Below are 56,177 nucleotides of genomic sequence, written 5' to 3'. Positions count from 1 at the left end.
GCGCGCCAGTACCTGTCCATTCCGGACTCCAGCACCGACACGGACGTCTTCCGCGCCTGGGAGGAGGCCGTACGGCAGAGCCACCCGGGCGTACGGGCGTCAGCGTGCCAGTTCGAGGCCGTGACGAGCGCGGTGCCGTTCCGCCAGCGTGGCATCCCGGTGTACGGCATTTACCCGTTCGCGGTCACCCGGGACATGCTCAAGCGCATGCACGGCACGGACGAGCACATCGGCGCCGCCGCCCTGCGGCAGGGCACCGAGACGCTCTACCAACTCCTCGCGCGGCTGCGCGTCTAAGAGCCCCTCACAGAATGGGCGGCCGATCAGCTTGCGGCGTCTGGTGCGTGCGCTCGCAAGGCGGAGGATCGTCCTCGTACTGGGCGTACATGGACGACTCCGACAACGCGGCGAGCGCGCGTGCCAGGCGTCGCAAGCCGACCGCCCATTCTGTCAGGGGCTCTAAGGGCTGTCCCGCCGGCGAACCGCCATGCCGTCGCCGGGCGTTCTACGGACGGCCGAGCGCCCGGAACTCCCAGCCGGCCGCACGCCATCGGGAGGCGTCCAGGGTGTTGCGGCCGTCGATGATCCGACGCCGTGCCACCGTCCCGCTCAGCTCCACGGGATCGATGTCCCCGAATTCTGGCCACTCGGTGAGATGCAGCAGCACATGGGCTCCGCAGGCGGCCTTGGTGACCGACTCGGCGAAGGCCAGCGCCGGGAAGGACTTGCGGGCGTTGTCGGTCGCCTTCGGGTCGTAGACGGTCACCTCGGCCCCCTGTTGCCGTATCCGCTCGGCCACCGCGAGCGCCGGCGAGTCGCGTACGTCGTCGGAGTCGGGCTTGAAGGCCGCTCCCAGCACCGTGATCCGCCGCCCGTGGAACGTCCCGCCGCCGAACCGCCTGGCCAGGTCGACCACCGCGGCACGCCGCCGCAGATTGATCTCGTCCACCTCCCGCAGGAACCGTACGGCCGGGCTGACGCCCAGCTCCTCGGCCCGTGCCATGAACGCGCGGATGTCCTTGGGCAGACAGCCCCCGCCGAAGCCGACCCCCGAACGCAGGAACCGGCCGCCGATCCGCGGGTCGTACGAGAGTGCCTCCGCCAGCTGCTGTACGTCCGCTCCCGCCACCTCGCACACTTCGGCCATGGCGTTGATGAAGGAGATCTTCGTGGCGAGGAAGGAGTTCGCCGCGACCTTGACCAGCTCCGCGGTGGCGAGGTCGGTGACCACCAGGGGCACCGCTGCGGGGCCGTCCGCCGGTTCCAGCAGGGGTGCGTAGACCTCGCGCAGCAGCCGCTCCGCCCGGTCCGAGGCGACACCGAGGACCAGCCGGTCCGGCCGCAGGGTGTCGCGCACCGCGAACCCCTCGCGCAGGAACTCCGGATTCCAGGCCACCTCGGCGTCCCGCCCCGCCGGGGCCAGCTCCGCCAGCCGGGCCGCCAGCCGCTCGGCCGTGCCCACCGGAACGGTGGACTTGCCCACCAGCAGACACGGTCGGGACAGATGCGGGCCGAGCCCTTCCACGACCGCTTCCGTGTAACGCAGGTCGGCACCCGGTCCGTCGGTGCGCTGCGGAGTCCCCACGCACGAGAAGTGCACCTCGGCGAAGGCCGCCACCTCCTCGTACGAGGTGGTGAACCGCAGGCGCCCCGAGGCGAGTTGATCGCGCAGGAGCGATTCGAGCCCGGGTTCGTGGAACGGGAGGCGGCCCGCCGAGAGGGACGCGGCCTTCTCGGCGTCCACGTCCATGCCCAGCGTCTCGAACCCGAGGGCGGCCATGCAGACCGCGTGGGTGGTTCCCAGATATCCGGTGCCGATCACCGAGATACGGCGGTCATGGGGTGATGGCGGCGCCGGGACGCCTGCTTCGGTCTCGTTCCTCACGGGGGACTCCTCGAACTCATGGCCCTGCCTGGTGTGGGGCACTCGTGTCGCTGCCCTCCTGGTGGTGGAGGTGGTGCGGTCGCCGCTGTTCCTGACGGTGACGGTGGGAGTTCGCCCGGGACGGGCTACGGACGCGTCACCTGACCCCCTGATCGAGACGGCTCCGCACGGGTGGGACCACGGCAGCCGTCTTCTCCCGGGACCTGCGGCGCAGCCCGTCCGCGCTGAGCAGTGTCAGCGCGGTCCAGATCAGCACGAATCCGATCCAGCGCGAGGCGGGCATCGACTCGTGGAACAGCAGGACCCCGATCAGCAGTTGCAGAATGGGCGTCAGGTACTGCAGCAGCCCGATGGTGGTGAGCGGGAGCCGCCGGGCGGCGGCCGCGAACAGCAGCAGGGGAGTCGCGACGGTCACCCCGCCCACGGCGAGCAGCACCGCATGCCAGGGCGCGTCGTCGGTGAACGTCCCGTTTCCGGTGGCCACATAGACGGCCAGGCCGCCCGCGGCCACCGGGGCGAGGGTGAGCGACTCGGTCGTCAGGCCCACTATCGCCCCGACATCTCCGCCCACCTGCTTCTTGATCAGTCCGTAGAGGGCGAACGAGGTGGCGAGGACCAGCGCGATCCATGGTGGACGCCCGTAGTCGACGGTGAGGACGACCACGGCCAGCGCCCCCATGGCGACCGCCGTCCACTGCAGCGGGCGCAGCCGTTCGCGCAGGATGAGCACGGCGAGCGCCACGGTCACCAGCGGGTTGATGAAGTACCCCAGGGCCGCCTCGATGACATGGCCGGAGTTCACGGCGTAGACATAGCAGCCCGAGTTCACCGCGAGCACCGTGGCCGCTCCTGCCAGCGACGCCACCCGCCGCCGGTCGCGGAGCACCGTGCGCAGCCGGCGGACGGCGCCGGTGGCCGCGATGACCAGCACACAGAGCGGCAGCGTCCACATGAGCCGGTGCAGCAGGATCTCCAGCGCGCTGGCACTCTCCAGAAGCCGGAAGTACAGCGGGAACAGACCCCACAGGGTGTAGGCACCGAGCCCGAACAGCACTCCTTGGCGTGAGGTCGTCATGCTGGTGCCTGCTGCCCGCTCTTCCCCGCCGTCGCCAGGGCATCGCGGGGGCGGAAGCGGCGGATCCGCCGGCACGCCTCCTCGATGACCGCGTCCTCCTTGGCGAAGCAGAACCGCAGCAGGCCCTCGCCGTTCGCACCCTGGTAGAAGGCGCTCCCCGGCACCGACGCGACACCCCCGTGTTCCAGGAGCCCCATCGCCGCGCCGCGAGCGGTCTGGAATCCCCAGTCGGAGACGTCGGCGAGCACGTAGTACGCCCCGTCCGGGATGATGGGGGACATGCCTGCCGCGGACAGCGCGTCGCACAACTGGTCGCGTTTGCGGTGGTAGGCCGACGCCATCCCGCTGAAGTAGGAGGGTGGCAGGGCGAATCCGGCCAGCACGCCGTGCTGGAGGGGATTGGGCGCGCACACGTAGTACAGGTCGTTGACAAGGGCTATCGCCCGTGACAACGGCTCGGGTGCCACCGCGTAGCCGAGCCGCCATCCCGTGATGCTGAACGTCTTGGACAGCCCCATGATGGTGACCGAGCGGTTCCACAGGTCTCCCACCGTGGCGGGGGAGAGGTGCTGCCGGCCGTCGTAGCGGATGTACTCGTAGATCTCGTCGCTGATGACGAGCAGATCCTGGTCGTGCGCGACCCGCGCGACCGCCTCCAGTTCGGCCCGGCTGAACATCTTGCCGCTGGGGTTCGACGGAGTGCACACCACGAGGGCCCGGGTGTTGGGGCGCAGTGCGGCCCGCAGCGCCTCCTCGGAGAGTGTGAACCGCGGTGGCGCGAGGGTGAGGAACTGCGGCTCCAGCCCGGCGATCACCGCGCCGTTGACGTGATAGCCGTAGTACGGCTCCATGATCAGGATGCCGTCACCGGGATTGAGCAGCGCGTTGACGGCCGCGGCGTACGCACCGGTCGCGCCCACGGTGACCACGACCTCACCGCCGGGATCGGCCTGGAGGCAGTTGTCCCGCGCCAGCTTCTCCGCGATCGCCCGGCGCAGCGCGAGATGCCCCTCGGTGTAGGTGTAGGTGCTCTCGTCGGCGTCGATCGCCGCCCTGGCCGCCCCGGCGACGACCGGAGGGGTCGGCAGGTCGCAGATCCCCTGCCCGAGGTTGATGGCCCCGGCCCGGTCGCTCTCCCGGCTCATCCGCCGGATGTCCGACTGGGCCAGCCCGCGCAGGCGGTCCGCGACGAAGTGCGACGCCGTCCCGGGGCGCGTCGTCTCCGCCATCAGGAGGCCCTCTGCGGCACCGCGAGGGGCCCGGCGCCCGGCGACGCCTCCTCCCGGGCCGTCCTGCTGGAGAACTCTGCGATCGTACGGCGCAGCCCGTCCTCCAGATCGATCTTCGGCTCCCAGCCGAACAGTGCGCCCGCCCGGGATATGTCGGGGCGGCGGCGGGTCGGATCGTCCTCGGGGAGCGGCCGGAAGACCAGTTCGGACGACGAGCCGGCCAGCCGCCTGATCTCGCGGGCGATCTGCTCGACTGTCGTCTCCTGTGGGTTGCCCAGGTTCACCGGCTCGGCGTCGGTCTCGGTGCGCATGAAGCGGACGATGGCGTCGACGAGGTCGTCGACATAGCACAGGGACCGTGTCTGGCTGCCGTCTCCGTAGACGGTGAGGGGCTCGCCGCGCAGCGCCTGCACGGTGAAGTTCGACACCACCCTCCCGTCGTTCTCCTGCATACGCGGCCCGTAGGTGTTGAAGATCCGCCCGAGCCGGATCTCCACGCCGTACTGCCGTGCGAAGCTCACCGCGAGGGCCTCCGCACAGCGCTTCCCCTCGTCGTAGCAGGCCCGGATGCCGACTGGATTGACATGCCCCCAATATCCCTCGGGCTGGGGATGCACCTCGGGGTCGCCGTACACCTCGGAGGTGGAGGCGACGAACAGCCGGGCACCGGTTTCGCGCGCCAGCTCGAGGGTGTTCAGTGTGCCCTGCACGCTGATGCGGATGGTGCGTACCGGGTTCCGCTGGTAGTGGGTGGGGGAAGCCGGGCAGGCGAGATGGTAGATCTGGTCGACCTCGACGTGAAAGGGCTCGGCGACGTCGTGCCGCGTGAACTCGAAGCGGGGACTCTCGAGCAGATGGCTGATGTTGCGGCGCTGCCCGGTGAAGAGATTGTCCATGCAGACGACTTCGTGGCCGTCGTCGAGTAACCGTTCGCAGAGATGCGACCCGATGAATCCGGCGCCACCTGTGACAAGAACGCGTCTACGCATGAGGAGATGACCTTTCGTCACTCATTGAAGAGGCGAGGAGCGGTCGGCTGTACCGCTACCGCATGGAAAGACCGCCGTTGCAGTCGATCGTTTCTCCGGTGACGAAGGTGCTTTCGACCAGGTACTCGATCGTGCGGGCGACATCGCCCACATTTCCCGCGCGCTTGAGCGGGGTGCTCTCGATGAACTGCTGCATTTTCGCTTCGGACGTCACGCGCTTGTGGAAGCGGGTGTCGATGATTCCGGGCGACACCGCGTTGACCCGGATGAGCGGTGCGAGCTCATTGGCGGCGCCCCGGGTGAAAGCATCCATGGCGGCCTTGGAGGCGCCGTACGCCGTCGCAGTCGGCGCCCCGTGACGCATGGCGATGGAGGTCACGTTGACGACACAGGGGTCGGTGCCCTGGCGGAGCAGTCCGGTGCACAGACCGGTCAGCCGCATCGCCGAGAAGGTGTTGAGCGCGAACGTCGCGGTGAGGTGCTCCCAGGACAGGTCCGCCACGGACTGCCGCTCGATCATTCCGCCGGTGTTGTTGACCAGGACGTCCAGCACATCGGTGCGCTTGCCGATCTCCTCGGACAGCGCCGTGCAGCCCGCGTCCGAGGTCAGATCCGCCTCGATCACCTCGATATCGGCGCAGACCGGTGCCAGCTCCTCGCGCAGGGCGAGGGCGTCCGCCTTGGACGTGTGGTATTGCAGAATCAGCCGGTTCCCGGGGGCCAGCTGCCTAGCCGTAGCCGCTCCGATGCCCATCCCGGCACCCGTGATCACGAGGGTCTTCCTCGACATGCACTCATCCGTTTCCGGCCGAAGGTACGGCCCGTCTTTGCCGACTGCCTGACGCGGCACTAGGGCGCGTCCGACAGGCCGATGACGTCACTGAACCGCAGGGCGAGCGCCTCCGGCACATTCATGTTGGCTGCGTGCTTCTTCGCCTGAGCGGTCAGCAGTTCCGGCTTCCGGGCCCATTCGGGCACCGTCTCCCAGCAGGCCCGCGTCGAAGCGGCGAGAATATCTCGGGCCTCGTCCGGCCTCATGTTTCCGGTGGCCCGCGAATGTTCCAGAGCCAGCGCCAGTTCCTTCTTCGCGTTTACCGCGCACATGGTCCACTTGGGCAGCACGGTCATGGTGGCACCGGAATGGACCCCGAAGACGCCGATGTTCCGCCGTACCCGCGAGTCCGAGACCGTGTTGATGGCGACCTTGAGATAGGTCCCCAGGACCGTGGACCTGCGCAGTTCCGGATAGAACTCGCGCAGCCGGTCCACCGTCCGTCTGGCGCGCTCCCGCATTTCCGGGTGCCCCTCGGCCAGATAGTGTGCGTACTCGGCCGGGGGATCGCAGGAGACCGGGTCCATCACCCTGTTCAGCACGTGCGCGGCCGGCGGGTGGTAGATCATCGCGACATGCTCGTTGAGCGGGCTGAGCATGCCGCCGTAGGAGTCCTCCAGCTTCAGGCAGGTGAAGTTCTTGTCCGTGCCGTCAGGGAGATCGACGTAGAGGATTTCGCGCAGAGCCATGAACAGCTGCGGGAACTCGATGTCCGGGTTGAGCCGCTTGGCCATCCCGAAGGCGGCCGTCGCGAGGCAGAGACCGACCTGGTCCGCGACCAGTGTGTATCCGGTCCCGTCGGCCGCCGTGCAGGCGACCTCGTACCGGCCGTCGGCGAGACGGTTCACCGATCCCACCCTGGTGCCTTCGCGGAAGTCGACCCCGCACTGCCGGAGTTCCCAGTCGAGCACGGTGGACACGAGCACCGGGTTCATCCCCCGCTGCGGAGTCAGGAACCCGGCCGCCACATCGTCGACGCCCTCGACGGCCGGGACCTCGCGGCAGATCACCGACGGTTCGCCGAAGACGGCGTTCGCCGGGTCCTCCTCGCAACGCTGGGCATAGTGCGCGCGGATGACGTCCATGTTCGTACGGCACTGGCCGACGATGTCGTGGCCGTCGTCCATCATGCTCTGGGAGGCGATGATGCGGCTGTAGGTCTTGCCGCCGTAGATCAGCTCGGGGAAGAACCGTTCGTTTTCGATGCGGCCGTCCAGGCAGTCGCGTGCGCTCTGCGGGTCGAATGGGTACTCGGCACCGCTGTGGTTCTCGCTGACGATGTTGCTGGTCCGGGTGCACACCGGGTACGTGCCCCCGGAGCGGGCCTGCTGCTCCTCCAGGACGATGACGTCGTACCCCGCCCGGCTGCGGGTGAGGGCGGAGAGGCAGCCCGCGATCCCCGCGCCGATCACCACATGGACTTCCCGGCGCTTCACTCCCCGCCCTCCCGGTCTCCGGTGGTCGCGTATGCCGCGTGCACCCGGGTGAGTGCGGCGGCGACGCCGCGGATGTCGTCCTCCGTGTGGTTGGCCGCTATGCACAGCCGCAGTTGTGCGGATCTCCTGCGGACGATGGGGAAGAAGACCACGGAGGCGAAGTAGCCCGTTTCGAGGAGGTCCTCGCCGGCCTTGAGCGCGTTCTCCTCGTCTCCGATCGGAACCATCCGGATGGGACTGAACGGCAGTGGCCTCCCCATGAGTTCATCGAACAGCGCCACCCGCTCGCGCAGGGTCTGCTGCAAAGGGGCGATCGCGCCTTCGTGGTGCAGTTCCACCACGGCGCGACACGCGTACACCGCCTGGAAGGTCTGTGCCGCGGAGAACGCGTAGACTTGGCCGTAGGAGCGGATCAGCTGCTCCCGCCACTCACCCTGGACGAGCAGCCCGCCGCCGTAGGCACCGAATCCCTTCGACAGCGAATACGTCAGGATGACGCGGTCGGGAATGTCGCCCGTGATCTGGCTGAGGACCTGTCCCTCCCCCCGCTCTCCGAAGATGCCCAGGCCGTGGGCGTCGTCGATGTACAGGAAGAAGTCCAGTTCTTCGGCCATGGCGAGAAGTTCGCGGGCCGGGCACAGGCCGCCCATCGAATAGATGCCGTCGGCCACGTAGACCGGCGTCTCGCCCCGCGCACGCGCGGCCGTGACCTGTTGCCGCAGGTCGTCGAGCGAGTTGTGCGCGACCGTCTCCACCGTCGCTTCAGCGGCCAGCACCGGCTTCAGGTACTGCATGGACGAGTGGGCGAACTGGTCGAAGATCAGGCATGTCCTGTGCGTCGCGCCTTCCTCGAAGAGCACACCACTGGCGAGGAGCGGCATGAGGGAGATGTGCGCGGTGGTCGTCGAGGGGAAGGTGATGGCGCGGCCCCGGTACAGGGCTGACAACTCCTCTTCGAGAAGTCGCTGCGGCTCGATGGAGAAGCGCGAGCGGGCACAGCAGAAGTTCATCCCCCACTGCTCCTCCACCGACCTCGCCGCCGCTATGACACGGGGGTGAAGATCAAGGCCGAGGTAGGAGCAGTTGACGAATTCGACGACGTCCCGGCCGTCCGGGAGGAAGACGCTCTTCCCGTTGCGTCCGGTGATGCTCACCTGCATCAGGCTGCTGTCGACCGCGCGCTCGTACTGGGCGGACGACTCCTTGACGACGAAAGGGGTGTTCCTGAGCCGAGCAGTGCCGGAATCTGATCCCATATCGACCTCGATAACAGTCGGATAATGCTGGCAGTGACTGATTGACGGCATGCCTGTGCGCCGCGATCTCCAGGAGGCTGATCGGATCACGGGCGTGAAAATGGCGCCCCTGGGGTCGGGGGCGGGCCGCCAGTTTACGCAGATTCCACAGGCAAGAAGGACTCGGAGGCGGGCGAAGGCGGATGAAGTCCGCAGCCAGTCTGAGGCGGTGTCGTCAACACCGTGAAATGCATGCGCACTCGCATGAATGTGACTCCACGTGTGTTCCCGGTGGACGTCCGAACGGAACTGTCGCCGGAGACTCCTGCGCTACAGGTGTGATTCCCTCGCGTCTCACCTCCTGATCTGATTGAAGCGTAACCTAACGGCCTCGGGAGATCCAGGGCAACAATCTCCACATGTATGGCCTGTTCCGGTCTCGCCTTTCCGTGTCTGCATATCTCGACATTTGGGTTCCAGCTCACAAAAGGTACATAGCACCCATGCCCCGTGGCTGCCCGTATTCGAAGGAATGCATATGCCAGAACAGTCCGCACGCTCGATGAATTGACGAAACCTGGACCGCGCGAGGCGGATATCCTCCATCGTGCGGACGATCACCACGGCGAACCGGGGGAGTCACAGCCGATTCCTTCCGGCCATGAACGATTCGCACCGCCCCGGCGCACCCGGCCCATGGGTTTCAGAAGCACCAGGGGAATCTGCCGGCGATCTGCTGAACGGTCTTCTTCCGCTCGCTGTAGATCGTTTATCCTGGAACCGGAGGTCGATGGACGCGGATGGCACCAGGTTCTCCCCGGTCAGTGGCCTGAACTGTCCGCTGCCTGGGGTGCGACAGGTGTCGTGGACGGAGGGTTCCTGGCGATCTCGCGTCCCTGCGTGAAGTCCGGGGCGCGCCGGATGATCCCGCGATGCCGTGTGCGCGGGGCCCGGCTTTTGTCAGTCACCGCCGACGGGGTCATGGCATCGCCGGGGACCACGGCTGTACCGCGCTTCGCCTCCGCACGATCCAGGCCATCCATGCGATCTTGACTCCGCGACTATTCAGGACGATAGGGGTCCACAGTTCTGGAGTGGCTTTAACGCCGAATCAAGTATTGCTGCGACAGTCGCATGGCTGGGTAGGATGGAACCGGTCTCCGCACGTGCGTTGAATTTTTCTTCTATGATATCCGTAAACCTATCCCATTGAGCCGCCAGAGGCTCGGGGTATTCGGAGCACTCGATCTGCTCTGACACTTGGTTGGGCCTTGCGTAGACGGTGACGGACGGGTGCAAAAGGTCTGCCACGATAGTTCTGTTCTGCTCGGATATCGTCAATCGACGTGTCGGCCGGGATGACACTCTACTTGCCGGCAAGGCCGCGATGCGAGCACCCGAAAACTCCAGTTCAGCTTCCACGGTATCCTCTCCGGTTCTTCCCTGGCAGCTGTGGCGCCCGGTGGCAGAGTTGACGGTTTTCGGGGTTTCCTCATCAAAGAGGCGAAGGGCGATGTCGATGTCGTGTACCAGCAGATCCCACGTAACGCCCGCATGCATACGCGGAGAGTAACTCGAGAGCCGATGCGTATGAAGTGCCTGCGGAGATTCCACGTGCGATAGAGCCTCGAGGACCGCGGGGTTGAATCTTTCGATAACCCGCACATCAATGGAACGTCTCGGCGCAACGCGGTGTCAACTATATCCTTGCTTCCGCTCAGGCTCGCGCACAAGGGCTTCTCCACGAAAAGTGGGAGGTCCTCCGACAGCACATCCAAAGCGGTCTTTCGGTGCTGGTCTGTCGAGGAAGCGACAACGACAGCGTCCACGTTGGAAAGGTTCTCGACCTCTGGCATCCAATCTGCCCCAAAGTACCTTGCCAGTCTGCGTCCTCGGTGCTCTGCGGGGTCCACCGCTGGTCAGCCCAGCCATGGGCGAGCGGACCGCGCTCCAGCTTCCGCTCCAGTTTCGTGATCTGGTCTACCGAAAGCCCCGGGCGCCCTGGCGATCCCTTCGACCGAACGCCTTCTTCGCCCTGCTCGCGCCACTGACGGCGCCATCGCTCCACCGACCGCTCGCTCACCCGCAGCGCGGCCGCGATCTCCCGGTTCTTCGCGCCGCTCTCGAAGCGACCGACCGCTTCCAGCCGGATCCGCTCTCTTGCAGCCCTCTTGGCATCGGTCAAACCGCCACCCTGCGCGTATCTCACACCCCACAGCTACCGACCCGACTCAGCCCCTGTCAGGCGAACGGCCCGACATCACCCAATCAAGTTCAGTAGCAAGCGTTATCTCTTATAAGAGCTGCCCCGTACTGCTGGTTACGGGTGAGATGATCTTCTCGTGGCTGGTGTGGTCAATGGCTTCCGAGCCGTCCTGGACAGGCACGTTCAGGGGCCGAGCCCGCACAGCTCTTGGTCACCTCGAACCGCCGCGAGCGCGGCCAGGCCGAACTCCCGGCCTGGAAGGTTCGCGCTGCGTGGCCGTGTTCTTTGTTGAGGGAGAGGCGATGAGATCGCGCGGATGTTCCAAGTGAGTCGCGGCACTGTTCAGGTCGATGGGGTCCACGCAGCCCCATGACGCCCAGACTGCTCGCGCACCTGCGGCTTGTGCGCACTCGATGTCGAGTGGACTGTCCCCGATGTAGGTGCAGTCGGCCGGGCTGATGCTGAGCCGGTCGCAGACGGCCAGCAGTCCTTCCCGCGCTGAGGGCTCGAAGAGCCGCGTGGTAGTTCCCGAGGTCGCGCTGTTCGCAGGTGCGGCCGAGGAGGCAGGACAGCATGTCCACCGGTGAGCCGATGGGGTAGGCGGCGATCACCCGTTCCCTGCCGGGTGCTTCTCCTCCGGCTTGGAGGACCGCAGCCGCGTAGGCGGCGGGGACGACGGTGTCCGTCTTGATGAGGGTTCCGTCCATGTCCCAGACGACTGCCGTTGTGTGCTCTCCCAGTGTCATGAGTTACACGTCCTTGCCAAGTCCGCTGACAGAGGTCGGCGTTTGCGAGGTTCCTGGCGCGAACACGGCCGCAGCCCCGCGCAGTGTTCACGCGGACGTTGACCACACCTCGCCCCCAGAGGCCGTTTTCTGTCAGTGCTTCATCCGGAGACGGTGTTCTCGCCGGTGAGGCGGCGGGCCCGCACGGTCGAGCAGCTGGGTGTCGACCACGACGCTCCGCTTCCTTCCTGCCCACGGCCCTTTGCCTGCGTCCGGGCGCCGACTCGGGACAGCCTGCGCACCACGGTGGGATTCTCCCAGCGGCACCCGGCGCGACTCCAGGAGCTCGCGGACGGGTGCCGCCGAAGGAGACGACCGCGTCGGTGCCTTGCGGCGGCTACGGCAGCCGGTCTGACCGCGTCCGAGGCACTGAGAGGCTCATCTTGGGGACTTTCCTGCTCGGTGAGGGCGTTGTCCGGGCAGGTGCTCTCGTGCCACTGCCAGCCGGCAGCCCCTCAGACTCGGGCGGTGAATTTGACCTCGACCAGCAGCTCGGGGAAGGCCAGCCGGGGGGTGCCGATCATTGTGCTCGCCACCTGAGGGTCCGGTCGACCGTAGGCTTTCTTGCGCACCGGTCCTGCCGCGGCGTCAGCTGCGTCGACATCGACTGCGTAGAGGGTTTCTTCGACGACGTCGTCCAGTGATGCACCGAAACGCCGCAGTAGTTCTGCCGCGTTGGCATAGCACTGGCGCAGCTGCTCGCCCATGTTGGTGAAATCAGTCACCAGCCCGGCATCATCGACGGGGGCGGGGGCCACGAGTTCCGTCCCGTCGTGTGCCACCTGGCCGGAGAGGTAGAGGGTATCGCCATGCCTGACTGCTTGGACGTACCCGTAGCTTTCCTCCCAGGGGACTCCGAAGCTTTCGACCTGAGACGCGTTCTCTTTCATAGCGCTCCTTCATCAGAAGTGAGTTTCCGTCAAGACATGCACGACGATAGGGGAGTGGGTCAGGGGCGAAACAGACCTGGTTGTGCCACTTACGGCAAGGATCGTGCCACTCGAGGCAGAAAGCGCGCGGACGGAGGGAGCATCAATTGCAATACGAAGAAGGAAGAATAGTTGTCGCGGTCCTTGCGGTGCCGCGGGTGTACGCGCTGGACGTCAGCATTCCGGCGCACATGTTTGGTCAGCATCCGGGCTATCGAGTCTTCGTGTGCGGAGATCACCAGCCTGGTCCGGTCGGTGACCCGGGCGACAGGTCGTCGCACGTCGATGTGGCAGCGGGTATCAGACCGACCCACTCGCTCGCTGACATGGAGTACGCCGATATCGTCGTGGTCCCGGGCTACGAAGATCCGCACCTTCCCGTGCCGGAGGACTGTCTGAAGGCGCTGAAGCTCGCCGTCGAACGGGGTGCGCGAGTCGTCGCCGTCTGCACGGGGGTGTTTGCGCTCGCGGCCAGCGGAGTTCTGAACGGAAAGGCGGCTACGACGCATTGGCGCCATACCGGGCAACTCAGGGAAATGTATCCGGGGGTCGACGTCGTCGAGAACCGGCTGTTCGTCGAAGACGGCGCCGTCCTCACGTCTGCGGGCGCGGGTGCGGGAATCGACGCGTACCTCCATATCGTCCAGACCGACTTCGGGGCCACCGTGGCTGACGGCGTGGCGAAGGAAGTCGTCTTCCCTTCCGTCCGCGGTGCGGACGAGCCGCAGTACACGGACGTGCTCACCCCCTCCCGTGAGAGCCTGCGGGCGACTCGGGAATGGGTGGTCGAAAACATCGGATCACCGGTCACCGTGCAGCGGATGGCGGACCACAGCCTGCTCTCACGGAGAACCTTCATTCGCCGTTTCGTGCGGGAGACGGGAATGCCTCCCATGCAGTGGGTCGCGCTGCAGAGGATTCTCAGCGCACGCCGGCTCCTCGAGTCCTCCGACTGGCCTGTCGAGAGGATCGCCGCAGCTACGGGTTTCGGCACTGCCTCCAATTTCCGGACGATCTTCCGCAGGGAGGTGGGAGCGACCCCGACCGCCTACCGGAAGCTGCACGGCGGCTGAGGTCGTCGAGTACGTCAGTGCCCGCTGGAGACGTCGAGCACGCTCTTGCCCTTGACCCGTCGGTACGGGACGCCCTGACGAAGATCCACCAGGAGCCGTCCCACCTGTGGACCACCGCCACGCTCGCCGCCGCGATCAGCGTGTCCAGGGCTACACCTCCGCACACGCCTTCAGCCGGGCGTTCCGGCGCCACCGCGGCCTCGCCCCGGGCGAATACCGCACCAGGAGCCGCCGGGAATGACGAAGCCGAGCGCGTGCACGGGCCCGCCGCGGACCCCCGCTGCTACGGCGCCGTCAATGCGGCGACCAACTCGTCCAGGCTGTCCGAGCGCCAATCGAAGGTGTCGGTGCTCTCCGGGGGATCTCCGGCCGGCCGCCGGACGTAGGCGGTTCGCATTCCCACCGCCTGAGCTCCGCGAAGGTCCCAGGCGTGGGCGGCGACCATCAGCACGCGCTCTGGTGGGCACCCTGCCGCGTCGACCGCGAGCCGGTAGACGTCCGGTGCGGGCTTGTAGGCCCTTGCGTCTTCGGCGGACAAAGCCTGGTGCCAGCGCAGTCCGGCGTGGGCGTTGAGCCGGAGCAGAGTCGCGCGGCTGGCGTTGGAGAGCCCCAGTACGGGAAATCGCTGCGCCAGGGAGGTGAGTCCGGCGAGGGAGTCGGCCCAGGGCTCCAGGCGCTGACCGGCGGTAGCCAGTCGCTCGATGGCCACCGGGTCGGTGAGCCCGGCGCAGTCGGCTACGCGCTCCGCTGCCTCGCGGTCGATGACCGCGGCGTCGGCGTACGCCCGGGTTGCCTCCCCTATCCGCTGCTGCTCGTGCTCGACATGCTCTTGCCACACGGTGAGCAGTTGCTCGACAGACACGGTGGCGGACGGGGCGTCGGACGCGGGCAGCGCGTCGCGAAGGGCGGCTCGAAGCCCGCCTGGCTCGTCGACCATCGTCCCGAGGATGTCGAAGACGACGACCTCGATGTCACATGCCTCGGCCATCCGGACTCCTAGATTTCGTCACCGGTTCAACAGGTGACGATTGTTGCCCGATCTCACATCACCAGTCAAGATGGTGATGTGAGATTCGCCTTCGTGAGCGGCAACCCCGCTCTGGACCTGGTCGGTACCGTCGGGTCCCGAGACAAGCCCGTCGACCTCCTGGCAGCCCCCGCCGATCTTGAGCAGTGGGTCCTCGAATGCGACGAGCTCCCCGACAAGGTGACCGCCGACGCCGCGACCTTCACCTCCGCACTGCGGCTCCGCGAGGCGATCTACCAGCTGGCACTCGACCGCATGCGGGACCGCCCCTATGCGCCGGCCAGCCTGGATATCGTCAACGCCGCCGCCGCCGGACCGGTCCCCACGGTCGAACTCAGCGACGCGGGCCTGCTTCTGTCGGGAGACCTCCGCTCCGCGCTGGCCCACCTCGCACGCAGCGCGATCGCCGTACTCGCCGACCGTCACGCCTGCTTGAAGGAGTGCGGCCGGCCGGGCTGCACTCGCCTCTACCTTGACCGCTCCCGCGGCGCACGCCGCACCTGGTGCGGCATGGAGGGCTGCGGCAACCGCGTCAAAGCCGCGGCGTACCGAGCCCGCAGACAAGCCGCCGCACAGGGTCGAGATCCCGGGACGGCCACACGAGGGCCTGGTGGCGTCAGCCTTCCTCCGAACGGGAGAGAGCTTCCGTGATCATGCGGGTGGTGACGTCGGGGTCGCCCCGGTCTTGCCGTCGTGGATGCCCCTGAGTCGGAGTCGATCATCATGAGCGCTGCGCCCGCATCGCCGACGGAGGTTCCTGGTCAGCGTGTCCGGCCCAGGGGCAGCCCTCCGGTGTACGGCGATGCGGGAGGGGTACCCACGCACTATGCGCATCAGTGTGGTTGACGTGGGTTCGAACACGGTGCGGCTTGCGGTCGCCGACGCCAAGGACGGAGCGCCGCTTCCGGTGCACACGGCGAAATGGCGACTGCGCCTCTCCCAGATGGTGGGACCGGACCGCCGGCTCGGGCCCAAAGCGATGGAGCAGCTCTGCGAGGCAGTGGCCACGCAGTGGGCCGACGCCGCACGGTGGGCATCGGAGGAGCCGTTTGTCTTCGGGACCGCCGTGATCCGGGATGCTCCGAACAGGGACGAGGTCCTGACGACCGTCCGCGCGGAGACCCAAGTCCCGCTCCACGTACTGCCCGGTGAGGTCGAGGCGGAACTGACGTTCCTGGCTGCCCGTCGCTGGATGGGCTGGCGGGCCGGGCCCCTGGCCGTGCTCGACATCGGCGGCGGCTCGCTGGAAGTTGCCTTTGGCCGGGGCCGCCTGCCCGATTTCGCCGTCTCGTTGCCCCTGGGAGCGAACCGGCTGACGCGCGAGCACCTGCGATGCCAGGGCGTACCGTCGAACGAGGCGCTTCGGGAGGTGCGTCGCCGGATACGTCACGAGCTGCGCGACGTCGCAGCTCGCATCCAGTGGGAGGGCCCGCTGACGGCGGCGGCGACGTCGAGGACCTTCAGCCAGCTGGGGCGGCTGTGCGGCGCGCCAGCCGGGCGCCACGGTCCCTTTCTGGAACGGAAACTGACCCGCAAGGGCCTGCGCGAAGGCATCGACCGGCTGTCCGCCGTCCCTGCGTCCCGGCGCGCCGAACTGCCCGGTATCTCCGCTCCGCGCGCCCCCCAGGCTTTGGCCGGCGCTCTGATCGGGCATACGGCCATGAAGCTCATGGGCCTTGAGGTCCTCACCATCTGCCCCTGGGCGATCCGTGAGGGAATTCTCCTCCGGCGCATCGAGGACCACGGTTCCTGGTTCCCGGAGGACCATGCTGGTGCGAGCCTGGCCGACCCGACCGCCGGTCGCCAACTCAAGCTTACTCGTGGGTAGATGGCCAGGTTCATCAAGCCACAAGCGGCAGCACGACAAGAACGGCTGGGGTACCGCGGAAGTGGGGCACCTGGCCGGCTCCCAGCTTCGCCTGCTCGCCCGGCCGCACTGACAGTACGGAGAAAGACGTGTCCGTCAGCAGCTTTCCGCTGCTGACGCAGGGCTACGTCTGGCTGCCCGACTGCCGTCGGTGCAGTGGTGGAAAGCCGGCTCAGAGGCAGACTGGACGGAACTTGCTGCAACTCGGTAGTTGCGATACATTTTTAGCAATCAATGAGTTGCTATACAGGGAGGGCCGGATGCCCGTACCGGATCGCATCGAGCGCGTGCTCGAACTTCACCACCCGCCCGAGAAGGTGTGGGCGGCACTGACCACGGCCGATGGTCTCGGTGGTTGGTTCGGCTCCAGCGCCGAGATCGACGATCTGCGCCCCGGCGGCCAGGCCCGGGTGCGGTGGAACGACGGCGAGGAACACACCCTGTGGATCCAGATCGTCGATCCGCCCCGCCGGTTCTCCTACCGATGGGCGATCGAAGGGCTGCCACCATCCGACCCGCGCCGAACCTACGTGGAGTTCACGCTGGAGCCGAGACCTGCGGGCACCCGCCTCACGGTCGTGGAAACCGGCTTTGCCCAGCTGCCCGACGACCAGGCCGACGCCTACGAGGGCAACGCCACGGGCTGGCGGACGGAGCTGGCCGAGCTGACCGAGTATCTCGATGCCGCCGCCTGACCACCCCGATGCCGAGTCGACCGCCCAGGAGGTCTTCACCGCGTTGGCCGACCCCACCCGGCGCGGCATCCTCGCTGAACTAGCCGCGCGCGGACCGGCGACCGCGACCGACCTGGCCGACCGGCTGCCCATCTCGCGGCAGGCGATCGCCAAACACCTCGGCCTGCTGGCCGACGCCGGGCTGGTCCGGGCCGAGGCCGGGGAGCGGCGCCGGATCCGCTATCGCCTCCAAGCCGGACCGGTGGCCGTGGCCCAGTCCTTCCTCGCCGCGCTCGCGCGCGACTGGGACAGCCACCTGAGCGTCCTGCGTGACCATCTCGACCAGACCAAGGAGAACGAACCATGAGCCCGACCTTCCGCGGCGGCCACAACATCGCCATGAAGCTTCCCAAAGCACAGTTCGACCGCACCCTCGCCTTCTACCGCGACGTACTGGGCATGGAGGTGACCGACGCGAGCGGCCAAGCCGTCGCCGATGGCGTCGCGCAGAGCGCCTCGGTGCGGTTCGGACCGGTGACTCTGTGGCTCGACCGTGTCGACAACTACTCCCGCGCCGAGCTGTGGCTGGAGCTATTCACCGACGACGTCGACCAGGCGACCGCACACCTCACTGCGCACGGCATCGCCGCCCAGGACGAACTGGAGCCGCTCCCATCCGGAATGAACGCCCACTGGATCTGCAATCCCGTCGGTATCCCGCATATCGTCCGGCTCCCCGAAGACGCCCATTGAGGTTGAACTCGTGATGTCGTGAGGCGCTGACCACAAAGCGGTGCATCCTGGATCGTGCAGGTAAGGGGGAAGCGTCAGCCGACACGGTCTTGATCCGGCCCAGGGCCAGCGCTGGTCCTCCCAGCCGTGCGCGGCCGGCCTCTTGGCGAGCTCCCGCTCCAACTGCACGAATTGCTCATCGCTCAGCCGAGGCGGCGATGCCGGACCGACCGCGCTCGAACCGCTCGGCCGCCCCCAGCCGTAACCGTTCCCGGATCTCCCACCGTTCTTCCCAGCCGGATCATGCTTGTCATAGCCGAGGTGGTCAGTGATCTCGCCTTCGAGCGCGGACTCCAGCAGCCGTCTGGCCAACTGCTGGAGCAGGCCGTTCTCGCCGGTCAGTTGCAGGCCCTCGACCTGAGCCCGGCTCACCAGCTCGTCGATCAGCTGGGCGTCCGCGGCCTTCGGCGGCTGCGGCCTGCCAGCTCGAGGGTCTCGGGCTCGGTCAGGATTCCTGCTGGGAGAGACGGCCCGACGGCAGTCGGGGATCCGGGTGCGCGCGCAGTCAACGACGTTTGGGCGGAGCGTGCGGTAGCAGTGGATTGCCTGGTCAGCGGGTCCTTCCCCGGGGTTTGAGGGGGGCGTTGGGCAGCTCGGGGGCGGGCAGGGGTGCGCCGTCGTAGCCATGGACCGTGCCGAAGCCGGTGCCGGTCATCCAGTCGGCGCGAGCCCGCCGGATATCAGCCTCGGACCTGCCGACGAAGTTCCACCACATCACCAGATTCTCCTCGAACGGCTCGCCGCCCAGCAGGAGCAGCGAGCTGTCGGCGTCCGCGCGGATCGGCAACTCGCGGCGTCCGCACCCCAGATAGAGCATCGAGCCCGGAGCCAGCCGTACTCCGTCGACCTCGCAGGGACCGGACATCGTCAGCACCGCGTACTCGAAGTCCGGTTCCACCGGCAGTCGCGCGTCGGTGCCGCCCGCCAGTGAGAGGTCCGCCCCGACCAGCGGCGAGTACGTACGCCCCGGTGAGGCCGCACCGTCGAGCGTGCCCAGGATCACCGTCGCGTCCAGTCCGCCTCCGCCCCGGACGGCGGGCAGTTCCGCGTGGTGCTCGAACGCCGGGTCGGTGTGCCGGTGGGCGTCCGGCAGCGCCACCCACAGCTGGGCGCCGTGCAGCAGCGGCGCGTGCTCGCGCGGGGACTCCTCCGAGTGCGCGATGGCCCGGCCCGAGGTCATCAGCCCCAGCTCGCGCGGCCGTACGGTCTGGAGGCTGCCGAGACTGTCCCGGTGCAGCACCTCGCCGTCGTGCAGCCAGCTGACGGTCTGGAGCCCGATGTGCGGATGCGGCGGCACCTGCATGCCCGGCTCGTCCGCGATGTCGTCCGGACCGTAGTGGTCCACGAAGCACCAGGCCCCCACCATCCGGCGCCCCAGATTGGGCAGCAGCCTGCGCACCACGGTGGATTCGCCCAGCGGTACCCGGCGCGGCTCCAGCAGCTCGCGGACAGGGACCGCCGCGACCTCCTCCAGGCCGCCGCACCGCTCCCGCACCGGCTGTGTGTCGAGATTGCTCATGCCCGCTCCTGTTCGCCGCTCTCGCTGGTGCCGACATCGTTCCATCCCCGAGTCCGCTCCCCGGCCGCCGCGCTAGAGTGCGTCGGGCGCGGGTGACAGGGGCGCCGACAGGCGGGGCGGGCGCGGGGCGGCGGAGGAGACGGCGTGATCGAGGAGATACTCCCAGCCGGTGCTGCTTCCCAGGAGGTGTTCGGGGATGCGGCAACGCCGGAGGGCGCGCTGTTCCCCGAGGAGGAGGCCAGGGTCGCCCGCGCGGTGGCCTCCCGCCGCGCGGAGTATGTGACGGCCCGCCACTGCGCCCGGCGCGCGCTGGCCGGGCTGGGATTCCCGCCGACGGCGATCGTTCCGGGGGAGCGGGGCGCACCGATCTGGCCGGAGGGCGTGGTGGGCAGCATCACCCACTGCGCGGGCTACCGTGCGGCGGCGGTGGCCCGTACCGGGGACATCCTGTCGCTGGGCATCGACGCCGAACCCGACGCGCCGCTGCCCGAGGGTGTCCTCGACTCCGTCACGGCCGGCGCGGAGGAGCGCGAGTGGGCCACTGCCGGTGGCATCGGGCCGAGCCGGGACCGGCTGCTGTTCAGCGCGAAGGAGGCGGTGTACAAGGCATGGTTCCCGCTCACCGGCAGCTGGCTCGGCTTCCGGGATGCCGTCCTGGAGGCCGACTGGGAGAGCCGTACGTTCACCGCGCGTCTGCTCGTGCCCGGGCCGGAACTGGCGGGAGGGCCGCTGCGGGTCTTCACGGGGCGCTGGGCCACCGGGCACGGACTGCTGGTAACGGCCGTCGTGGTGCCCGCGCCCGCCCCGGTCCGCCCGCCGGCGGCCGGTGCGGAGGCCGTACCGGCTCCGGTGGACTGAACCGGGCGAGCCGGAGGGCGGGCGCGGGCACGTGCTGCGGGCCGTCGATCGGGCTCGGCCGGCTCGGACGCCTCAGATGAGGCCCTGGGCCAGCATGGCCTCCGCCACCAGTTCGAACCCGGCGATGTTGGCCCCCACCACGTAGTTGCCCGGTGCGCCGTAGCGCTCCGCCGTGTCGTGGCAGGAGGCGTGGATGTGCCGCATGATCTCGGCGAGCCGGTCCTCGGTGTGCGCGAAGGACCACGAGTCGCGGGAGGCGTTCTGCTGCATCTCCAGCGCGCTGGTCGCCACGCCGCCCGCGTTCGCCGCCTTGCCCGGTGCGAACGCCACCCCCGCCTCCTGCAGGACGCGCACCGCTTCCGGGGTGGTGGGCATGTTCGCTCCCTCGGCGACTGCCTTGACACCGCCTCGTACGAGGGTGGCGGCATCCTCGGCGGTCAGCTCGTTCTGCGTCGCGCAGGGCAGTGCCACCTCGCACGGCACCGTCCACACGCCGCTCCCGCTCACGAAACGCGCGTCACCGCCGCGCCGCGCCGCGTAGTCCGCCACCCGGCCGCGTCCGGTCTCCTTGATCTCCTTCAGGAGCGCCAGGTCGATGCCCTTCTCGTCGACGACATAGCCGTCGGAGTCGGAGCAGCTGACCACGCGCGCGCCGAGCTGCTGCGCCTTCTCGATGGCGTAGATCGCGACGTTCCCGGAGCCGGAGACCGCCACTCGCCGCCCGTCCAGGTCCTCGCCCCGGCTGCGCAGCATCTCCGCCGTGAAGAGCACACAGCCGTATCCGGTGGCCTCCGTGCGGGCCTGGGCGCCGCCCCAGCCGACGCCCTTGCCCGTGAGTACGCCCGATTCGTACCGGTTGGTGATGCGCTTGTACTGGCCGAAGAGGTAGCCGATCTCCCGCCCGCCGACGCCGATGTCCCCGGCGGGCACATCGGTGTACTCGCCCAGATGCCGGTGCAGCTCCGTCATGAAGGACTGGCAGAACCGCATGATCTCGGCATCCGAACGGTTCTTGGGGTCGAAGTCGCTGCCGCCCTTGCCGCCGCCGATCGGCATTCCGGTCAGCGCGTTCTTGAAGACCTGTTCGAAGCCGAGGAACTTCACGATTCCCAGGTTGACCGACGGGTGGAAGCGCAGCCCGCCCTTGTACGGCCCCAGCGCGCTGCTGAACTCCACCCGGAAGCCCCGGTTCACGTGGATGTCCCCGGTGTCGTCCGCCCACGGCACCCGGAAGATCAGCTGCCGCTCCGGCTCGCAGATCCGCTCGATGATTCTCGCGTCGACCAGCTCAGGGCGCTTGGCGAGTACCGGGCCGAGCGTCTCCAGCACCTCCCGTACGGCCTGGTGGAACTCGGTCTCGCCGAGGTTCCGGCGCAGGATCTTCCCGTACAGCTGCTCGATGAGACGGGTCTCGGGCTGGTGCGACGTGGCTGCCTGCGGTATCGGCGGCATAGGGGGAACCCTTTCGCGTAGGGAGGCTGCGGTCCGGGACCGGTTGGGTGGACGGGGATACGGAGGCCCTCCCCGAGCCTAATGGTTTCCCCTCGGGACCCCGGCCGAGGGGAAGGTCTCCACCCAAAACATCTGCTGCGGTCCACCACGGGAAAGGGCCCAGCTCAGGCGAGCAGGGGAACGCTGAGGCGGCCCCGGGGAACGTGCCGTCCCCGGTTGAGCGCGCCTGTACGGCTGACCGGTACAGCCGTACAGGCACTTCCCCAGCAGCCGTTCTCAGGACTGCCGGGACGATGGGCGCGGGTTTCCCGAAATCGCGAAGGTAAGCCTCCGTCTGCCCCTCCGTGAAGCGGAAGCCCCCGGGACGATCTGAAGGAGCCGCTCGGACGGTGCCATGCAGGTCAGGGAGGGGCGGCGGCGACTTCCGATCAGACAGTCGGAAGATAACGGTTTCGTCTCGGAGAGGGCGGGCACAGTACCCCTCGTGCTTCAGACAGCAGGCACCCGCGGGAGCGACACGTACGGTCGCTGCGTTCGCCCCTGCTATGTCTGCTCTCGCGGTGTATCCGACCTCGGACCACTGCGAGAAAGAGAGCCACACCATGACCCAGGCCCCCGCACCCGCCCGCAAGCGCGGAAAGCACTCGCACCACGACGCCCCGGACACCGCCGCCGACTTCCGCCGTCTCGCCACCCTCTCCGAGGGGCGCGCGAAGGAGAGTCTGCGGCAGGAGGTCGTGCGGGCCTGGATGCCCATGGCGGAACGACTGGCGCGTCAGTACCGCAACCGGGGAGAGGACCTGGAGGACTTGCAGCAGGTCGCGTCGCTCGGCCTGGTGAAGGCGGTCACCCGGTACGACCCGTCTCACGGGTCGGCGTTCGAGAGCTTCGCCGTGCCGACGATCGTCGGTGAGATCAAGCGCCACTTCCGGGATCACCTGTGGGGCCTGCATGTCCCGCGCCGGGTCCAGGAGCTGCGCAACCGAGTCCGTGTCAGTCAGCGGGAGCTGAGCCTGACGCTGGAGGGAAGCACGCCGACGGTGGCGCAGATCGCCGAGCACAGCGGTATGTCGGAGGAGGAGGTGCGGGCCGGGATGGAGGCGCTGGAGAGCTTCCGCGCGCTGTCCCTGGACGCGCAGCCGTCCGGATCGGAGGACGGCTGGTCACTGGCGGACACCCTGAGCGAGCGGGAGCCCGGCTTCGACCTCGTCGTCTACCGAGAGGCGGTCAAGCCCCGGCTGCGTCTCCTGCCGGAGCGCGAGCGCCGGATCCTCTACCTGCGCTTCTTCCATGACATGACGCAGGGCAACATCGCCGACCGCCTCGGCATTTCCCAGATGCACGTCTCCCGGCTGATCAGCCGCACCTGCGAGCGTATCCACGACGAGGTCGAGGCCGACCGGGAAGCGCCCCGGGTGCCTTCGCAGCGCCGGTGCCACGGTCGGCGCACTGCCGCGGTGGCACCCGCCGGGCCGCCCGTCCCCAGGGGAGCTCGGCGCCACAGCGAAGCCGGCTCCTAACGAGCGGCCTCGCCGTTGTGGGAGCCGAGTTCCAGATCCTTGGGTGCGAGGCCGGTGCGCACGACCTCCCCGGCCAGCTCCCGCAGCTTCACGTTCAGGTCCTGGGAGGCGCGTACCAGCAAATGGAATGCCTCCGGGGAGCTGAGCTGGTAGCGCTCCATCAGGATGCCGGTGGCTTCACCGATGTACTGGCGGCTGGAGACGGCGGAATTGAGGGAGTCGACGAGTGAGGCGTGGGAAACGGCGAGCGAGGCGTGCGCGCTGTATATGGCGGCGGTCTGCACCGCCGTGGCGTCGAAGGCGTGCGGCTGCGACGCGTAGAGATTCAGCGAACCCAGCGCGCCGTGCTCCCCGGGCAGTTGGCAGAGCAGCATGGAGCGGGTGCCCGACTCCCGCGCGTACGCACCGAAGCGGGGCCAACGCTGGTCCGTGACGATGTCGGTGACGCGAAGGAGCTGGTCCGTCGTGCTCGCCTCCAGGGCCGGTCCCTCACCCAGCCGCACCTGGGCGCGGTCCAAGTCGCCGGCCCGCTCGTCGGTGCACGCCGGGATCTGGAATCTCTTCTTCCGTACGACGGTCACGCTCGCGTACTCGGCCCCGGGCACCGTCTCCGCTGCCAGTTCCACCACCTGCTGGAGGGTCTGACCCACGGACGGCTGCCGCAGTGTCTCCGCCATCGAGGCGAACATCGCCGCGAGGTTCATCGACTCGTCTTCAGCCATCGCCTCGTCACCGTCGTCTCATCGCTTCGGCCTGGTCCGAGCGACAAACTGGATCCTACCGCCCCGGCCTGGTCCGGAGTGCGGGCACTGCCTGGGGCGAGTAGCTTGAAAAAGCGCTGAAAACGGGCGGAAAGCCCACGGGCCGGTGTGATGTCCACGCGATGGACAGCGGTCCGTGTGTCCGCCGCTCACACGGTGTGCCTTGCGCAAGTCGGTCGAGAGGCCATTTTGCGAGGGGAGAGCCGAATCATGACCCCAAGTAGTACGGGTGCGAGGCGCACGCGTCACTCGCATCACGACGCTCCCGACACCGCCGCGGCCTTCGACCGGATCGCGTCGATGCCCGACGGGCCGGAGAGGGACGCGCTCCGCCAGGAGGTGGTGCGCGCCTGGGCCCCTATGGCGCACCGGCTGGCCGGGCGCTACCGGGACCGCGGCGAATCCCTGGAGGACCTGCAGCAGACGGCCGCCCTCGGCCTGGTCAAGGCGGTCTCCCGCTACGATCCGGCGCGCGGTGCGGCCTTCGAGAGCTTCGCCGTGCCGACGATCGTCGGTGAGATCAAGCGGCACTTCCGCGATCACATGTGGGATCTGCATGTGCCGAGGCGGGTCCAGGAGCTGCGCAACCAGGTACGTGCCAGCAGCAGGGAACTCCTCCTCACCCAGGAGGGCCGCTCCCCGTCCGTGGCGCAGATCGCCGCGCACAGCGGCCTGACCCAGGAGAACGTGCTGCTGGGCATGGAGGCGATGGAGAGCTACAGCACGCTGTCCCTGGACGCCGAGCTGCCCTGCGGCGACGACGGCTACTCGCTGCAGGACACCCTGGGGCGGCCGGAGCCCGGTTTCGACCTGGTCGTCCGCCGGGAGTCGGTGCGGCCCCTTCTGCGGAAGCTGCCCGAGCGTGAGCGGCGCATCCTCTACCTCCGGTTCTTCTGCGACATGACGCAGAGCCGTATCTCCGAAGAGCTCGGCATCTCCCAGATGCACGTGTCACGGCTGATCGCCAAGTCCTGTGAGCAGATCTGCCGCCGGATCGAAGACGCGCGGGCCGAGTCCGTACGTGCCGAGACCGCGCGGGCCGCCTGAACGCGAACCGTCTGGACGTGAGCAGCCTGGAGCGGTCCGGCCGCCGGGCGTTTGATGGTCCACGGGCGGGTACCCGGCGCTCATGGGATCGGACGAATCAGATGAACACGAACCACTCACCCCGGATCTGCCGCCTCCTGAGGAGGGTCCCGAACTGGACTTGGCGCCTGAGCCGGAGGAAGTCGGCAGGGCCGCCGGAAAGGGGGCGGAACGGGACCGCGGCCCCGACGAGGACGCGGAACCGCCCGAACCTCCCGACTGAACTTCCTGGCTGAAACACAGGGGACCGGGGGGCCTCGTACGCCTGAACGAACGCCCGCCGCCCGCCCAGGGCACTCGCCTCGTGAGGTGCTGCACATGGAGATCGGTTACAAGCTGGCGTCCGAGGCGTTCGGGCCCAACGAACTCATCAGGCAGGCGGTGCGGGCGGAGGCCGCGGGTTTCGATTTCGTGGAGATGAGCGACCACTTCCACCCCTGGCTCGACAACCAGGGCCACTCCTCCTTCACCTGGACGGTGCTCGGCTCGATCGCCGCGCATACCCGGACTCTCAAGCTGGCGACGGGCGTGACCTGCCCGACTGTGCGGTACCACCCGGCGATCATCGCGCAGGCCGCCGCGACCCTGGCCCTGGTCTCGCACGGACGGTTCGTCCTGGGGGTGGGTTCGGGTGAGCGTCTCAACGAGCATGTCGTCGGCCGGGGTTTCCCCGACGTGCGGGTGCGCCACCAGATGTTCCGAGAGGCGCTGGAGATCATCCGGCTGCTGTGGCGCGGCGGCTACCGCTCCTACCAGGGAACCCATCTGCGGCTCGAGGACGCACGGGTGTTCGATCTGCCTACGGAGCTGCCGCCGATCGCCGTCGCCGCCAGCGGCCCCTCCTCGGCACGCATCGCCGCCGAACTCGGCGACGGACTCTTCGTCACCGAGCCCAAGCCCGAGGTCGTCCGCGACTACGTCCGGGCGGGCGGCACCGGGCCCGGATACGCGGAGGTCCCCGTGGCCTGGGCACGCGACGAACACACCGCCGCGAAGGCCGCGCTCAACACCACGAGGTGGGCCGTCACCGGCTGGTACGTCATGAGCGAACTGCCCAACCCGGTTAACTTCGACGCGGCCACCACCACCGTCCGCGAGGAGGACATGCTCGCGGCCTTCGCCTGCGGGCCCGACCCGGCCCGCTACCGCGAGGTCGCCCAGCAGTTCACCGACGCGGGCTACGACCGGCTGGTGCTGATGAACGCCGGTCCGGATCCGGACGGATTCTTCGACTTCTTCGAGAACGAGCTCAACGACGCCCTGCGCGGCCTGACGCCCTCGCCGGTCCCGGCCTGACGCCTTCGCCGGTCCCCGCCTGACGGCAGAGACCTGACGCCAGAGAGAGGTCCCCCATGCGTGACACGCCCGTCCGGGCCGCGGACACCGGCGCGCCGGCCGAGGAAGCGCTGCGGACACTGGACGCCCACTGGCGGGCCGCGAACTATCTGTCGGTCGGCCAGCTCTACCTGATGGAGAACCCCCTGCTGACCGAGCCGCTGCGTCCGGAGCACATCAAGCCGAGGCTGCTCGGACACTGGGGCACCACGCCGGGACTGAACCTGATCCACACCCATCTCAACAGAGTGATCAAGGCCCGCTCGCTGGACGCGATCTGCATCTGGGGCCCCGGCCACGGCGGTCCGGCCGTCGTCGCCAACTCCTGGCTCGACGGCAGCTACAGCGAGACCTACCCGGACGTCGGCCGGGACGCCGCCGGCATGGCCCGGCTCTTCCGGCAGTTCTCCTTCCCCGGCGGAGTCCCCAGCCACGTCGCACCGGAGGTCCCCGGCTCCCTGCACGAGGGCGGCGAACTGGGCTACTCGCTCTCCCACGCCTACGGTGCGGCCTTCGACAACCCCGGCCTGCTGGCCGCCTGCGTCATAGGCGACGGCGAGGCCGAGACCGGCCCGCTGGCCGCCTCCTGGCACTCGAACAAATTCCTCGACCCCGTCCACGACGGCGCGGTCCTCCCGATCCTGCACCTCAACGGATACAAGATCGCCAATCCGGCCGTGTTCGCCCGGCTCCCCGAGGACGAACTGGAGGCGTATCTGCGCGGCTGCGGCCACGAGCCGGTCTTCGTCGGCGGCAACGACCCGATGACCGTCCACCGCGCACTGGGGGAGGCCCTGGACAGCGCACTGGACCGGATCGCCCTCATCCAGCACGAGGCCCGTACGGAGGGTCTGCGCGAGCGGCCGGTCTGGCCGCTGATCGTGCTGCGTACGCCCAAGGGCTGGACCGGGCCCGCGGAGGTCGACGGCCTGCCGGTGGAGGACACCTGGCGCGCGCATCAGGTGCCGTTGCCCGCCGTGCGGGAAAACCCCGAACACCTGCGCCAGCTGGAGGAGTGGATGCGCTCCTACCGGCCCGGCGAACTCTTCGGCACGGACGGCCGCCCCCGTCCGCTGGTGCTCGCGAGCGTCCCGGAGGGCGAGCGCAGGCTCGGTGCGAACCCGCATGCGAACGGCGGTCTGCTGCTGCGCGATCTGCCCGTCCCGCCGCTGGAGGGGTTCGCGGCCGAGGTGGCGGTCGAGAGGCCGGGAGCGACCTCGCACGAGCCCACCCGCGTTTTGGGAAGCCTGCTCGCACAGGTGATGACGGATACGGCCGATCGCCGCGACTTCCGGATCGTCGGCGCGGACGAGACCGAGTCCAACCGGCTCGAAGAGGTGTACGAATCCACTGGCAAGGCGTGGCAGGCCCGCACCCTGGAGGTGGACGAGAACCTGGACCAGCACGGCCGGGTGATGGAGATCCTCTCCGAGCACACCTGCCAGGGCTGGCTGGAGGGCTATCTGCTCACCGGCCGGCACGGCCTGTTCTCCTCGTACGAGGCGTTCGCACACATCGTCGACTCAATGGTCAACCAGCACGTCAAGTGGCTGCGGGTCACCCGCCGGCTGCCCTGGCGGCGGCCGGTCGCCTCGCTGAACTACCTGCTCACCTCACACGTGTGGAGGCAGGACCACAACGGTTTCTCGCACCAGGACCCGGGCTTCATCGACCACATCCTGAACAAGGCGCCGGAGGTCGTACGGGTCTATCTGCCGCCCGACACCAACACCCTGCTGTCCGTGACCGAGAGCGTGCTGGGCAGCCGCGACCACGTCAACGTCGTGGTGGCGGGCAAGCATGCCTGCTTCGACTGGCTCACCCTCGAACAGGCCCGCGAACACTGTGCGCGCGGCGCCGGGATCTGGGACTGGGCCGGCACCGAGGACGGCACCGCCGAACCCGACGTGGTCCTCGCCTCGGCGGGTGACGTGCCCACGCAGGAGGTCCTGGCAGCGGTCATGCTGCTGCGCGAGCACCTGCCGGAGCTGGCCGTACGTGTGGTCAACGTCGTCGACCTGGCCCGCCTGCTGCCCCGGCAGGAGCATCCGCACGGCATGTCCGGCGCGCACTACGACGCGCTGTTCACCACCGACAAGCCCGTGATCTTCGCCTACCACGGCTATCCGTGGCTGATCCACCGGCTGGCCTACCGCCGCACCGGCCACAGCCACCTCCACGTACGCGGCTACAAGGAGTTCGGCGCCACCACCACACCCTTCGACATGGTGGTGCGCAACGACCTCGACCGCTACCGCCTCGTCATGGACGTCATCGACCGCACCCCCGGTCTCGCCGTGCGGGCGGCGGCCGTACGGCAGACCATGGAGGACACCCGGCTGCGCCACCACTCGTGGATCCGCGAGCACGGCAACGACCTCCCCGAGGTCCTGGGCTGGAAGTGGAAACCGCGCTGACGCGCTGAGAGATACGGCCCGCCCCGCTGGAGGGAAACGCATGGACCTACGAGGACTCCTGCGCCGTTGGCCCGTCTACCGGCAACTCGCGGGCGCCGACCCGCTGGGCCGCGGCGCCGCCGTCACCTCCCCCCGCACCGAGGGGCTCAGGCCCCGTACGGACGCGGCCGACCGGGTTGTCAAGTCCGTCTGCCCCTACTGCGCGGTCGGCTGCGGACAGCAGGTCTACGTCAAGGACGACCGGGTCGTGCAGATCGAGGGTGACCCCGACTCCCCGGTCAGCCGGGGACGGCTGTGCCCCAAGGGTTCGGCGACGCTCCAGCTGACCACCGGGCCCGCCCGTGGCCACCAGGTGCTCCACCGCCGCCCGTACGGGACGGACTGGGAACCGCTGGACCTGGAGACCGCCATGGACATGGTCGCCGACCGGGTCGTCGAATCCCGCCGCAGACACTGGCAGTGGGAACAGGACGGACTCCGGGTGGCACGCACCCTCGGCATCGCCAGCCTCGGAGGCGCGACGCTCGACAACGAGGAGAACTACCTGATCAAGAAGCTCCTCACCGGTCTCGGCGTGGTGCAGGTGGAGAACCAGGCCCGGGTCTGCCACAGCTCCACCGTCGCCGGGCTGGGCACGTCCTTCGGGCGCGGCGGTGCGACCACCTTCATGCAGGATCTGCAGCATTCGGACTGCATCGTCATCCAGGGTTCGAACTACGCGGAGGCGCATCCGGTCGGATTCCAGTGGGTGATGGAGGCCAAGGCGCGCGGCGCCACCGTCATCCACGTCGATCCCCGCTTCACCCGTACGAGTGCGCTCGCCGATCTGCACGTGCCCATCCGGGCCGGCTCCGACATCGCCTTCCTCGGCGGGATCATCCACCACGTGCTCTCCGAGGAGAAGGACTTCCGCGAGTACGTCCTCGCGTACACGAACGCATCGACCCTGGTCAGCGAGGACTTCCGGGACACCGAGGACCTGGACGGCGTCTTCTCCGGATTCGACGCGGAGCAGCGCCGCTACGACCCCCGCAGCTGGCAGTACGAGGGCTCCGACGTCCAGGCTCCTGCGGGTGACCGTGACTCGCTCTACAAGCAGCGGGTCGACGACGCGGCCGCGCGGCACAGCGTGCGCGACGCCGGGGGACCGGAGACACACGGATCGGGCGGGGCACGCGCCCGCCCCACACCGGAGCGCGACGAGACCCTGCGCCACCCCCGCTGCGTCTACCAGATCCTCAAGCGGCACTACTCCCGCTACACACCCGAGAGGGTCGAGCAGATCTGCGGCGTACCGCAGGACACCTTCCTGAGGGTGTGCCGGGAGCTGACCTCGAACTCGGGCCGGGAGCGCACCAGCGCCTTCGTCTACGCGGTGGGGTGGACCCAGCACTCCACCGGTGCCCAGTACATCCGCGCCGCCAGCGTGCTCCAGCTGCTGCTGGGCAACATCGGCCGCACCGGCGGCGGGATCCAGGCACTGCGCGGCCACGCCTCGATCCAGGGCTCCAGCGACATCCCGACCCTCTTCAACCTGCTGCCCGGCTACCTGCCGATGCCGCACGCGCACGCCCACGAGGACCTGGACGCCTTCGTGACCGCGAGCCGCACGAAGAAGGGCTTCTGGGGCGACATGCGTGCCTACTTCGTCAGCCTGCTCAAGGCGTACTACGGTGCCGCGGCCACCGCCGAGAACGACTACTGCTTCGACCATCTGCCCCGGCTGACCGGATCGCACAGCACCTACGACACCGTCCTCGCCATGCTCGCCGGAGAGTGCGAGGGGTACTTCCTGATGGGGGAGAACCCCGCGGTGGGCTCCGCCAACACCCGGATGCAGCGGCTGGGAATGGCCGAGCTGGACTGGCTGGTCGTCCGCGACTTCTCGCTCATCGAATCGGCGACCTGGTGGCAGGACGGGCCCGAGATCGAGTCGGGCGAAATGCGCACCGAGGACATCAAGACGGAGGTCTTCTTCTTCCCCGCTGCGGCGCACACCGAGAAGTCCGGCTCGTTCACCAACACCAACCGGTGGGTGCAGTGGCACCACGCGGCCGTCGAGCCGCAGGGCGAAGCCCGCAGCGACCTGTGGTTCATGTACCACCTCGGGCGCCGCATCAAGGAGCGGCTGGCCGCCTCCACCGATCCCATGGACCGGCCCGTGCAGGATCTGACCTGGGACTATCCGGTGGAAGGCCCGCTGCGGGAGCCGGTGGCGGCAGCGGTGCTGGCCGAGATCAACGGCTACGGCCCGGACGGCGGCCCGCTGCGGGCGTACACCCAGCTCCGGGACGACGGCTCCACCTCCTGCGGCTGCTGGATCTACTGCGGTGTGTTCGCGGACGGCGTCAACCAGGCCGCCCGGCGCAAGCCGCACACCGAACAGGAGTGGACGGCACCCGAATGGGCGTGGGCCTGGCCGGCCAACCGCCGCATCCTCTACAACCGCGCCTCCGCGGCACCCGACGGCACGCCCTGGAGCGACCGCCGGGCCGTGGTGTGGTGGGACGAGGCCCAGGGGCGGTGGACCGGGCACGACGTACCCGACTTCATCCCCGACCGTGAGCCCGGCTACGTACCACCCGAAGGTGCCACGGGCCCGGACGCGCTGCGCGGCGACGACCCGTTCATCATGCAGGCCGACGGCAAGGGCTGGCTGTTCACCCCGGCAGGCCTGGTGGACGGCCCGCTGCCCACCCACTACGAGCCGCAGGACTCACCCTTCCGCAACGCGCTCTACCCCCGCCACTCGCGTTCGCCGGTGCGCCGGGTGCGCCCGCACGAGGAGAACCCCTACCACCCGAGCGGGGAGGAGCCGGGGGCGGACGTCTATCCGTACATCGTCACCACGCACCGGCTCACCGAACACTTCACCGCGGGCGGCATGAGCCGCTGGTCCCCCTATCTGGGCGAGTTGCAGCCGGAGTTCTTCTGCGAGGTCTCTCCCGAACTCGCCGCCGAACGCGGGCTCGAACACGCGGGCTGGGCCACCGTCATCACCGCGCGCAACGCGGTCGAGGCCCGCGTACTGGTGACCTCCCGGCTCGCCTCGCTGACGGTGCAGGGCCGGACCGTCCACCAGATCGGCCTGCCCTTCCACTGGGGGCCCAACGGCGTCGTGACGGGAGACGCGGCGAACGAACTGGTCGCCATCGTCCAGGACCCGAACGCGCACATCCAGGAGGACAAGGCGCTCACCGCGGACATCCGCCCCGGCCGCCGCCCGCGCGGCGCGGACCTGCGGCGGCTGGTCGCCGACTACCGGCAGCGCGCGGGCATCACGGCGAAGACCGGCACATAACCGGCGGACGGCAGGGCGGGCAGATGAGAGGCAGGGAGAGCACATCGTGAAGGGCAACCTCTTGAGCGGTCCGGAGCCCGATCCGAGCACCGACGCGGGGCACACCGACGCCCCGCCCCGGGTCGGCTTCTTCACCGACACCTCGGTCTGCATCGGCTGCAAGGCGTGCGAAGTGGCGTGCAAGGAATGGAACGCACTCCCGGAGGACGGACTTTCGTTCAGCGGGATGTCCTATGACAACACCCAGGCGCTGAGCGCGTCGACCTGGCGGCATGTCGCCTTCATCGAGCAGTCCGCGCCGAGCGCCGTGCCCACCCCGGAGGGACGAGCCGAACTGCCCCTGGCCGGTGCGGAGGCGCCAGGTACGGACGGGGGCCAGATGCGCTGGCTGATGTCCTCCGACGTGTGCAAACACTGCACCCACGCCGCCTGCCTGGACGTGTGCCCCACCGGTTCGCTCTTCCGTACCGAGTACGGCACGGTCGTGGTCCAGGAGGACATCTGCAACGGCTGCGGATACTGCGTCCCGGCCTGCCCGTACGGCGTCATCGAACAGCGGCCCGCCGACGGGCGGGCCTTCAAGTGCACCATGTGCTACGACCGTCTGGGCGCGGGCCAGGAACCGGCCTGCGCCAAGGCGTGCCCCACCGAGTCCATTCAGTTCGGCCCGCTGGACGAACTGCGCGAGCGTGCCGCGCTGCGGGTGGACCAGCTCCAGGAGGCCGGAGTCACCGGTGCCCGGCTCTACGGGCACGACCCGCAGGACGGCGTCGGCGGTGACGGTGCCTTCTTCCTGCTGCTGGACGAGCCCGCCGTGTACGGGCTGCCGCCGGATCCGCAGGTCACCACGCGCGACCTGCCCGCCATGTGGCGGCACGCGGGGGCAGCCGGGGTCGCGCTCGCCGCCGGCACGGTGCTCTCGTTCACCCTGCCGTCCGTACTGAGGGCGGCTGCTTCGGCGGCGGCGTCGGCGGCGTCGGCCGCGTCGGCCGCGCTGCGAGGAGGGGGAGCCCGATGACCCGCGACGACAATCCGGGCCGGGACGCCGTACCGGCCGCGCTGCGCGGCGGCGGTGGTCCGGACGGGGGGCGGCGGCGCAAGCGGTCCGGTGAGGAGCCGATGGTGCCCCGCGCACAGTTCCAGGACTACTACGGGAAGCCGGTGATCAAGCCCCCGGCCTGGTCCGCCCGCGACATCGCCGGGTACTTCTTCCTAGGCGGGCTCGCGGGGGCGGGTTCGGCGCTCGCCGCCGGCGCGCACCTCACCGGCCGGACCAGCACGGCGACCGCGCTGAAGTTCTCCTCCCTGGGCGGTGTCTCGCTGGCCACCGCGGCGCTCATCCACGACCTCGGGAGACCGGCCCGGTTCACCCACATGCTGCGGGTCTTCAAGCCCACCTCGCCGATGAGCGTCGGGTCGTGGCTGCTGGCGCTGTACGGGCCCACCGCGGGAGCCGCGGCCGTCAGCGCGGCCACCGGACTGATGCCGCGTGCCGGTGCGGTCGCCACCGCAGGCGCCGGACTGCTGGGCCCGGCCGTCGCCACGTACACCGCGGTGCTGGCGGCGGACACGGCCGTACCCGCCTGGCACGGGGCCCACCGCGAGCTGCCCTACCTCTTCGCCGCGTCCGCGACGGCCGCCGCCTCGGGCATGGCACTGGCGGCGGGGCCGTTGCGGGAGAACGCCCCCGCACGGTGCGCCGCCGCCCTGTCCGCCACGGCCGACTTCGTGGCGGACCGGGCTGTCGAGCGGCGGCTGGGCATGGTGGCGGAGACCCTGCGGACCGGCCGGGCGGGCAGGCTGCGGCGTGCGGCGAGGGTGCTGACCGTGGCGGGCGCAGCGAGCGCGGCCCTGTGGGGGCACCGGAGCCGTCCGGCGGCGGTCGCCGGAGGGCTGGCGCTGCTCGCGGGCTCGGCGTGTACCCGCTTCGCGGTCTTCGCCGCGGGGATCGCGTCCGCGACGGACCCGGTGTACACCGTAGCGCCGCAGCAGGCACGGCTGGACGAGCAGGCACGGCTGGACGAGCGGGCCGGGCTGGACGAGCGGGCCGGGAGCGGGGAGCTGGGCGGCTGACGGCTGCCGGATGCATCCCTTCGGCGTCCGGGGGCACCCGGAACAGACAGCGGTGTCGCTGGCCACCCCAAAACCACGGGAGTACACATGCAACTCTCTCTGCTCCGGCCGATGCTCGACCGTCCAGGGCCGTGGGCATCGGTATACGCCGACACCACCCACGCAAGCGAGGACGCGGCCAAACAGCGGCAACTCTCGGCCCGCGCGGCGGCCGAGGAGCTCGCCGCCCTCGGGGCCGACAACGCCACCTGCGGGGCCGTTCACCAGGCGCTCCTCGAGGACGTGCCGACGGGCGGTCCGGGAAAGCGGAGCGGACGGGCGGTGCTGGCCTCGGACGGCGCAGTGGTCATCGACATCCCGCTCGCCGGACCGCCCGCGGCTCCCGTCACCAGCTGGTCCCCGCTGCCGAGGATCTCTCCGCTGCTGAAGGGCATCGGAGAGGATCCGCTGTGTCTCGTCGCGTATGTGAACCGCCTCGGAGCCGACTTCGAACTGCGCGGTGACGGCAAGCAGGAAGCGGCCGGGCAGATCCAGGGCGCCGACTGGCCCCTCCACCGGGCGCCGACGGCGGACTGGTCCGAGAAGCACTTCCACACCCGGGTGGAGAACACCTGGGAGCGCAACGCGGGCGAGATCGCCGAGGCAGCCGCGGACATCTGGGAGCGCAGCGGAGCCGACCTGCTCCTCCTGGCGGGTGCCCCACGGGAGCGGCGTGCGGTACGCGACCGGCTGCCCCTGCCAATCCGGACGGTCACGGTGGAGAGCGAACACGGCGGGCGGGCGCCGGGGTCCGGCAGCCAACTGCTGGAGCGCGACATCGCCGAGGCCCGCGCCGCGCACGAGGCCGGTCACACCGCCGAGGTCGTGGAGCGCTACTGGGCGGGGCGGGGCGCCGAACGGGGCGCCGAACGCGAGAGTGCGCCCGCCTCGGCGGGCGTACCCGCGCTGGTGGAGGCGGCCCGGGAACACCGGATCGCCACCCTCCTGGTGGGCCCGGACGGCCCCGACATCGGCCGCGAGGTCTGGATCGGTCCGGACCCCGACCAGTTGGCGACCCGGCGGACGGAACTCCGGTATCTGGGCGAGGCCGAGCCGGTCGCCGCTCGCGCGGACGACGCCCTGCTGCGCTCGGCGGTGGCCCACAAGGCCGAGGCGGTCATGGTGTCCGACCCGGCCGAGGCCCCCGAGGGCGGCCTCGGGGCGCTGCTGCGCTGGGGAACCCCCGGCGGCCAGCCGTGACGTGAGGCGCCCCATCAGGGCGTGCCCTGGTCAGTGCGGGTTGGCCAGGCGGGAGCGGATGCCCCGGAAGTGCTCGCTGATCGCCTCGTGCAGTGCGGCCTCGTCCTTGGCCCGCAGTGCTTCGAGGATCTGCCGGTGCCTGCCGGCGGTGACGGTCGCGGTGTCGGCGGCGCGCGGGAGGTCGGCGTCGAGCGCGTTGAAGACCTTCCAGAAGACCTGGAGCAGGTCGAGTACCAGCGCGTTGTCGAGCGGTCCGTAGAGCGCCTCGTGGAAGGCCCAGTCGTGGGAGGGGGTGTGCCGTCCCTGCTCGGCCTCCCGCTCCATCTCCGCCACCGCGGCGTCGAGCGTGGCGAAGTCGAGTTGGTCGTAGGCGCCCAGCACCCGGCCGACGAGGCCGGTTTCGAGCACCTCGCGGACCTCCAGCAGATTGCGGATGTCGGCGTAGTCGCCCCGTACGGAGAGGGCGCTGCGGAAGGAGAGCCCGGCCTCCAGCGCTTCGAACGGCACCGAGCCCACATAGGTGCCGTGGCCGTGCCGGATGTCCACGATGCCGACCGCTTCGAGGGCCTTCATCGCCTCGCGCAGCGGGTGCCTGCTCACCTGCAACTCGCGCATCAGTTCGGCCTCGGTGGGCAGCAGCGAGTCCGCTTCGAGCCCCCGGTCCACGATCAGCGCTTTGATCGACGCCTGCAACGCGCGTTGGTTCGCGCGGGCGCCGGCGGGCTTCCGTGTCGCCGAAGTGTTCACGAACCGACAGTCTAGTGCCGCTCCGGGCCCAAGAGGGCGGCCGCATCCGATCACCGGCCGCCACCGAGCGTATCCGGAGCAGGCAATGCCGGATTCCTCGGAACGGATGCTTGCGTCGCCGTCACCACCGACGGTAGCTTGCCGCAGACATAGGACATCCTATGTCCCTTGCTCCCGGAGGTCCCGACCGTGGCAACGTCGCCGCCAGCCATCCCCCACTCGTTCCGCAGCCTGACCGGACAGCAGCGCAAGGCCTTCTTCGCCGCCTGGCTCGGGTACCTGCTCGACGGCTTCGACTTCGTCCTGATCACGCTGGTGCTCACGGAGATCGCCGATGAGTTCGACATCAGCCTCACCAAGGCCGCCACGCTGGTCTCGGCCGCCTTCGTGTCCCGCTGGTTCGGCGGGCTGGTGCTGGGCGCGATCGGAGACCGGTACGGCCGCAAACCCGCGATGCTGCTCGCCATCCTCGCGTTCTCCGTCGGCAGCGGCATGTGCGGATTCGCCTGGGGCTACTGGTCGTTGTTCGTCTTCCGCGCCATAGTCGGCATCGGAATGGCGGGGGAGTACGGCTCCAGCGCGACCTACGTCATGGAGTCCTGGCCGAAGACGATGCGCAACCGCGCGACCGGCTTCCTGCTCTCCGCCTACCCCATCGGCACGGTCCTCGCCGCCCTCGCCTACGAGGTCATCGTGCCCGTGGCCGGATGGCGCTGGCTCTTCTACGCGGGCATCATCCCCATCGCGCTCACCCTCTATCTGCGCCGCGCGCTGCCCGAGGCCGCCGAATGGCAGGCCGAGGTGGGTGACAAGCCCGAAGTCACCACCTCCTCCGTGCTGCTCGCGCCCCGGCGGCGGTTGTTCAACGGCGCGCTCGCCGTACTCCTCTCGACCGTCCTCGTGCTGCTGTTCAGCCAGAACGCCGGAAGCGCCGCCTGGCCGCTGGCCGTCATCGTGGTGCTCTGCCTGGTCACCTTCACCGTGCAACTGGCCGGACGCCTCTGGCCGGTGATGCTCGCCATCATGGTCACGACCTTCTGCGCCTTCCTGTACTCCTGGCCCATCCAGTCGCTGCTGCCGACCTACCTCAAGACCGAACTCGGCTACGACGCGGGCCAGGTCTCCGACGCCCTCACCTGGGCCGGGCTCGGCTACGCGGCCGGGTCGTGTCTCGCCGGAGTCGTCGGCGACAAGCTGGGCACCCGGCGCACCTACGTGTTCGGCCTGTTCCTGTCACTGGCGTTCGTCTTCCCCGTCTTCGCGCTGGACTCGGGCAACGTCGTGCTCCTGTGGATGTTCCTGTTCGTGATGCAGGCGACCAGCCAGGGCATCTCCGGGCTGCTGCCCAAGTACATCGCCGACCACTTTCCCACCCGAACGCGGGCGGCGGGGCTCGGCTTCTCGTACAACGTCGGCGCGCTCGGGGGTGCGGTCGCACCGCTCGCCGGGGCGTCGATCGCGGAGCGGACGGGGCTGGGCACCGCACTCACCACCCTTGCGGGTGTGCTCACCGCCGTCGTGGCGCTGATCGTCGGATTCAACGTGCCCGCGAGGATCGGCCGTGCGCTGAAGATCGAATCCGACGCCCCCGCCCTCGCCATGACGAAGTCCGCTCCAGAAACCCCAGGCTCCAAAACCCCAGACCCAGTCATCCCAGACGTGCCGGAAACTGCAGAAAGGAAGGCCCCCCGTGGTCTCTGACTCCGAGGTATCCCTGCGCGGCGTCATCCCGCCGCTGGTCACCCCGATCGACGCGGCAGGGGACATCGACCGCCGCTCGCTGGAGCGCCTCATCGCGTTCCAGCTCGACGCGGGCGCCGACGGAGTCTTCCTCGGCGGCTCGACGGGCGAAGTCGCACTGCTGGACTCCGCCCGGCTCCGTACGGTCACCGAAGTCGCCGTCGGCGCCGTCGCCGGTGCCGTGCCCGTCCTGGTCGGCGCGGTCGACACCGGGACCCGGCGAGTCGTCGAACACGCAAGGCTGGTCGCGGCGGCGGGAGCGGACGCGGTGGTGGTCACCGCACCCTTCTACATCGAGCCGCATCCCGCCGAGGTGGTGGAGCACTTCCGGCAGGTGGCGGCGGCCGTCGACGTACCCGTCATCGCGTACGACATCCCCAGCGCGGTCGGCACCCGCCTCACTCCCGGCATCGTCGCCGCACTGGCGGCGGAGAAGCTGGTGATCGCCCTCAAGGACTCCAGCGGGGACCTGGCCCACTTCCGGGAGGTCCTCCGCCGTACGGGCGGCGAACTGCCCACGCTGACCGGCTCGGAGCTGCTCGCCGACACGGCGGTCGAACTCGGCGCGGCGGGCATCGTGCCCGGGCTGGGCAACGTCGACCCGCACGGCTATGTACGGCTGCACCGTGCCGCCCGGGACGGCGACCGGGCCACCGCGCGGGCTGAACAGGAGCGGCTCGCCCGGCTGTTCCGGATCGTCACGGTCGCCGACCGCACCAGGATCGGGGTCACGGCAGGGGCGCTGGGCGCGTTCAAGGCGGCTCTGGCTCTGCGCGGCGTCATCGCCGACCCGGCCACCAACCCTCCGCTGCTGCCACTCGACGCGGACGAGATCCGTGCCGTCAGCGCCCTTCTGGAGGAGGCGGGCCTGAGGGCTGTCCCGTAGTCCCTGGTGGATCAGCGCTGCGGCGTCAGATGCGGTGCTTCGCAAGGCGGAGGGGCGTCCTCATACTGGGCGTATCCGGGCGTTCCGGCAACGCAGCGAGGTGCCGCAGCTTTCGTCGTGCGCCCGCCAGGGATTACGGGACAGCCCTTGGGCGCGGTGCCTGGCCCGGTGTGACCTGACGCCCGTGCCGGCCTCCGACGCGGCATACGCTGTTACCCGAGGTATCCACAGGCGGGCGGGGGCCTCTTGACGTCGCCATCGGATGTTGTCACATTCATGGGTGTCACGTTACGCGCACGTACGGCAAGCAGGTCCGCTGGTGATGCCCCGGCGCCCGGCCCGGCCCTGCGGCCTCGAGGAGTGCGCCTTGTGACTGGACGACCATCAGCCGCAGGTGCGGCCTTGGCAGGAGGAGAGGGCGCATGAGCGAGGCCGGCAGTGCGGGCGGCGAAGCCGAGGGCGGCGGCCGCGAGGGGAGTCTTCCGGGTGCGCGGGAGCGCCGGGTGCGCACCCGGGAGGGCGTCGAGCTGAGCGTCGCCGAGTTCGGAGACACCGCGCGGCCCACGATCGTGCTGGTGCACGGCTATCCGGACAGCAAGGAGGTCTGGTCCGAGGTCGTCCGCCGCCTCCGGGGCCGCTTCCATGTGGTGCTCTACGACGTGCGGGGCTGCGGCGGGTCCACCGCGCCCAAGCCGCTGCGCGGCGGCTTCACCCTGGAGAAGCTGACGGACGACTTCCTCGCCGTCGCCGACGCGGTGAGTCCGGAGCGCCCGGTGCATCTGGTCGGGCACGACTGGGGCTCGGTGCAGGGCTGGGAGTTCACCACAGTGCAGCGCACCAAGGGCCGCATCGCCTCCTTCACCTCGCTCTCCGGCCCCTCTCTCGACCACTTCGCCCACTGGATCAGGAAGCGGGCGGCGCGCCCCACCCCGCGCCGGGCCGCCCAGCTCCTCGGCCAGGGCCTCAAGTCCTGGTACGTGTACATGCTGCACACGCCCGTGCTGCCGGAGCTCGCCTGGAAGGGGCCGCTGGGCAGGAGCTGGCCCCGGATCCTGGAGCGGCTGGAGAAGGTGCCGGGCGGTGGATACCCGACCTCGTCGCTGCCCACCGACGCCGCGCGCGGGGCCTGGCTCTACCGCGACAACATCCGCTCCCGGCTGCGCAGTCCGCGTAGCGACTGCTACGCGCACGCGCCCGTGCAGCTCATCACGCCCACCGGCGATCCCTACCTCAGCGAGCGGCTCTACGACGACCTGGAGCTGTGGGCACCCCGCCTCACCCGGCGCACTCTTGTCGCCAAGCACTGGGTGCCACGCACCCGCCCCGATCAACTGGCCCGCTGGATCGACGAGTTCGTGAGCAGGCACAGCACTCCCGGCCCGGCACCGCGGGAGCCGGGCCGACAGCCCCATCCGTACGCCGGCCGGTTCGCCGGGCAACTGGTGCTGGTCACCGGCGCGGGCAGCGGCATCGGGCGGGCCACCGCCCTTGCCTTCGCCGAGGCCGGTGCCCGTATCGTCGCCGTCGACCTTGACGCGCAGGGCGCCGCGCGGACGGCCGAGGAGGCCCGGCGGAGGGGCGCCCCCGCGGCCTGGGCCGAGACCGTGGACGTCGGCGACGGCCAGGCGATGGAGAAGCTGGCCGAAAAGGTCGCCGCCGAACACGGCACCGTGGACGTGCTCGTCAACAACGCCGGGATAGGCGCGGCCGGCTCCTTCATGGACACCGGTGTCGAGGACTGGAGCCGCATCCTGGACGTGAACCTGTGGGGAGTCATCCACGGCTGCCGGACTTTCGGCAGGCAGATGGCCGAGCGGGGCCAGGGCGGCCACATAGTCAACACCGCCTCCGCCGCGGCGTTCGGGCCCAACCGCATCATCCCCGCCTACGCGACCTCCAAGGCAGCGGTGCTGATGCTCAGTGACTGCCTGCGCGCAGAGCTGGCCGGGGAGGGCATCGGCGTCTCCGCGATCTGCCCCGGCGTGGTCAGCACCAACATCACCGCGGCCACGCGCTTCATGGGAGTGGACGGGGAGACGGCTCAGCGTCTCCAGGGCCGGGCCTCTCGCTTCCACGCCAGGCGGAACTACGCTCCTTCACGAGTGGCCGACGCCGTCCTGCGCGCGGTCGTCCGCAACCAGGCGGTGGTCCCGGTCACTCCCGAAGCGCACGGTGCCCGGGCACTGTCCCGGTTCGCGCCCCGTGTCCTGCGCGGCCTGGCCCGCCTCCAGCCGCCCCGGTGACGGCAGTGACGAAGCCGGAGCCGCAGGCGAGGACCGAGTACCGGATAGAGGACTTGTCGCACCGCAGCGGCGCCACGGTCCGTACCATCCGCGCCTACCAGGACCGCGGACTGCTCCCCAAGCCGGAGCGCCGCGGCCGGGCGAACGTCTACGACGACAGCCATCTCTCCCGGCTCGGCCAGATCGCCGACCTGCTGGACCGCGGTTACACGCTGGCCTCCATAAAGGAGCTTCTGGAGGCGTGGGACGCCCGGCGCGGTCTCGGCTGTGTGCTCGGCCTGGTCTCCGAGGCCGACGGCCCCTGGACGGACGAGGTGTCCGGGCGGCTGAGCCGCGCGGAGCTGGACGAGCTCTTCGGCAGCAGCGATGGCGGCGGGCAGCGGGACCAGGCGCTCGAAGAGGCCCTCGCCCTCGGGCTGCTGGTGCCCGCCGCCGGCCAGGAGGGCGACTTCCTGGTCCCCAGCCCGCAGGAGCTCGCCGTCGCCGCCGCGCTGCACGCGGCCGGAGTGCCGCTGCTTGCCATCACCGGCCATCTGCGGGAGCTGCGTACCGAGGTCGAGCACATCGCCGCCCGCTTCCTGGACTTCACCAACGAGCACGTCTTCCTCCGCTATCTGGGCCGTACTCTGACGGACGCGGAGGTGACCGAGGCCACCGACTTGGTCCGGCTGCTGCGCCCCTTCGCTAAGCAGGCCGTCGACGCCGAACTGGCTCGTGCCATGCGGCTGCTGGCAGCCCGCAACATCCGGGACCAACTGCGCACCGCCGCGGCATCCGCCGTCTCGCAGGGCACTCCGCCGACGGAGGCCGTACTGCTGCCCGCGGAGACGCTCGCCCGCGTACGCGGCCTGGTGGGCGAGGGGAACGCCGCCGCGTTCATCGCCGCCGCGGCCGAGCGCGAGGCCGCCGCCCGCACCATGAACCACCTGGTGCCGGACCGCTAGTGTCTCTCGTTTGGATTTTGCTGGGCTCGCGGAATCTGGTGCTGCGCCTTCCCGGCATGACCCTCAGCCCCGGTGCCCGCGCACAGCGCGGTTCCCGCACAGGTACCGCACGCCAACCGAGAAGGAGACGACATGACCTGGTACGGATTTCACGCGCGGTTCAGCGCGCGAGCCGGGAGTCCGACGTGAGCCGGACCGCGCTCGTGACAGGCGCGTCCTCCGGGATCGGCGCGGCGGTGGCCACCGCACTCGTCCAGCGCGGATACCGCGTCCTGGGCACCAGCCGCGACCCGGCTGCGGTCTCCGCTCCGATACCCGGCGTGGAGTATCTCGCGCTCGACCTCACCGACGACGCGAGCATCAAGGCGTGCGCGGAGGCGGCGGGCGCGGTGGACGTCCTCGTCAACAACGCGGGCGAAAGCCAGAGCGGCCCCCTCGAGGAACTGCCGATGGAGGCCCTCCGGCGGCTGTTCGAGCTGAACGTCTTCGGTGCAGTCCGGCTCACCCAGCTGCTGCTGCCCGGGATGCGCGACCGCGGATACGGTCGCGTGATCATGGTCGGCTCGATGCTGGCCAGCTTCCCCCTCGCCTACCGCTCCTCCTACGTGGCCTCCAAGGCGGCGATCAAGGGCTTCGCGAACGCCGCCCGCCGCGAGGTCTCGCCCTACGGCGTCGGGGTCAGCACGGTCGAACCGGGCTCGATCAGCACCGGTATCAGCGAGCGGCGCACCCAGTACCTGGCGGAGGACTCCCCCTTCCGGGACGAATACCGCACCATGCTGACGGCGCTGAACGCCAACGAGGCGAAGGGCATCTCGGCGGCCGAGGTCGCCGCCACCGTCGTCAAGGCGGTCGAAGCCCGGCAGCCCAAGCCGTTCTACGCGGTGGGCAGCAACGCACCGCTGGTCTTCGCACTGCGCCGCCTGATGCCCCGGTCCACCGCCGAACGCATGGTGGCGCGCCGCCATGGACTGCGCTGACCCGGCCTCACCCGGCGAGGTCCGCCAGCGCGTCCTCCACCACACGGTGAAAGGTGGGATACGCGTAGATCATGTGGCGCAGCTGCTCGACCGGCACTTCGGCCTGCACCGCCACCGCGAGCCCGTACAGCACCTCGCCTCCGGTGGGCCCCGCCGAGGTGGCACCGACCAGCACACCGCGCTCCGCGTCCTCCACCAGCTTGATCAGCCCCTCGTTGCCCGCCCTGTGAATCCAGCCGCGGGTGGAGGCGGGTACCTGAGCGGTGCCCGTACGCACCCGAAGCCCCCGCTCGCCGGCCGCGCGTTCGGACATACCCACGGAGCCGATTTCGGGATCGGTGAAGGTGACCCGAGGCAGGGCGCGGTAGTCCGCTTCCGGTCCCGGCTCGCCGAGGATGCTGCGTGCGGCGATCTCGGCCTGGTACATCGCCACATGGGTGAACGCACCGCGGCCGGTGAGGTCGCCGACTCCCCACACGCCGTCCGTGGCCCGCATCTGTCCGTCCACCGACAGGGCACGGGCGGCCGGATCGAGTCCGACACTCTCCACGCCGAGAGTGGCGAGGTCGGCACGCCGCCCGGTGGAGACCAGCAACTGCTGCCCCGTCAGCTCCTCGCCGTCGTCCAGAGTGAGCCGGAAGGTGTCCCCGGAGTGGCTCACGCTGGTGGCCCCTGCGCCGGTGCGCACGCTGACCCCCTCTCTGCCCAGGGCGTCGCCGAGCAGTCGGCCGGCCTCCGGTTCCTCCGCCGGGAGCAGCCCCTCCCTCGCCTCGACGACGGTCACCACGGTGCCGAACCGGGCGAAGGCCTGCGCCAGTTCGCAGCCGACGGCTCCGCCGCCGAGCACCAGGAGCGATGCGGGCGCCTCCTTGACCGCGATCGCCTCGCGGTTCGTCCAGTACGGCACTTTGTCCAGACCCGGCACCGGGGGAATCTGCGGGCGGCTGCCCGTCGCCAGGACGATGCTGCGCCGGGGCGTGAGCACCTGGCCGTCGACGTCCACGCGGCCGGGTGAGGTCAGACGCGCGCGTCCCCGGAGGAACCTTCCGCCCTTGCCGGTGAACCGGTCGACGGCCGCCTGATCGTCCCAGTCGGTCGTCGCCTCCTCGCGGATCCGGGTCGCGACCGGGGTGAAGTCCGGGGCTACCTCGGCTTGCCCGGCCATGCCCGGGACGCGCCGCGCCTCGGCGATCAGGTTCCCGGCGCGGACCATCATCTTGCTCGGGATACACGCCCAGTACGGGCACTCGCCGCCGACAAGCTGCGCCTCCACTCCGACGACGTCCAGACCGGCCTCGGCCAGCCGCCCGGCGACGTGTTCACCCCCCACACCCATTCCGATCACCACGACATCGGTGTCCTGCGCCATGACTGGCCTCCTTGGTCGGATCTGCCGGAGCGTGCTCACTTCGTACCCGGGACCTGACGGGATGTCCCGCACCCTCCCGCGTCGGCGCGGCACGTTCGTCCGACTGGTCGGCCGCGCGAAGGCCCGGCTCCGGACCGGGCCGTAACATGACACCGGCATTTCGCGTCATGGAACGAAGGGCGGGCTGGATGCGGGGCTTCGGCGAGCTGGAGCAGGCGATCATGGACACGGTGTGGGCCGCGGAGGCGCCGGTCACCGTGCGCGAGGTCCTCCACCGCCTCACCGCGGAACGGCAGCTTGCCTACAACACGGTGCACACCGTGACCGAGGTACTGCACCGCAAGGGCTGGCTGACCCGGGCCAAGGACGGCCGCGCCTACCGCTACCGGGCCACCAGGAGCCGCGAGGAGTACGCGGCCTCGCTGATCGACCAGGTGTGGGCCAGCGGCGCGGACCGCACGGCGACACTGGTGCGGCTCTTCGACGAACTGGACGCGACGGAGGTCGCCGAACTGCGGGCGGCACTCGCCGAGCGCGCTGGAGGGGACCGCTCGTGAGCTCCGCCGCGCTGCTGCTCGGCTACGGACTCTCGCTGGCCCTGGCTGCCCCGGCGCTGGCGCGGGCGGGCTGGCCGGAGCGTGCCCCTCGCCTGGGCATCTGGGCGTGGCAGGCACTCACCGCCTCCATGCTGCTCTCGGTGGTGCTGGCCGGGCTGGTGGTGACGGTCTCGACGGCGCCCGTCAGCGGCGGCTTGGGCGACCTGCTGCAAGCCTGCGGACTGATGATCCGTGCGCATTACGAGGCACCCGGCGGGCCCGCCGTCGCCGCGGCCGGGAGCGTGCTGGCCCTGGCGGTCGCGGGGCGTACGGGCTGGTGCCTGACCGGTTCGCTGTTGGGCGCGCGCCGGGAACGCCGGGCGCACGCCCGGGTGCTGGCACTTGTCGGCACCGCGGACCCCGTCCTCGGAGTGACCGTCGTCGAGGACGCGCGGCCCGCCGTCTACTGCCTCCCTGGGCTGGGACACCGCATCGTTCTCACCTCCGCCGCCTTGGCGGCGCTGGAGCCGAAGGCGCTGACGGCGGTGATCGCGCACGAGCGGGCGCACATCCGCGGCCGGCACCATCTGGTCCTCGCGTACGCGGGCGCTCTGGAGCGCGCCTTTCCGTTTCCGGCAATTTTTCGTGCAGCCGCTGTCCAGACCCGGCGGCTGGTGGAGATGGCCGCCGACGACGAGGCGACCGCGTGTGCCGACGGGCCGCTCCCGCTCGCCGGTGCGCTGCTGGAGCTGGCCGGTCCGGCTGACCGGGGCGGTGGCTCGGCTGCCTCGCTCGCGGCGGGCGGTGACGTGGCACCACGTATCCGCCGCCTGCTCGGCCCGCGCCGTCCGCTGCGCAGGGCAGTGACCTGGATCGGCGCGATGGCGGCGGGTGGCGTGCTGGTGCTGCCGTTCGTACTGGCCGCGCACCCCGCCGTGGCCGCGACCAGCGTGAACGCCTGCCCGCTGCCGTACAGTCAGGTGCCCTCACCTTCGACTCCCTGCGGTCTCACCGCTGCGAGTGCCACCTGGTAGATTCTCCGGCAACTTCTCCTAGGCTGCTTAGGTGTAAAGGATGCCGGAAGCCCCGCCACACCGTCGCGAGTCCCGCACTCGCGAGTCCTGGCCGCCCCGTCGGCTTGTGCGTGGCGGAGTGCCGGCGGCCGTGCTGTCGGCACTCACCGCGGTGGCGCTGCTCTGCCTCCCCGTCTCGGCAGGGCAACTCGGCGCTGCCCTGCAGAATCCCAAAGTTGCGGCTGCCCAACCGGCTGCCCAACCGGCTGCGTCCGCTGCCCCCGCCGCTGCCGCCCAGCCTGCTGCCGCCGCGCCCGCTGAGTCCGCCGGTGCCGGCGGCTCCGCCTGCGAGCAGTGCGCCCAGGACGACACCGGCGGACACTGCCGGCGTCACATCCCCGACGGCGTCCGCACCGCCCTTCACTCCGGTACAGCGGGCGGCGTACCGGACGGCCCGTCCGGTACCCGGGCAGCGGACGACAGGGAGCCCGCCGGCCCCGCCCCGCCGGACACCGTTGCCGTGCCCCGGCCTCCAGACCTTCATCTGCTGCAACTGCTGCGCGTGTAGAGCGGGCGCGGCCGGAAGTCCCCTGCGTACGGGCGGTTCCCCCCCCCCCCGCAGGCGCCCGGCTTTGCCCGCAGCCCACCCGTCGCGCAGCAGCCGCGCCCCGCCGAAGCGCGGGCGGCGCGGAGAAGGCAGGACAGAACACCATGGGTTCCAAGAACAAGTCCAAAACGGCAGACGCCCGCCGGGCCCGCATCGAGGAGATGCGCCGCGCGGACGCGGCCCGCGACCGCCGTCACCGCATCTTCGCCATCACCGCGGGCCTGGTGATCCTCACCGCCACCGTGGGCGGCGGCTGGCTGCTCTTCTCGGCGGCCGAAGAGGAGGAGCAGGCCAAGGCCGCGCCGGTGCGGGGTGAGAAGACCTGGGACGAACTCGACCGCGACCACGTCGAGGAGGACGTCGACTATCCGATGACTCCCGCCGTCGGCGGCAAGCACAATCCCGTCTGGGCCAACTGCGACAGCGAGGTCTACACGAAGGAGCTCAAGGAGGAGAACGCCGTCCACTCCCTTGAGCATGGCGCGGTCTGGATCTCGTACAACGACAAGGCGTCCGCCGGCGATGTCAAGGCGCTCACCCAGCGGGTGGAGCGGACCACGTACACCTTCATCAGCCCGGTCTCCGGCCAGTCCGGGCCCATCACGCTCAGCGCCTGGGGCCACCAGCTGACGGTGGAGAAGGCGTCCGACGCGCGGGTCGGAGAGTTCATCGACAAGTACGTGCAGGGCGAGCAGACTCCGGAGCCGGGAGCCGCCTGCACGGGCGGGGTCCCCGCATGAGCGGAGATCTGAGGCGGTGGTGGCCCGCAGCGCTGTCCACGTTCGTCGCGCTGTGGCTCGCCGTCCTCACCCTGGTGGTCGTCAGGACGGAGCCGTGGCGGAGCGAGCACCCCGGCAAGGAGTCGGTGGACGCGGGCTTCGCCCGTGACATGGCGGTGCACCACCAGCAGGCGGTGGAGATGTCGTTCCTCGTACGCGACAGCACCGGCGACGAGAGCGTGCGCCGCCTCGCCTACGACATCATCAACACCCAGGCCAACCAGCGCGGCATGCTCCTGGCCAGGCTCGACGAATGGAAACTGCCCAAGACCTCCCGGGAACCCCCGATGGCGTGGATGGGCCACGAGATGGATCACGCGGCACATGGCGGCTTCCGGATGCCCGGCATGGCCACCGACGCGCAGTTGGACGAGCTGCGCGAGGCCGAGGGGAAGGAAGCCGAGGTGCTCTATCTGCAACTGATGAGCGCGCATCACCACGGTGGAGTCGACATGGCGAAGGCCGCCGCCGAGCAGGCGGAGGACCGGGAGCTGGCCAGTCTCGCCGAGGGCATGGTCAGCAGCCAGCGCTCGGAGATCACGCTCATGGCCTCAATGCTCAAGAAACGCGGCGCGAACGCCGGCTGACGTACGGACGGGTCGGCCCGGTTTCCCGGGCCGACCCGGCTCCCGCTACTTGTTCGCGGCGAAGCGCATCAGGGACTGCTCGTCCCCCTGCTTGATCTTCCCGGTCTCGTTGATCACCTGCAGTTTCCAACGCGCGCCGTCCCGCATCGCCTTGGCGACAGCACAGCCGTTGTCGCTGGTGAGCAGACTCGGCCAGATGTCAGCGACCTGCTCGGCACCGCCGCCCGTCTTGTCGTACACCTTGAAGCTGATGTTCCGCGCCTTAGAGAAGGCACTGCCCTTCTTGTACGCGGCGGCGACGAACACGATGGCGGTGATGTTGGACGGCACACGGCTGAACTCGACGGTAACCGTCTCGTCGTCCCCGTCGCCCTGCCCGGTCTGGTTGTCCCCGCTGTGCAGCATCGAGCCGTTGCCCAGCGGGTCAAGGGAGTCCAGTCCGGCGAGCCGCACCGGGTCCGCACCGGCCATGGCGATGGCGATCAGATCAAGATCGGTGCCGACCTTCCGGCGGAGCTTCCCCATGACCCCGCCGCTGCTCCCGGCAGTCGGGTCCCAGGACACTCCGATGGACAGATGGCTGACACCATCCAGGTCCGCCGGCTCGTCTTCCTTGCTGAGTGTGATCATGCCTGATCCTCTTGGTGGTAGGACAGCTACAGGTGAAGTGTGCCTGGTGCGCTTATCGCTCACCCCACCAGGCCCGTTCCTCCGTGTTTCGCCACGGCCGTTCAGGGGAGAAGCGGCGCGGCCGGGTGTGATCCGCGGCGGGCGCGGTGAGAGTCCGGTCATGGTCACCCTCCCCCGGATCGCTCCCATGCTCGCGACCCCGGGGGGCCTTCCCGCGCCGGCAGCGGAGAGCCACTGGGCCGCCGAGACCAAGTACGACGGTCAGCGGTGTGTCGTGTATGTGCCGGGGGAGGGGGCCGTGACCCTGCTGTCGCGCACCGGTAAGGAGATCACCGCCGCCTACCCGGAAATGCGCGGCCTGGGCGAAGCCCTCGGCGGCGTCCCGGCCGTTCTGGACGGAGAGGTGGTCGCACTCGACGAACGGGGACGCCCGGATTTCGAAAGGCTGCAGTCGAGGATGGGCCTGTCCGGAGCCCCCGCCAAGGCCGACCGCATGGCTCAGGCCGTCCCCGCCCACCTCGTCCTCTTCGACGTCCTGTTCCTCGGCGGCGGCTCACTGCTCTCCCGGACGTACCTGGAGCGCCGCGCGGAGCTGGAGGGGCTCGGCCTGCGCGGCCCGAACTGGTCGACACCGGCCGCGATCGTCGGCCACAGCGCCCAGGCGTACGACGCCGCGCTGGAGCACGGCCTGGAGGGTGTGATCCTCAAGCGGACCAGCTCCGTCTACCAGCCGGGGGTCCGTTCCCGTGCCTGGATCAAGATCCGCCACGTCCGCACGGTGGACGTGATCGTCGGCGGCTGGGTCCCCGGCCGGGGGCGGCTGGGCGGACTTCCGGGAGCCGTGCTCGTCGGACGGCCCGAGGAAGGCGCGCTGCGGTACGCGGGCAGTGTGGGGACGGGGTGGAGCGAGCGCGAGCGCGTGGATCTCGCCCGGCTGCTGGACTCCGCCGCGAGCGAGGAGTGCCCCTTCAGCACGGTGCCCCCTGTCACCGGCGCCCGATGGGTACTGCCGCGCCTGGTCGGCGAGGTCCGCTACGCGACCCGCACCCGCGCCGGGCTCCTGCGCCAGCCCTCCTGGCACCGGTTGCGTCCGGACCTCGCGCCCGAGGACATCTCCTGATCCCCATCCATTTCCGGGCCCCGTCTGCCGGCCCCGGCTCTCCAGACCTCAGGGCGCGGTGAGCGGTTCGGCCTGGTGCGCCTGGTGCAGCACCTTCAGGAAGGACGGGGCCGGGGGCACTGCCACCGAGCCGATCCGGTGTACCGCCACACCCGGCGTCCAGGAGTTCATGACCGCGGCCCCGGCCAACGCGGGCAGGTCCGCGAGGGTGATCTCCCGGTCGTGCTGGGGCACGCCGAGGCCGTCCAGCTGCCGGCGGACGGTCCTCCTCATCGTCCCGTCGAGCATTTCGGCCACCGGCCAGACCACCGCGGTGCCGTCCCAGAAGGCGAGGTTCCAGATCGACGCTTCGCTGAGCCGCCCGCCGCGGTCGAGGAACGCGGCGTCGTCGAAGCCTTCAGCGGCGGCCTGACGGAGCAGATGTGTCTTGGCCACCTCGCCGACATGCTTCACGGCGGGAAGGAAGCGTTCGTGCTCGACCGCCGCCAGTGTCAGCGGGCCTTCCGGGCCGGACGCGGCCGGCCCGGTGCGGACGAGTATCCGGGGCTCCACCTCCGGTCCGGCCACGGTGAACTCGCCCGCCGGCGAGTACACGGTGGCGGTCAGCGAGAGGTCGGCCAGGCCTGCCTCCAGCGCCGCCCGCAGATAAGACCGCACGTGGTCGTCGGGAACGGCCCGACCGTACAGCTCCATCGAGGCGGACCGCAGCCGCTCCAGATGCAGGTCGAGACCTCGGACCCGGCCCCCGCGCACCTGCATGGCGGTGAAGTGGGCGTGGCCCGCGAAAGCGAGCGGAGCGAGTTCGCCGGCGGTCGCCGCCCGGCCGTTAAGGTGAACAACGAAAGAGGTCATCACGTTTCTCCTCGGAATGTGTGCTCGTGGGGCGACGTTAAGGCTTCACACCGGTGGGAAGGTCAAGTCGGCAGAGGAGCAGTGCACGTGCGGATCGGAGAGTTGTCCCGGCGTACGGGGGTCAGCTCGCGGTTGCTTCGGTACTACGAGGAGCAGGGACTGCTGGTCCCCGAGCGTGGTCCGAACGGCTATCGCGAGTACGACGAGGAGTCGGTGGTCGCCGTGCGGCAGGTGCGTGCCCTGCTCGAGGCGGGTCTGTCCACCGAGGTGATCCGCGCGGTGATGCCGTGCGCCCGGGGCGAGCTGCCCGAGTTCGACTGGTGTGTCGACGTCCGGGCCATCATGGACCGGGAGCTCGCGGCCACCGACGAGCGCATCAGCGGCCTCCAGCGCAGCCGCGGCAACCTCGCCGGATACCTGGAGCAGGGCTGACCAGCGGCGCGCGCTGTCGGACTCGGACTCCACGACCGCCCGGCGCCTCGTAAAAGGTCTACTTCAACCGGTTCGCCAGTAAGAGCCCCTGACAGAATGGGCGGTCGATCAGCTTGCGGCGTCTGGTGCGTGCGCTCGCAAGGCGGAGGATCGTCCTCGTACTGGGCGTACATGGACGACTCCGACAACGCGGCGAGCGCGCGTGCCAGGCGTCGCAAGCCGACCGCCCATTCTGTCAGGGGCTCCAAGAGCCTCGACGCGACGTACCTCGGCGGGCAGGGTCTGCCGGGCCCGTTCCGCCGGGGTTCAGCGGTACGGGACGGCGGCGACGGGGACCTTCGAGTGGTGCATCACCGCATGCGTCACGGAACCGATGTGCGGTCCGATCGGAGTAGTGCGCTTCCGGCGGCCGACCACCACCATGGAGGCGTCGGGTGCGGCATGGACCAGATGGCGGGCGGGGCGGCCGATGGTCGCCCGGCAGTCCAGCTCGACGGTGGGGAAGCGCTCGTGCCATGGACGCAGCACTCGCCGGAGCACCTCGGTCTTCTCCTCGTTCAGTTCCTCCGCCACCTTGGAGGACGTGCCGATGGGCCCGTAGGAAGACGGCAGGTGCCAGACGTGTACGACATGCAGCGCGACCGACCACCGGGCCGCGGTCCGGAAGGCGAAGGGCACCAGGTCTTCCATCGGCTGGTCGGGTTTCAGGCCCAGGACGACGGGGCCGGTCCCCACGGGAGGCTCGTCCCCCTTGGTCTTCTGCGACCGGACGAGGACGACCGGGCACGGTGCGTGTGCGACGACGGGCAGGGCGACGGAGCCGACGATGAATCCGAGGACGGTTCCCAGGCCCCGCGACCCCAGCACCAGCAACTCGGAGTCGGCGGACATGTCGGGGAGGACGTCCCGCGGCCGTCCGAGGTGCATCTCCGGGCTGGTCCGCAAGTCCGGCAGCCGGTGGGCGAGGTCGGCCGCCGCCTCCTCCACGTTGCGTTCGCACCACTCCCGTGCCGCCCGCTCGTCCACGATCGGTCCGTACGGATAGGCGGTGTTGTCATGGACCTGGATGATGCGAAGCGTCCCCTCGCGTCGTACGGCTTCGCGGGCGGCCCAGAGGACAGCGGTCCGGCTCTCACTCGAACCGTCCAGGCCTGCGACGATGGTCGGGGACATGCCTGCCTCCTCGTGGGAACGGCCTCAGGGAACAGCCTCGGTGCAACAGCGGGGCGCTGCCACTCCAGATCACCCGAATGCGCAACGCCTCCCGGGCCGGGCCCGTAGCGTGGGGCCATGTGCATGTCGACGGACCGCGCCCAGTTCTCCGGTACCACCGTCTACCTCGGTCGGCGCCATCACGCGGAGCACGGCCTGGTGCATGTGCTCGGGTATCAGAACACCGCGGCCAATCTGGCCGAGGGCCCGAACGCGATGCTGCTGCACCTGCCCGCCTCCCTTGCCATGTCGAGGCGCCACTTCCTCTCCGCCCGGCGCGACGACGACGTGCTGGGCCGGATGGTGGAAGCCCTCCGCGCGCCGGCGGCCGGTGGCGATGGAGCGGCCTCGATGAGCTGGATGGGCGGCGAGGTCGAGGTGTTCGACCATGACATCTACACGGTTCTGCTGGCGGCGGACGCCCGCGCGGTCCCGGAGGCGCTGGAGCAGGTGCCCGTGCACAAGAGGCCCCGGATCGATCCGGCACTGATGCGGTTCTACGCGCACCACTACCCGGCGCACACGCTGGCCCTGTGCTGCTTCGACAACGCGCAGGCAGAGCGCGCCGCACCGCTGCTGATGTGGTATGTACCCGCTGACCCGGACGAGTTGACGCTGCCCGCGCTGGACTGCCACACGGGCGGCCCGCCGGATCTCGACGCCCGGGTGCCGGTCGACCACTGGGTTGTCTTCGGCACCGACGAGGCGCCGAACGGGTGGGGTGAGCCCGTACGGTACGCGCACGGCATGCGGCAGCGGCTGCGCGAGTTCCTGCCCGACCGGGTCACCGGCTCCTACTTCGGCGGGCGGGACGTGCTGAACGGCGACTTCACCCTCAGCCACGACGACCTGCTGTCCGAAGCACTGGACCAGGTGCGCCGGGTGGGCCCGCCCGGCGGATCGGGCCCCGGTGGCTCCGGCCGGCTGCGTGGACGCGCGGAGGAGTTCGCCGAGTGAGTCCCGGCCCCGGCTCAGCTCCGTGAGCCGACTGTGGCAGCGGGGGCACGTTGCTCCCGAGGCTCAGAGGGCAGGTTCAGCAACAGGCGGTTACGGCTGGCGCTTGTCGTCCTTTTCGGACTGGTCGGCTTCGATCCTCTCCTTGCGGACCTTGCCGGTGACAGTCTCCTCTTCGGTGCGCTCGTCGGTGGTGAGGCGTACCCGCTCGACCGGCTCCACTTCGGTCTCCACGACGGGGCGTTCCGCGTGCAGGGTCACTTCGTGCTCGGCTTCGCTGATGGCCGGGCCCGCTGCGGCGTCGCCACGGTTCGCCTCGGTTACCGGTTCGCGTTCGATGCGGACTTCTTCGTGGCGTACGGGGACGGTCTGCTGGACTTCCTCAGTCACGACGTACTTGCGCAGACGAGCCCGGCCGGCCTCGTACCGTTCGGTGCCGACATGCATCCTCTCCTCGGAGCGGGTCATCGCGCCATCGGTGGTTCCTGCGTCGCGGCCGGTGCCGGACCGGGTCTCCTGCTGCCAGGCGGCGTCCCAGTCGATGTCGTAGTGCTCGTACAGGCGGTGTTCTTCGTCTTCGGACAGGTGCCCGCCGGCGTCGACGTCGACGTTGGGGGCGTCCTTGACCTTGGCCTTGGGGTAGGGGACCTTGAGATGGTCCTCGACCATGCTCGCGTCGGTGATCGGCACGAACGACTCGCTGGTGCCGAACAGTCCGGTCTTGACGCTGACCCATTCGGGCCGACCGGTGGCGTCGTCGAGGAAGACGTGCTTGGCGTCGCCGATCTTGTTGTCGTCGGTGTCGTGGACCGGGTGATCCAGTACCGTCGGGATCTGCTCCTGGGTGATCATCGTGAATTCCTTTCTGCTGGCCTCCCTATCCGGCTAACCTCGTGAAGCAGTACAAAACATGCTGATTGTCCCGGTATGTCGTGATGCGGGTGTAGGTGGTGCCCGGACGGATACTCGCGTGGCATGGCAAGGACACTGAAGCGTCACGGAAGGCACGGAAGGCACGGCGGAAACGTCGCGGCAGGCCAGGAGCCCGAGGTCGTGCGGGGGACGGAAGCCGGGCCGGATGAGCAGGTGGAGCGGCAGGCGCCGGACACCCCGTCGGACTTGCCCAAGCGCTCCTGGAAGGCGGTGCTGAAAGGCACTCTGAAGGAGTTCAAGAAGGACGAACTGGCCGACCGGGCCGCAGCGCTGACCTACTACGGGATCCTGGCGCTGTTCCCCGCACTGTTGGCACTGATCTCGCTGCTCGGAGTTCTCGGGCAGTCGGCGTCGCAGCAGGTGCTCGACAACATCCAGAACCTGGCCCCGGGCGCGGCGCGGGACGTCCTGAGCAACGCGGTGCAGCAGATGCAGGGCAACGCCGGAATCGGCTCGGTCATGGCGATCGTGGGTCTGCTGCTCGCGGTGTGGTCGGCCTCCGGCTATGTCGCCGCGTTCATCAGGAGCGCCAACGCGGTCTACGACGTCCCGGAGGGTCGCCCGGTGTGGAAGGTGCTGCCCGTCCGCGTCGGAGTGACGGTGGTGCTGATGGTGCTGGCCGTGGTCAGCGCAGTGATCGTCGTGTTCACCGGCGGCCTGGCCAAGCAGGTCGGCGCCGCGCTAGGGGTCGGCGACACAGCCCTCACGGTGTGGTCGATCGCGAAGTGGCCCGTGCTGGTGGTCCTGGTCACGGTCATGATCGCGATCCTGTACTGGGCGACGCCGAACGCGAGGGTCCTCGGCTTCCGATGGATCACGCCGGGCAGTTTCCTGGCGCTGCTGATCTGGATGGTCGCCTCGGCCGGATTCGCGTTCTACTTGGCGAACTTCGCCTCGTACAACAAGACCTATGGCACCTTTGCCGGCGTGATCATCTTCCTGGTGTGGTTGTGGATCACGAACCTCGCGATCCTTCTGGGCCTGGAGTGCGACGCGGAGCTGGCCCGTCAGCGCGCCGTCGCGGGCGGCCACCCGGCCGATGACGAGCCGTACGTGCAGCCGCGCGACACCCGGAAGTGGGACGAGGAGGATCGCCGCCGTCTTGAATCCTGAGGTGGCGGGCACCGCCTGGATGGCAGTTTCAGCGAGGGTACTGAAAGGGTATGGGCATGTGTGGTCGATATGTCTCCACTCGCAGTCAGGAGGAACTCGCCAACCTGTTCGAGGTGATGCGCTGGGACCCCGGCGAGTCCCTCGGGGCCAGCTGGAACGTCGCACCGACCGACCAGGTGTGGGCGGTGCTGGAGCGGGCCGACCGCGAGAGCGGCGAGGTCGTACGGCGGCTGCGTCCGCTGCGCTGGGGCCTGGTGCCCTCATGGGCGAAGGACCCGAAGACCGGCGCGAAGATGATCAACGCCCGGATGGAGACCGTCGACAGCAAGCCCGCCTACCGCACGGCCTTCGCACGCAGGCGCTGCCTGCTGCCCGCCGACGGCTTCTACGAGTGGGAGACGGTCCGCAGCGGCGGACGGCAGCGCAAGCAGCCGTACTTCGTCAGCGCACAGGACGGTGGGGTGATGGCGCTGGCGGGGCTGTACGAATTCTGGCGCGATCCGCAGGTGGCCGACCGCGGCGATCCGGAGGCGTGGTGGGCGACCTGCACCGTCATCACCACCGAGGCGACCGACGCGGCGGGCCGCATCCATCCGAGGATGCCCCTCGCCCTGGCTCCGGAGAACTACGCGGCCTGGCTCGACCCCGCGCAGGAGGAGCCTCAGGGACTGCGTCGGCTGCTGGCCCCTCCCTCCGACGGCGAGCTCGACGCCCGGGCGGTTTCCCCCGCGGTCAACAACGTCCGGAACGACGGCCCGCACCTCCTGAATGACCCCCCGGCCGACACCCCCACCTAATGGGACTTGTTGGGTCGTGAGTGAGACTCGATGAGTGGCCGCCAGCAGGTGAGCACTGCCCACACCCGAGCTTTCGAGCTCTGGGGTCAGACCGTGCCCCCGCTGGTC

General features: G+C 69.7%; 52 protein-coding genes and 4 pseudogenes (2 of these 56 running past the window's edge). 33 read left to right on the top strand and 23 right to left on the bottom strand.

Annotated features, from left to right (window positions below; translation table 11 throughout):
• Positions 1-297, top strand: partial view of a M20/M25/M40 family metallo-hydrolase gene (locus LHJ74_RS17450; protein ID WP_260218965.1) — the 3' portion only. The gene continues 1,962 nt to the left of window position 1, outside the view; the window shows 297 of its 2,259 coding nt (coding positions 1,963-2,259); its start codon lies beyond the left edge, outside the window; it ends in the stop codon at positions 295-297.
• Between the two features lie 208 nt (positions 298-505).
• Here the strand turns inward: LHJ74_RS17450 and LHJ74_RS17445 are convergent, their stop codons facing one another.
• The 12 genes and pseudogenes from LHJ74_RS17445 to LHJ74_RS17405 form a co-directional block, all read right to left on the bottom strand.
• Complete coding sequence (locus tag LHJ74_RS17445; RefSeq protein WP_260219041.1) at positions 506-1,822, bottom strand: UDP-glucose dehydrogenase family protein; 1,317 nt, start codon at positions 1,820-1,822, stop codon at positions 506-508.
• A gap of 199 nt (positions 1,823-2,021) precedes the next feature.
• Positions 2,022-2,960: an EamA family transporter RarD gene (rarD, locus tag LHJ74_RS17440; RefSeq protein WP_260218964.1), complete on the bottom strand. Its 939-nt coding sequence runs from the start codon at positions 2,958-2,960 to the stop codon at positions 2,022-2,024.
• Entirely contained in the window at positions 2,957-4,189 is a 1,233-nt protein-coding gene (locus LHJ74_RS17435) for a pyridoxal phosphate-dependent aminotransferase (protein WP_260218963.1), read from the bottom strand. The genes rarD and LHJ74_RS17435 overlap by 4 nt, the downstream gene beginning before the upstream one ends.
• A complete protein-coding gene (locus LHJ74_RS17430) occupies positions 4,189-5,178 on the bottom strand; it encodes a UDP-glucuronic acid decarboxylase family protein (protein ID WP_260218962.1) in 990 nt (329 codons plus the stop codon). The genes LHJ74_RS17435 and LHJ74_RS17430 overlap by 1 nt, the downstream gene beginning before the upstream one ends.
• Before the next feature lie 55 nt (positions 5,179-5,233).
• A complete protein-coding gene (locus LHJ74_RS17425) occupies positions 5,234-5,968 on the bottom strand; it encodes an SDR family NAD(P)-dependent oxidoreductase (RefSeq protein ID WP_260218961.1) in 735 nt (244 codons plus the stop codon).
• 59 nt (positions 5,969-6,027) lie between these two features.
• On the bottom strand, positions 6,028-7,446 hold the full coding sequence (locus LHJ74_RS17420) for an FAD-dependent oxidoreductase (RefSeq protein WP_260218960.1): 1,419 nt from the start codon (positions 7,444-7,446) through the stop codon (positions 6,028-6,030).
• Positions 7,443-8,702: an aminotransferase class I/II-fold pyridoxal phosphate-dependent enzyme gene (locus tag LHJ74_RS17415; RefSeq protein WP_260218959.1), complete on the bottom strand. Its 1,260-nt coding sequence runs from the start codon at positions 8,700-8,702 to the stop codon at positions 7,443-7,445. The genes LHJ74_RS17420 and LHJ74_RS17415 overlap by 4 nt, the downstream gene beginning before the upstream one ends.
• A 1,044-nt stretch (positions 8,703-9,746) precedes the next feature.
• Positions 9,747-10,295: a Gfo/Idh/MocA family protein gene (locus LHJ74_RS34440; RefSeq protein ID WP_375546767.1), complete on the bottom strand. Its 549-nt coding sequence runs from the start codon at positions 10,293-10,295 to the stop codon at positions 9,747-9,749.
• 104 nt (positions 10,296-10,399) lie between these two features.
• Positions 10,400-10,537 (bottom strand): annotated as a pseudogene (locus tag LHJ74_RS34435) (Gfo/Idh/MocA family oxidoreductase); the annotation flags it as partial.
• 50 nt (positions 10,538-10,587) lie between these two features.
• A pseudogene (locus LHJ74_RS34430) lies at positions 10,588-10,890 on the bottom strand (helix-turn-helix domain-containing protein); the annotation flags it as partial.
• 208 nt (positions 10,891-11,098) lie between these two features.
• A complete protein-coding gene (locus LHJ74_RS34425; protein WP_375546772.1) occupies positions 11,099-11,371 on the bottom strand; it encodes an HAD family hydrolase in 273 nt (90 codons plus the stop codon).
• A 756-nt stretch (positions 11,372-12,127) separates the two neighbouring features.
• Positions 12,128-12,562, bottom strand: coding sequence for a Rid family hydrolase (locus LHJ74_RS17405; protein ID WP_260218957.1), 435 nt, complete (start codon positions 12,560-12,562; stop codon positions 12,128-12,130).
• Between the two features lie 80 nt (positions 12,563-12,642).
• On the opposite strand from LHJ74_RS17405, the gene LHJ74_RS17400 reads away from it, so the two are divergent.
• Both LHJ74_RS17400 and LHJ74_RS34565 read left to right on the top strand, forming a co-directional pair.
• A complete protein-coding gene (locus LHJ74_RS17400) occupies positions 12,643-13,674 on the top strand; it encodes a GlxA family transcriptional regulator (RefSeq protein WP_311203314.1) in 1,032 nt (343 codons plus the stop codon).
• A gap of 53 nt (positions 13,675-13,727) precedes the next feature.
• Positions 13,728-13,915 (top strand): annotated as a pseudogene (locus LHJ74_RS34565) (AraC family transcriptional regulator); the annotation flags it as partial.
• A 42-nt stretch (positions 13,916-13,957) separates the two neighbouring features.
• Here the strand turns inward: LHJ74_RS34565 and LHJ74_RS17395 are convergent.
• Positions 13,958-14,662 carry a haloacid dehalogenase type II gene (locus LHJ74_RS17395; protein WP_260218955.1) on the bottom strand — a complete coding sequence of 235 codons (705 nt, stop codon included), beginning with the start codon at positions 14,660-14,662 and terminating at the stop codon, positions 13,958-13,960.
• A gap of 78 nt (positions 14,663-14,740) precedes the next feature.
• Between LHJ74_RS17395 and LHJ74_RS17390 the strand changes: the two genes are divergently transcribed.
• The 5 genes from LHJ74_RS17390 (at position 14,741) to LHJ74_RS17370 (ending at position 17,995) form a co-directional block, all read left to right on the top strand.
• Positions 14,741-15,352: a CGNR zinc finger domain-containing protein gene (locus LHJ74_RS17390; protein WP_260218954.1), complete on the top strand. Its 612-nt coding sequence runs from the start codon at positions 14,741-14,743 to the stop codon at positions 15,350-15,352.
• A 175-nt stretch (positions 15,353-15,527) separates the two neighbouring features.
• Entirely contained in the window at positions 15,528-16,529 is a 1,002-nt protein-coding gene (locus tag LHJ74_RS17385) for a Ppx/GppA family phosphatase (protein ID WP_260218953.1), read from the top strand.
• 299 nt (positions 16,530-16,828) lie between these two features.
• Positions 16,829-17,263, top strand: a complete 435-nt coding sequence (locus LHJ74_RS17380; protein WP_260218952.1) for an SRPBCC domain-containing protein — start codon at positions 16,829-16,831, stop codon at positions 17,261-17,263.
• The gene (locus LHJ74_RS17375) at positions 17,250-17,609 is read left to right on the top strand and encodes an ArsR/SmtB family transcription factor (RefSeq protein WP_260218951.1); all 360 of its coding nucleotides are present in this window, start codon (positions 17,250-17,252) and stop codon (positions 17,607-17,609) included. Before LHJ74_RS17380 ends, LHJ74_RS17375 begins: the two co-directional genes overlap by 14 nt.
• Entirely contained in the window at positions 17,606-17,995 is a 390-nt protein-coding gene (locus tag LHJ74_RS17370) for a VOC family protein (RefSeq protein WP_260218950.1), read from the top strand. The genes LHJ74_RS17375 and LHJ74_RS17370 overlap by 4 nt, the downstream gene beginning before the upstream one ends.
• A gap of 47 nt (positions 17,996-18,042) precedes the next feature.
• Here LHJ74_RS17370 and LHJ74_RS34560 read toward each other — a convergent pair.
• Positions 18,043-18,421, bottom strand: a pseudogene (locus tag LHJ74_RS34560) (hypothetical protein); the annotation flags it as partial.
• Between the two features lie 163 nt (positions 18,422-18,584).
• Positions 18,585-19,553, bottom strand: a complete 969-nt coding sequence (locus LHJ74_RS17360) for a pirin family protein (RefSeq protein WP_260218949.1) — start codon at positions 19,551-19,553, stop codon at positions 18,585-18,587.
• Between the two features lie 144 nt (positions 19,554-19,697).
• On the opposite strand from LHJ74_RS17360, the gene LHJ74_RS17355 reads away from it, so the two are divergent.
• Complete coding sequence (locus LHJ74_RS17355; protein ID WP_260218948.1) at positions 19,698-20,411, top strand: 4'-phosphopantetheinyl transferase family protein; 714 nt, start codon at positions 19,698-19,700, stop codon at positions 20,409-20,411.
• A 72-nt stretch (positions 20,412-20,483) separates the two neighbouring features.
• Here the strand turns inward: LHJ74_RS17355 and gdhA are convergent, their stop codons facing one another.
• Positions 20,484-21,863: an NADP-specific glutamate dehydrogenase gene (gene gdhA, locus LHJ74_RS17350; RefSeq protein ID WP_260218947.1), complete on the bottom strand. Its 1,380-nt coding sequence runs from the start codon at positions 21,861-21,863 to the stop codon at positions 20,484-20,486.
• A 602-nt stretch (positions 21,864-22,465) separates the two neighbouring features.
• Here gdhA and LHJ74_RS17345 point away from each other — a divergent pair.
• The gene (locus tag LHJ74_RS17345; RefSeq protein WP_260218946.1) at positions 22,466-23,383 is read left to right on the top strand and encodes a SigB/SigF/SigG family RNA polymerase sigma factor; all 918 of its coding nucleotides are present in this window, start codon (positions 22,466-22,468) and stop codon (positions 23,381-23,383) included.
• Here the strand turns inward: LHJ74_RS17345 and LHJ74_RS17340 are convergent.
• Entirely contained in the window at positions 23,380-24,105 is a 726-nt protein-coding gene (locus LHJ74_RS17340) for a GAF and ANTAR domain-containing protein (protein ID WP_260218945.1), read from the bottom strand. The two genes, LHJ74_RS17345 and LHJ74_RS17340, sit on opposite strands and share 4 nt — an antisense overlap.
• Positions 24,106-24,354: 249 nt before the next feature.
• Between LHJ74_RS17340 and LHJ74_RS17335 the strand changes: the two genes are divergently transcribed.
• The 8 genes from LHJ74_RS17335 to LHJ74_RS17300 all read left to right on the top strand — a co-directional run bounded on the left by LHJ74_RS17335 (position 24,355) and on the right by LHJ74_RS17300 (position 35,595).
• The gene (locus LHJ74_RS17335) at positions 24,355-25,191 is read left to right on the top strand and encodes a SigB/SigF/SigG family RNA polymerase sigma factor (RefSeq protein ID WP_260218944.1); all 837 of its coding nucleotides are present in this window, start codon (positions 24,355-24,357) and stop codon (positions 25,189-25,191) included.
• A gap of 82 nt (positions 25,192-25,273) precedes the next feature.
• Positions 25,274-25,453: a hypothetical protein gene (locus LHJ74_RS17330; RefSeq protein ID WP_260218943.1), complete on the top strand. Its 180-nt coding sequence runs from the start codon at positions 25,274-25,276 to the stop codon at positions 25,451-25,453.
• A gap of 95 nt (positions 25,454-25,548) precedes the next feature.
• Entirely contained in the window at positions 25,549-26,526 is a 978-nt protein-coding gene (locus LHJ74_RS17325) for a TIGR03557 family F420-dependent LLM class oxidoreductase (protein WP_260218942.1), read from the top strand.
• Positions 26,527-26,582: 56 nt separating this feature from the next.
• Complete coding sequence (locus tag LHJ74_RS17320) at positions 26,583-28,982, top strand: phosphoketolase family protein (RefSeq protein WP_260218941.1); 2,400 nt, start codon at positions 26,583-26,585, stop codon at positions 28,980-28,982.
• Between the two features lie 40 nt (positions 28,983-29,022).
• The gene (gene fdh, locus LHJ74_RS17315; protein WP_260218940.1) at positions 29,023-32,283 is read left to right on the top strand and encodes a formate dehydrogenase; all 3,261 of its coding nucleotides are present in this window, start codon (positions 29,023-29,025) and stop codon (positions 32,281-32,283) included.
• A gap of 46 nt (positions 32,284-32,329) precedes the next feature.
• Complete coding sequence (locus LHJ74_RS17310; RefSeq protein ID WP_260218939.1) at positions 32,330-33,301, top strand: 4Fe-4S dicluster domain-containing protein; 972 nt, start codon at positions 32,330-32,332, stop codon at positions 33,299-33,301.
• 101 nt (positions 33,302-33,402) lie between these two features.
• Positions 33,403-34,356: an NrfD/PsrC family molybdoenzyme membrane anchor subunit gene (gene nrfD, locus LHJ74_RS17305; protein WP_375546771.1), complete on the top strand. Its 954-nt coding sequence runs from the start codon at positions 33,403-33,405 to the stop codon at positions 34,354-34,356.
• Between the two features lie 87 nt (positions 34,357-34,443).
• Positions 34,444-35,595 carry a baeRF2 domain-containing protein gene (locus LHJ74_RS17300; RefSeq protein ID WP_260218937.1) on the top strand — a complete coding sequence of 384 codons (1,152 nt, stop codon included), beginning with the start codon at positions 34,444-34,446 and terminating at the stop codon, positions 35,593-35,595.
• A gap of 30 nt (positions 35,596-35,625) precedes the next feature.
• On the opposite strand, the gene LHJ74_RS17295 is transcribed toward LHJ74_RS17300, so the two are convergent.
• Positions 35,626-36,342: a FadR/GntR family transcriptional regulator gene (locus LHJ74_RS17295; protein ID WP_260218936.1), complete on the bottom strand. Its 717-nt coding sequence runs from the start codon at positions 36,340-36,342 to the stop codon at positions 35,626-35,628.
• A 189-nt stretch (positions 36,343-36,531) separates the two neighbouring features.
• Between LHJ74_RS17295 and LHJ74_RS17290 the strand changes: the two genes are divergently transcribed.
• From LHJ74_RS17290 to LHJ74_RS17270, 5 genes are all read left to right on the top strand, one after another.
• Positions 36,532-38,043: an MFS transporter gene (locus tag LHJ74_RS17290; protein ID WP_260218935.1), complete on the top strand. Its 1,512-nt coding sequence runs from the start codon at positions 36,532-36,534 to the stop codon at positions 38,041-38,043.
• The gene (locus LHJ74_RS17285; protein WP_260218934.1) at positions 38,033-38,968 is read left to right on the top strand and encodes a dihydrodipicolinate synthase family protein; all 936 of its coding nucleotides are present in this window, start codon (positions 38,033-38,035) and stop codon (positions 38,966-38,968) included. The genes LHJ74_RS17290 and LHJ74_RS17285 overlap by 11 nt, the downstream gene beginning before the upstream one ends.
• A gap of 422 nt (positions 38,969-39,390) precedes the next feature.
• Positions 39,391-41,211: an SDR family oxidoreductase gene (locus LHJ74_RS17280; protein ID WP_260218933.1), complete on the top strand. Its 1,821-nt coding sequence runs from the start codon at positions 39,391-39,393 to the stop codon at positions 41,209-41,211.
• Between the two features lie 5 nt (positions 41,212-41,216).
• The gene (locus LHJ74_RS17275) at positions 41,217-42,155 is read left to right on the top strand and encodes a MerR family transcriptional regulator (RefSeq protein WP_260218932.1); all 939 of its coding nucleotides are present in this window, start codon (positions 41,217-41,219) and stop codon (positions 42,153-42,155) included.
• A 185-nt stretch (positions 42,156-42,340) separates the two neighbouring features.
• A complete protein-coding gene (locus tag LHJ74_RS17270) occupies positions 42,341-43,135 on the top strand; it encodes an SDR family oxidoreductase (protein ID WP_260218931.1) in 795 nt (264 codons plus the stop codon).
• Positions 43,136-43,142: 7 nt separating this feature from the next.
• Here the strand turns inward: LHJ74_RS17270 and LHJ74_RS17265 are convergent, their stop codons facing one another.
• Positions 43,143-44,504: a dihydrolipoyl dehydrogenase family protein gene (locus tag LHJ74_RS17265; protein ID WP_260218930.1), complete on the bottom strand. Its 1,362-nt coding sequence runs from the start codon at positions 44,502-44,504 to the stop codon at positions 43,143-43,145.
• A 167-nt stretch (positions 44,505-44,671) separates the two neighbouring features.
• On the opposite strand from LHJ74_RS17265, the gene LHJ74_RS17260 reads away from it, so the two are divergent.
• From LHJ74_RS17260 to LHJ74_RS17245, 4 genes are all read left to right on the top strand, one after another.
• Positions 44,672-45,061, top strand: coding sequence for a BlaI/MecI/CopY family transcriptional regulator (locus LHJ74_RS17260; protein ID WP_260218929.1), 390 nt, complete (start codon positions 44,672-44,674; stop codon positions 45,059-45,061).
• On the top strand, positions 45,058-46,074 hold the full coding sequence (locus LHJ74_RS17255; RefSeq protein WP_260218928.1) for a M56 family metallopeptidase: 1,017 nt from the start codon (positions 45,058-45,060) through the stop codon (positions 46,072-46,074). Before LHJ74_RS17260 ends, LHJ74_RS17255 begins: the two co-directional genes overlap by 4 nt.
• A 690-nt stretch (positions 46,075-46,764) precedes the next feature.
• On the top strand, positions 46,765-47,400 hold the full coding sequence (locus tag LHJ74_RS17250) for a thioredoxin-like domain-containing protein (protein ID WP_260218927.1): 636 nt from the start codon (positions 46,765-46,767) through the stop codon (positions 47,398-47,400).
• Positions 47,397-48,026, top strand: a complete 630-nt coding sequence (locus tag LHJ74_RS17245) for a DUF305 domain-containing protein (protein WP_260218926.1) — start codon at positions 47,397-47,399, stop codon at positions 48,024-48,026. The genes LHJ74_RS17250 and LHJ74_RS17245 overlap by 4 nt, the downstream gene beginning before the upstream one ends.
• Positions 48,027-48,071: 45 nt before the next feature.
• Here LHJ74_RS17245 and LHJ74_RS17240 read toward each other — a convergent pair whose 3' ends face one another.
• A complete protein-coding gene (locus tag LHJ74_RS17240; RefSeq protein WP_260218925.1) occupies positions 48,072-48,656 on the bottom strand; it encodes a TerD family protein in 585 nt (194 codons plus the stop codon).
• A gap of 160 nt (positions 48,657-48,816) precedes the next feature.
• Here LHJ74_RS17240 and ligD point away from each other — a divergent pair, with 160 nt between their 5' ends.
• Positions 48,817-49,776, top strand: a complete 960-nt coding sequence (gene ligD, locus LHJ74_RS17235) for a non-homologous end-joining DNA ligase (protein WP_260218924.1) — start codon at positions 48,817-48,819, stop codon at positions 49,774-49,776.
• Positions 49,777-49,824: 48 nt separating this feature from the next.
• On the opposite strand, the gene LHJ74_RS17230 is transcribed toward ligD, so the two are convergent.
• The gene (locus LHJ74_RS17230; RefSeq protein ID WP_260218923.1) at positions 49,825-50,628 is read right to left on the bottom strand and encodes an aminotransferase class IV family protein; all 804 of its coding nucleotides are present in this window, start codon (positions 50,626-50,628) and stop codon (positions 49,825-49,827) included.
• Positions 50,629-50,715: 87 nt separating this feature from the next.
• Between LHJ74_RS17230 and LHJ74_RS17225 the strand changes: the two genes are divergently transcribed.
• The gene (locus tag LHJ74_RS17225; RefSeq protein ID WP_260218922.1) at positions 50,716-51,060 is read left to right on the top strand and encodes a MerR family transcriptional regulator; all 345 of its coding nucleotides are present in this window, start codon (positions 50,716-50,718) and stop codon (positions 51,058-51,060) included.
• A 306-nt stretch (positions 51,061-51,366) separates the two neighbouring features.
• Here the strand turns inward: LHJ74_RS17225 and LHJ74_RS17220 are convergent, their stop codons facing one another.
• The gene (locus LHJ74_RS17220) at positions 51,367-52,233 is read right to left on the bottom strand and encodes a universal stress protein (protein ID WP_260218921.1); all 867 of its coding nucleotides are present in this window, start codon (positions 52,231-52,233) and stop codon (positions 51,367-51,369) included.
• A gap of 117 nt (positions 52,234-52,350) precedes the next feature.
• On the opposite strand from LHJ74_RS17220, the gene LHJ74_RS17215 reads away from it, so the two are divergent.
• Complete coding sequence (locus LHJ74_RS17215) at positions 52,351-53,229, top strand: hypothetical protein (protein ID WP_260218920.1); 879 nt, start codon at positions 52,351-52,353, stop codon at positions 53,227-53,229.
• A 90-nt stretch (positions 53,230-53,319) separates the two neighbouring features.
• On the opposite strand, the gene LHJ74_RS17210 is transcribed toward LHJ74_RS17215, so the two are convergent.
• Positions 53,320-54,078, bottom strand: coding sequence for a PRC and DUF2382 domain-containing protein (locus LHJ74_RS17210; protein WP_260218919.1), 759 nt, complete (start codon positions 54,076-54,078; stop codon positions 53,320-53,322).
• Positions 54,079-54,201: 123 nt separating this feature from the next.
• Here LHJ74_RS17210 and LHJ74_RS17205 point away from each other — a divergent pair, with 123 nt between their 5' ends.
• The 3 genes in view from LHJ74_RS17205 to LHJ74_RS17195 are tightly spaced (at most 56 nt apart) and all read left to right on the top strand, a layout consistent with a single transcriptional unit that may run on beyond the window.
• Positions 54,202-55,272: a YihY/virulence factor BrkB family protein gene (locus tag LHJ74_RS17205; RefSeq protein WP_260218918.1), complete on the top strand. Its 1,071-nt coding sequence runs from the start codon at positions 54,202-54,204 to the stop codon at positions 55,270-55,272.
• A gap of 56 nt (positions 55,273-55,328) precedes the next feature.
• Entirely contained in the window at positions 55,329-56,069 is a 741-nt protein-coding gene (locus LHJ74_RS17200; RefSeq protein WP_260218917.1) for an SOS response-associated peptidase, read from the top strand.
• 30 nt (positions 56,070-56,099) lie between these two features.
• A protein-coding gene (locus tag LHJ74_RS17195) for an FAD-dependent oxidoreductase (RefSeq protein WP_375546766.1) crosses the window boundary here: on the top strand, positions 56,100-56,177 show its 5' portion. It continues 444 nt past the right edge of the window; the window shows 78 of its 522 coding nt (coding positions 1-78); it begins with the start codon at positions 56,100-56,102; its stop codon lies off the right edge, out of view.

Source organism: Streptomyces gossypii, from assembly GCF_025165795.1.
Taxonomy (GTDB): Bacteria; Actinomycetota; Actinomycetes; order Streptomycetales; family Streptomycetaceae; genus Streptomyces; species Streptomyces gossypii.
This window is presented reverse-complemented; position numbering and strand designations above follow the sequence as displayed.

Bases quoted from the DNA above. Each gene is read 5' to 3' on its own strand.
- LHJ74_RS17240 (WP_260218925.1), bottom strand. From the start codon at position 48,656: ATGATCACACTCAGCAAGGAAGACGAGCCGGCGGACCTGGATGGTGTC.
- LHJ74_RS17265 (WP_260218930.1), bottom strand. From the start codon at position 44,504: ATGGCGCAGGACACCGATGTCGTGGTGATCGGAATGGGTGTGGGGGGT.
- LHJ74_RS17395 (WP_260218955.1), bottom strand. From the start codon at position 14,662: ATGGCCGAGGCATGTGACATCGAGGTCGTCGTCTTCGACATCCTCGGG.
- LHJ74_RS17425 (WP_260218961.1), bottom strand. From the start codon at position 5,968: ATGTCGAGGAAGACCCTCGTGATCACGGGTGCCGGGATGGGCATCGGA.
- LHJ74_RS17205 (WP_260218918.1), top strand. From the start codon at position 54,202: ATGGCAAGGACACTGAAGCGTCACGGAAGGCACGGAAGGCACGGCGGA.
- LHJ74_RS17320 (WP_260218941.1), top strand. From the start codon at position 26,583: ATGCGTGACACGCCCGTCCGGGCCGCGGACACCGGCGCGCCGGCCGAG.
- LHJ74_RS17220 (WP_260218921.1), bottom strand. From the start codon at position 52,233: ATGTCCCCGACCATCGTCGCAGGCCTGGACGGTTCGAGTGAGAGCCGG.
- LHJ74_RS17405 (WP_260218957.1), bottom strand. From the start codon at position 12,562: ATGAAAGAGAACGCGTCTCAGGTCGAAAGCTTCGGAGTCCCCTGGGAG.
- gdhA (WP_260218947.1), bottom strand. From the start codon at position 21,863: ATGCCGCCGATACCGCAGGCAGCCACGTCGCACCAGCCCGAGACCCGT.
- LHJ74_RS17330 (WP_260218943.1), top strand. From the start codon at position 25,274: ATGGGATCGGACGAATCAGATGAACACGAACCACTCACCCCGGATCTG.
- nrfD (WP_375546771.1), top strand. From the start codon at position 33,403: ATGGTGCCCCGCGCACAGTTCCAGGACTACTACGGGAAGCCGGTGATC.
- LHJ74_RS17360 (WP_260218949.1), bottom strand. From the start codon at position 19,553: ATGAGCAATCTCGACACACAGCCGGTGCGGGAGCGGTGCGGCGGCCTG.
- LHJ74_RS17245 (WP_260218926.1), top strand. From the start codon at position 47,397: ATGAGCGGAGATCTGAGGCGGTGGTGGCCCGCAGCGCTGTCCACGTTC.
- LHJ74_RS17380 (WP_260218952.1), top strand. From the start codon at position 16,829: ATGCCCGTACCGGATCGCATCGAGCGCGTGCTCGAACTTCACCACCCG.
- LHJ74_RS17200 (WP_260218917.1), top strand. From the start codon at position 55,329: ATGTGTGGTCGATATGTCTCCACTCGCAGTCAGGAGGAACTCGCCAAC.
- LHJ74_RS17230 (WP_260218923.1), bottom strand. From the start codon at position 50,628: ATGACCTCTTTCGTTGTTCACCTTAACGGCCGGGCGGCGACCGCCGGC.
- fdh (WP_260218940.1), top strand. From the start codon at position 29,023: ATGGACCTACGAGGACTCCTGCGCCGTTGGCCCGTCTACCGGCAACTC.
- LHJ74_RS17375 (WP_260218951.1), top strand. From the start codon at position 17,250: ATGCCGCCGCCTGACCACCCCGATGCCGAGTCGACCGCCCAGGAGGTC.
- LHJ74_RS17250 (WP_260218927.1), top strand. From the start codon at position 46,765: ATGGGTTCCAAGAACAAGTCCAAAACGGCAGACGCCCGCCGGGCCCGC.
- LHJ74_RS17435 (WP_260218963.1), bottom strand. From the start codon at position 4,189: ATGGCGGAGACGACGCGCCCCGGGACGGCGTCGCACTTCGTCGCGGAC.
- LHJ74_RS17325 (WP_260218942.1), top strand. From the start codon at position 25,549: ATGGAGATCGGTTACAAGCTGGCGTCCGAGGCGTTCGGGCCCAACGAA.
- LHJ74_RS17300 (WP_260218937.1), top strand. From the start codon at position 34,444: ATGCAACTCTCTCTGCTCCGGCCGATGCTCGACCGTCCAGGGCCGTGG.
- LHJ74_RS17335 (WP_260218944.1), top strand. From the start codon at position 24,355: ATGACCCCAAGTAGTACGGGTGCGAGGCGCACGCGTCACTCGCATCAC.
- ligD (WP_260218924.1), top strand. From the start codon at position 48,817: ATGGTCACCCTCCCCCGGATCGCTCCCATGCTCGCGACCCCGGGGGGC.
- LHJ74_RS17430 (WP_260218962.1), bottom strand. From the start codon at position 5,178: ATGCGTAGACGCGTTCTTGTCACAGGTGGCGCCGGATTCATCGGGTCG.
- LHJ74_RS17370 (WP_260218950.1), top strand. From the start codon at position 17,606: ATGAGCCCGACCTTCCGCGGCGGCCACAACATCGCCATGAAGCTTCCC.
- LHJ74_RS17340 (WP_260218945.1), bottom strand. From the start codon at position 24,105: ATGGCTGAAGACGAGTCGATGAACCTCGCGGCGATGTTCGCCTCGATG.
- rarD (WP_260218964.1), bottom strand. From the start codon at position 2,960: ATGACGACCTCACGCCAAGGAGTGCTGTTCGGGCTCGGTGCCTACACC.
- LHJ74_RS17210 (WP_260218919.1), bottom strand. From the start codon at position 54,078: ATGATCACCCAGGAGCAGATCCCGACGGTACTGGATCACCCGGTCCAC.
- LHJ74_RS17260 (WP_260218929.1), top strand. From the start codon at position 44,672: ATGGAACGAAGGGCGGGCTGGATGCGGGGCTTCGGCGAGCTGGAGCAG.
- LHJ74_RS17415 (WP_260218959.1), bottom strand. From the start codon at position 8,702: ATGGGATCAGATTCCGGCACTGCTCGGCTCAGGAACACCCCTTTCGTC.
- LHJ74_RS17345 (WP_260218946.1), top strand. From the start codon at position 22,466: ATGACCCAGGCCCCCGCACCCGCCCGCAAGCGCGGAAAGCACTCGCAC.
- LHJ74_RS17215 (WP_260218920.1), top strand. From the start codon at position 52,351: ATGTGCATGTCGACGGACCGCGCCCAGTTCTCCGGTACCACCGTCTAC.
- LHJ74_RS17280 (WP_260218933.1), top strand. From the start codon at position 39,391: ATGAGCGAGGCCGGCAGTGCGGGCGGCGAAGCCGAGGGCGGCGGCCGC.
- LHJ74_RS17385 (WP_260218953.1), top strand. From the start codon at position 15,528: ATGCGCATCAGTGTGGTTGACGTGGGTTCGAACACGGTGCGGCTTGCG.